At 55.5% G+C, this 57,671-nt stretch carries 44 protein-coding genes (2 of these 44 only partly in view); 24 read left to right on the top strand and 20 right to left on the bottom strand.

The window, feature by feature from the left end; all coding sequences use genetic code 11:
* On the bottom strand, positions 1-131 hold the 5' portion of the coding sequence (locus RDV48_09995; protein MDQ7823112.1) for a CbiX/SirB N-terminal domain-containing protein. 244 nt of this gene lie to the left of the window's left edge; only the first 131 of its 375 coding nucleotides appear in the window; its start codon is at positions 129-131; its stop codon lies beyond the left edge, outside the window.
* 3 nt (positions 132-134) lie between these two features.
* On the bottom strand, positions 135-1,943 hold the full coding sequence (locus RDV48_10000; protein ID MDQ7823113.1) for an alpha-amylase family glycosyl hydrolase: 1,809 nt from the start codon (positions 1,941-1,943) through the stop codon (positions 135-137).
* 202 nt (positions 1,944-2,145) lie between these two features.
* Between RDV48_10000 and RDV48_10005 the strand changes: the two genes are divergently transcribed.
* Entirely contained in the window at positions 2,146-2,673 is a 528-nt protein-coding gene (locus RDV48_10005; protein MDQ7823114.1) for a hypothetical protein, read from the top strand.
* Between the two features lie 193 nt (positions 2,674-2,866).
* Here the strand turns inward: RDV48_10005 and RDV48_10010 are convergent, their stop codons facing one another.
* The 5 genes from RDV48_10010 to RDV48_10030 form a co-directional block, all read right to left on the bottom strand.
* Positions 2,867-3,808: an alpha/beta hydrolase gene (locus RDV48_10010; protein ID MDQ7823115.1), complete on the bottom strand. Its 942-nt coding sequence runs from the start codon at positions 3,806-3,808 to the stop codon at positions 2,867-2,869.
* A gap of 67 nt (positions 3,809-3,875) precedes the next feature.
* The gene (locus tag RDV48_10015; GenBank protein ID MDQ7823116.1) at positions 3,876-4,211 is read right to left on the bottom strand and encodes a nucleotide pyrophosphohydrolase; all 336 of its coding nucleotides are present in this window, start codon (positions 4,209-4,211) and stop codon (positions 3,876-3,878) included.
* A gap of 15 nt (positions 4,212-4,226) precedes the next feature.
* A complete protein-coding gene (locus tag RDV48_10020) occupies positions 4,227-6,173 on the bottom strand; it encodes an ATP-binding protein (GenBank protein ID MDQ7823117.1) in 1,947 nt (648 codons plus the stop codon).
* A 112-nt stretch (positions 6,174-6,285) separates the two neighbouring features.
* Positions 6,286-6,654: a hypothetical protein gene (locus RDV48_10025; protein ID MDQ7823118.1), complete on the bottom strand. Its 369-nt coding sequence runs from the start codon at positions 6,652-6,654 to the stop codon at positions 6,286-6,288.
* Positions 6,655-6,816: 162 nt separating this feature from the next.
* The gene (locus RDV48_10030) at positions 6,817-8,079 is read right to left on the bottom strand and encodes an amidohydrolase (GenBank protein ID MDQ7823119.1); all 1,263 of its coding nucleotides are present in this window, start codon (positions 8,077-8,079) and stop codon (positions 6,817-6,819) included.
* Between the two features lie 194 nt (positions 8,080-8,273).
* Here RDV48_10030 and RDV48_10035 point away from each other — a divergent pair, with 194 nt between their 5' ends.
* Together RDV48_10035 and RDV48_10040 are read left to right on the top strand one after the other, a co-directional pair.
* Positions 8,274-9,263 carry a hypothetical protein gene (locus tag RDV48_10035; GenBank protein MDQ7823120.1) on the top strand — a complete coding sequence of 330 codons (990 nt, stop codon included), beginning with the start codon at positions 8,274-8,276 and terminating at the stop codon, positions 9,261-9,263.
* 17 nt (positions 9,264-9,280) lie between these two features.
* A complete protein-coding gene (locus RDV48_10040; GenBank protein MDQ7823121.1) occupies positions 9,281-10,000 on the top strand; it encodes a hypothetical protein in 720 nt (239 codons plus the stop codon).
* Here RDV48_10040 and RDV48_10045 read toward each other — a convergent pair.
* Complete coding sequence (locus RDV48_10045) at positions 9,923-12,460, bottom strand: YfhO family protein (GenBank protein ID MDQ7823122.1); 2,538 nt, start codon at positions 12,458-12,460, stop codon at positions 9,923-9,925. The genes RDV48_10040 and RDV48_10045 overlap by 78 nt on opposite strands.
* Before the next feature lie 138 nt (positions 12,461-12,598).
* Here RDV48_10045 and RDV48_10050 point away from each other — a divergent pair, with 138 nt between their 5' ends.
* Positions 12,599-12,799 (top strand): type II toxin-antitoxin system HicB family antitoxin, encoded by a 201-nt coding sequence (locus RDV48_10050; protein MDQ7823123.1) that lies wholly within the window; start codon positions 12,599-12,601, stop codon positions 12,797-12,799.
* A gap of 202 nt (positions 12,800-13,001) precedes the next feature.
* Here RDV48_10050 and RDV48_10055 read toward each other — a convergent pair whose 3' ends face one another.
* The 5 genes from RDV48_10055 to RDV48_10075 all read right to left on the bottom strand — a co-directional run bounded on the left by RDV48_10055 (position 13,002) and on the right by RDV48_10075 (position 17,162).
* Positions 13,002-13,160, bottom strand: a complete 159-nt coding sequence (locus RDV48_10055; GenBank protein ID MDQ7823124.1) for a hypothetical protein — start codon at positions 13,158-13,160, stop codon at positions 13,002-13,004.
* A gap of 42 nt (positions 13,161-13,202) precedes the next feature.
* Positions 13,203-13,538 carry a hypothetical protein gene (locus tag RDV48_10060; protein MDQ7823125.1) on the bottom strand — a complete coding sequence of 112 codons (336 nt, stop codon included), beginning with the start codon at positions 13,536-13,538 and terminating at the stop codon, positions 13,203-13,205.
* A gap of 260 nt (positions 13,539-13,798) precedes the next feature.
* The gene (locus tag RDV48_10065) at positions 13,799-16,153 is read right to left on the bottom strand and encodes an HNH endonuclease signature motif containing protein (protein ID MDQ7823126.1); all 2,355 of its coding nucleotides are present in this window, start codon (positions 16,151-16,153) and stop codon (positions 13,799-13,801) included.
* Positions 16,154-16,599: 446 nt separating this feature from the next.
* Complete coding sequence (locus RDV48_10070; GenBank protein MDQ7823127.1) at positions 16,600-16,935, bottom strand: type II toxin-antitoxin system PemK/MazF family toxin; 336 nt, start codon at positions 16,933-16,935, stop codon at positions 16,600-16,602.
* Positions 16,920-17,162: a CopG family transcriptional regulator gene (locus RDV48_10075; GenBank protein MDQ7823128.1), complete on the bottom strand. Its 243-nt coding sequence runs from the start codon at positions 17,160-17,162 to the stop codon at positions 16,920-16,922. The genes RDV48_10070 and RDV48_10075 overlap by 16 nt, the downstream gene beginning before the upstream one ends.
* A gap of 241 nt (positions 17,163-17,403) precedes the next feature.
* On the opposite strand from RDV48_10075, the gene RDV48_10080 reads away from it, so the two are divergent.
* The 8 genes from RDV48_10080 to RDV48_10115 all read left to right on the top strand — a co-directional run bounded on the left by RDV48_10080 (position 17,404) and on the right by RDV48_10115 (position 30,011).
* The gene (locus tag RDV48_10080) at positions 17,404-18,078 is read left to right on the top strand and encodes a transposase (GenBank protein MDQ7823129.1); all 675 of its coding nucleotides are present in this window, start codon (positions 17,404-17,406) and stop codon (positions 18,076-18,078) included.
* 1,358 nt (positions 18,079-19,436) lie between these two features.
* Positions 19,437-20,144 (top strand): hypothetical protein, encoded by a 708-nt coding sequence (locus RDV48_10085; GenBank protein MDQ7823130.1) that lies wholly within the window; start codon positions 19,437-19,439, stop codon positions 20,142-20,144.
* 138 nt (positions 20,145-20,282) lie between these two features.
* A complete protein-coding gene (locus RDV48_10090) occupies positions 20,283-20,786 on the top strand; it encodes a hypothetical protein (GenBank protein ID MDQ7823131.1) in 504 nt (167 codons plus the stop codon).
* Positions 20,787-20,890: 104 nt separating this feature from the next.
* Positions 20,891-22,894: a hypothetical protein gene (locus RDV48_10095; protein MDQ7823132.1), complete on the top strand. Its 2,004-nt coding sequence runs from the start codon at positions 20,891-20,893 to the stop codon at positions 22,892-22,894.
* Positions 22,895-23,013: 119 nt separating this feature from the next.
* A complete protein-coding gene (locus RDV48_10100; GenBank protein ID MDQ7823133.1) occupies positions 23,014-23,994 on the top strand; it encodes a serine/threonine protein kinase in 981 nt (326 codons plus the stop codon).
* A gap of 103 nt (positions 23,995-24,097) precedes the next feature.
* The gene (locus tag RDV48_10105; GenBank protein MDQ7823134.1) at positions 24,098-25,510 is read left to right on the top strand and encodes a hypothetical protein; all 1,413 of its coding nucleotides are present in this window, start codon (positions 24,098-24,100) and stop codon (positions 25,508-25,510) included.
* 84 nt (positions 25,511-25,594) lie between these two features.
* A complete protein-coding gene (locus RDV48_10110) occupies positions 25,595-28,228 on the top strand; it encodes an AMP-binding protein (protein MDQ7823135.1) in 2,634 nt (877 codons plus the stop codon).
* Between the two features lie 88 nt (positions 28,229-28,316).
* A complete protein-coding gene (locus RDV48_10115; GenBank protein MDQ7823136.1) occupies positions 28,317-30,011 on the top strand; it encodes an ankyrin repeat domain-containing protein in 1,695 nt (564 codons plus the stop codon).
* Positions 30,012-30,037: 26 nt separating this feature from the next.
* Here RDV48_10115 and RDV48_10120 read toward each other — a convergent pair whose 3' ends face one another.
* The 4 genes from RDV48_10120 to RDV48_10135 are packed head-to-tail and all read right to left on the bottom strand — an operon-like array spanning position 30,038 to position 35,080.
* Positions 30,038-31,054 (bottom strand): hypothetical protein, encoded by a 1,017-nt coding sequence (locus tag RDV48_10120; GenBank protein ID MDQ7823137.1) that lies wholly within the window; start codon positions 31,052-31,054, stop codon positions 30,038-30,040.
* 31 nt (positions 31,055-31,085) lie between these two features.
* The gene (locus RDV48_10125) at positions 31,086-31,616 is read right to left on the bottom strand and encodes an FHA domain-containing protein (GenBank protein ID MDQ7823138.1); all 531 of its coding nucleotides are present in this window, start codon (positions 31,614-31,616) and stop codon (positions 31,086-31,088) included.
* A gap of 16 nt (positions 31,617-31,632) precedes the next feature.
* Complete coding sequence (locus RDV48_10130; protein MDQ7823139.1) at positions 31,633-34,101, bottom strand: bifunctional serine/threonine-protein kinase/ABC transporter substrate-binding protein; 2,469 nt, start codon at positions 34,099-34,101, stop codon at positions 31,633-31,635.
* Positions 34,102-34,114: 13 nt separating this feature from the next.
* Positions 34,115-35,080 (bottom strand): serine/threonine-protein kinase, encoded by a 966-nt coding sequence (locus RDV48_10135; GenBank protein MDQ7823140.1) that lies wholly within the window; start codon positions 35,078-35,080, stop codon positions 34,115-34,117.
* 266 nt (positions 35,081-35,346) lie between these two features.
* Between RDV48_10135 and RDV48_10140 the strand changes: the two genes are divergently transcribed.
* Genes RDV48_10140 through RDV48_10155 form a run of 4 tightly spaced genes read left to right on the top strand, consistent with a single transcriptional unit; the run spans position 35,347 to position 43,354 of the window.
* A complete protein-coding gene (locus tag RDV48_10140) occupies positions 35,347-37,716 on the top strand; it encodes a 3'-5' exonuclease (GenBank protein ID MDQ7823141.1) in 2,370 nt (789 codons plus the stop codon).
* Positions 37,713-39,743 carry an NAD-dependent DNA ligase LigA gene (gene ligA, locus RDV48_10145; protein ID MDQ7823142.1) on the top strand — a complete coding sequence of 677 codons (2,031 nt, stop codon included), beginning with the start codon at positions 37,713-37,715 and terminating at the stop codon, positions 39,741-39,743. Before RDV48_10140 ends, ligA begins: the two co-directional genes overlap by 4 nt.
* Positions 39,721-41,133 (top strand): replication-associated recombination protein A, encoded by a 1,413-nt coding sequence (locus RDV48_10150; GenBank protein ID MDQ7823143.1) that lies wholly within the window; start codon positions 39,721-39,723, stop codon positions 41,131-41,133. Before ligA ends, RDV48_10150 begins: the two co-directional genes overlap by 23 nt.
* Positions 41,108-43,354 (top strand): protein kinase, encoded by a 2,247-nt coding sequence (locus tag RDV48_10155; GenBank protein MDQ7823144.1) that lies wholly within the window; start codon positions 41,108-41,110, stop codon positions 43,352-43,354. Before RDV48_10150 ends, RDV48_10155 begins: the two co-directional genes overlap by 26 nt.
* Here the strand turns inward: RDV48_10155 and tatC are convergent.
* Together tatC and sppA are read right to left on the bottom strand one after the other, a co-directional pair.
* Positions 43,341-44,069, bottom strand: a complete 729-nt coding sequence (gene tatC / locus RDV48_10160) for a twin-arginine translocase subunit TatC (protein ID MDQ7823145.1) — start codon at positions 44,067-44,069, stop codon at positions 43,341-43,343. The two genes, RDV48_10155 and tatC, sit on opposite strands and share 14 nt — an antisense overlap.
* A 2-nt stretch (positions 44,070-44,071) precedes the next feature.
* On the bottom strand, positions 44,072-45,181 hold the full coding sequence (gene sppA, locus RDV48_10165) for a signal peptide peptidase SppA (protein MDQ7823146.1): 1,110 nt from the start codon (positions 45,179-45,181) through the stop codon (positions 44,072-44,074).
* Between the two features lie 132 nt (positions 45,182-45,313).
* Between sppA and RDV48_10170 the strand changes: the two genes are divergently transcribed.
* From RDV48_10170 to RDV48_10200, 7 genes are all read left to right on the top strand, one after another.
* Positions 45,314-46,363, top strand: a complete 1,050-nt coding sequence (locus RDV48_10170; GenBank protein MDQ7823147.1) for a hypothetical protein — start codon at positions 45,314-45,316, stop codon at positions 46,361-46,363.
* Positions 46,364-46,399: 36 nt separating this feature from the next.
* On the top strand, positions 46,400-49,855 hold the full coding sequence (locus RDV48_10175; GenBank protein MDQ7823148.1) for an ATP-binding protein: 3,456 nt from the start codon (positions 46,400-46,402) through the stop codon (positions 49,853-49,855).
* Position 49,856: 1 nt separating this feature from the next.
* Entirely contained in the window at positions 49,857-50,084 is a 228-nt protein-coding gene (locus RDV48_10180) for a hypothetical protein (protein MDQ7823149.1), read from the top strand.
* Positions 50,045-50,872 (top strand): lysylphosphatidylglycerol synthase transmembrane domain-containing protein, encoded by an 828-nt coding sequence (locus tag RDV48_10185; protein ID MDQ7823150.1) that lies wholly within the window; start codon positions 50,045-50,047, stop codon positions 50,870-50,872. The genes RDV48_10180 and RDV48_10185 overlap by 40 nt, the downstream gene beginning before the upstream one ends.
* Positions 50,873-50,906: 34 nt before the next feature.
* Positions 50,907-51,809, top strand: coding sequence for a transglutaminase-like domain-containing protein (locus tag RDV48_10190; protein ID MDQ7823151.1), 903 nt, complete (start codon positions 50,907-50,909; stop codon positions 51,807-51,809).
* A gap of 71 nt (positions 51,810-51,880) precedes the next feature.
* The gene (locus tag RDV48_10195; GenBank protein MDQ7823152.1) at positions 51,881-52,468 is read left to right on the top strand and encodes a hypothetical protein; all 588 of its coding nucleotides are present in this window, start codon (positions 51,881-51,883) and stop codon (positions 52,466-52,468) included.
* Between the two features lie 210 nt (positions 52,469-52,678).
* Complete coding sequence (locus tag RDV48_10200; GenBank protein MDQ7823153.1) at positions 52,679-54,229, top strand: radical SAM protein; 1,551 nt, start codon at positions 52,679-52,681, stop codon at positions 54,227-54,229.
* Here the strand turns inward: RDV48_10200 and RDV48_10205 are convergent.
* Entirely contained in the window at positions 54,120-56,687 is a 2,568-nt protein-coding gene (locus tag RDV48_10205) for an SPASM domain-containing protein (protein ID MDQ7823154.1), read from the bottom strand. The two genes, RDV48_10200 and RDV48_10205, sit on opposite strands and share 110 nt — an antisense overlap.
* 95 nt (positions 56,688-56,782) lie before the next feature.
* Here RDV48_10205 and RDV48_10210 point away from each other — a divergent pair, with 95 nt between their 5' ends.
* Positions 56,783-57,671: the 5' portion of a hypothetical protein gene (locus RDV48_10210; GenBank protein MDQ7823155.1), read on the top strand. The gene runs 881 nt beyond the window's last position; only the first 889 of its 1,770 coding nucleotides appear in the window; it begins with the start codon at positions 56,783-56,785; its stop codon lies off the right edge, out of view.

A 57,671-nucleotide genomic window follows, 5' to 3' on the forward strand; every position in this document is an offset into this window, starting at 1 on the left:
AATTGCATGTAGGCGAGCATCACGGGGATGCCGGCGTTGTTTTCCTGGACCCTCTCCCTCAGGCGCTCAAAGGGCTCTCTCCAGAGGGGATCCATGCTCCCGTGTGCGAACAGAATGACGGCCTTTTTCACCAGCTATTCCCTTCTTTTCATGATTATCATCCCCATGGGGGGGACCTGTGCATCGACGCACTTGTATTTGCCTTCCGAGAGCACCTCCGAGAAGGCGTGATCGATGGGACCATTGCTGGAGAAGAGATACTCCATCCTTGTGTGTGCCTCATGGAGCTCGCTCTCGACAAGTATGCGGGCATGGCGGGGCTCATGGGCGTTTGTGTTTATAGCAACGAGGATCTCCTCGCCAGCAAGAATTCTTGACCAGGCTATGATCTCCTTCGGTTCCGGCCATCTGAATGCCTCGCCGCCCCTGGAAATCTGCCTGAAATACTGCCTCCCGTAACGGAGCGTGGGCTCACATGCCCTGATGGCGCAGATCTTTGAGATTTTCCTGTAGAGGGGGCTGGCATCGTTGAAAAAATGCACTCCCCTCGTTCTCTTGGCGCCGAATTCCCCTCCGAACATACTCTCCCTCACCCACCGGTCCGCGTAGGGCACTCCCCCCTTGCCGTCGAAGCCCTGCTCATTGCCATAGTATATTGACGGGATCCCCAGGCTTGTGAGCTGGAAGCCCGTTGCGGGGACAATCTGCTCCGGGAAAGGGTTGTCGGCCAGGAAGCGGGCCTTGCCCTCCTCCGGGTAACGCCAGACCTGGTCGTGGTCGTCCAGGATGCTCACGTGGAACTTGCCCATCTCCCTGTGGCTTGCCAGCGGAAGGTTTGATTTCTTGGTATAGTATTGGAATAGCTCCATGGGAGTGAGAAAGCCCTTGATCACCTTTTCCATGGCCCGGGGAGGCCCGTTGATGTCCAGCACGGAATTCAGGCCTGACTGCGTGGTATCAGCAAGGTATTCCAGGGCAATATGCTCGCTTCCTGCCACTTCTCCCATCAGCATGAAATTGTGCTTTCCTATCAGCTCGGCATATTCCCTGATCGCATTGCAGAATTTTCTCGAGGTATCGAGGCCCACATGCTTCACCGCGTCGATCCTGAAGCCGTCGCAGTCAGTGTAATATATCCAGAACCGGTATATCTTGATAAGGGCGTCAAGGACCTCCCTGTTCTCATGATCCAGGTCTTTGAGCTCGTAGAAATCGCCTTCCCGGTATTCAGGCTCGGTGTCCCAGTTCACGATGGCGCCTTTCCTGCTGTACCAGCGGGGGTTCTGAAACTCCACGGGCCACACGGCGTCATCGGCCTCTTCGATGGCCCCGTCAAATCCTCCGCCTTTTCTCGTTCTCCAGCCGCCGAAAGGATAAGGCTCCCCGCGGTAAGAGGGGAAGTTCCTCAGGTTCTCCACCCCTTCGAATCCCTGGTAGTACCAGTTGTTACCCGTATGGTTGTGGATTATGTCCAGGATGACATACATGCCCCTCTGGTGGGCCTGGGCCACGAGGTCCTTCAGATCCTCCCTGGTGCCGAAGTGGGGATCGACATCAAGAAAGTTCTGGATGCCGTAGCCATGATAGGTGACAAATGAATATTCCCTGGCGATGTCCCTCCAGTCGGCCCTCTGCCTGAAAACCGGCGAGAGCCAGAGCGTCGTGATGCCGAGCCCCTGGAGATAGTCAAGCTTTGAGATGATGCCTTTCAGAGTGCCGCCTTCCCAGGTGATCCCCGCGTTCCGCCATCGCGCCCCTCCGTCCCCATCGAGGGCATTACCGTCATATGAGGGATCGTAGAGGGGGCGGAGCTGCTCTTTTCCATCAGAGAAGCGGTCCACAATGATAAGGTAGAGCACCTGGTCCCTCCAGTCCGCCGGTGAAGGGAAGGCGTCCTTTGGTATATGGAGCGTGAGTTCTTTGAGGCTGCGTTCGGTGCGCATAGGTTCCGCCTTTCTGCATGATAATCGAGGGTAATTCAATGCCACGGCGAAAAATCCTGTTCCCCGGGCTCTTGCGATTGGGAAGAAGCGCCGCCATGTCCGTACGTTAACATTTTGTTAACAAAAAACAGCTGATTTTTCAACGTTTTCTATAGTATAATAAGGGCGGATGGATCTGACGCAGAAACTGGAGGGGAACTATATGAGCGACATGATAAGCTTCAACCCGAACATGAATGTATCGCCTTTGACTCCGAGGCAGATGCCTTTGCAGCAGAAGTCTTCAGAGAATTTTGTCACCGAGTGGCAGCAGCCTCTGGGAGACCAGCTGGAAGTCAACTTCAAGACCCCCCCTGAAATAAAGCTCCCTTCAAAGCCTGCCGAGAAAAAGGCGGAGCCGGAGAAGCCCTCGGAGCAGTTCGTCACCGACTGGCAGATGCCCGCGGCAAAGAAGGGTCCCGACATGGTGAGCGCCGACACCCTCACGGGCATCGGACAGGCAGGGAAAGAGCAGAACGGGAACACTACGGGGAGAATCTTCATTGATGACACGCCTCCTCTTCAGGGCCTCGATCTCCCCTGGGAATTTCCTGCTCCCGCTCCGCTCAAGGATATCGGCCAGATAACGCTCACGGCCGGCCCGGGGACAGCCTTCTTCAACACGGGGCTCAACTCAATCTCGTCGTCGCTCAAGGATGGCATCTACTTCCTGGACGGAGAAAAGTTCTAGGAGTATCACGAACAAAACGAAGCTTTCAGGGACGGACCTTCAGGTCCGTCTCTTATTTTTTTCGCGCGGGACCGCCTGGAGCACCTCTCTCGATGAGAATCTTTACCAATTCGAGATTTCCTTCTATGCTGATAATACTGCTGATACTGGCTTTTTCGATTGAGTCCCGCGCCCAGGATATTATGGGTCAATTTCAGAGGATCTTGAGCTGCTGAAGCCAGGCAATAACGTCCTCAGTCCATCGGTCGGAGTCCTTGTCCTGCTTTCTCACCCCGAAGGCGTGGCCGCCGCTCTTATAGAGCTTGAGAGTTACGCTGACCCCGACTTTCCTGAGCGCCGCGGCGTAGACCTCGGAATAATGGACAGGATCGACCGGATCGTCCTTGGCGTGGATCAACAGCGTCGGTGGAATTCCCCTGGAAATCACAATGTCGCTGTTCAGCGCTCGAGAATCCACATTCTTGTGGCTCATCGTCATATGTCCTGGATACACGGGGACGGCGAAATCTGGACGACAGCTGACCTGATCGATGGAGTCGAGCGGCTTGTAGGAACGGTTCTGGAAACGTGTGCTGGCCAACACGACCACATTTCCTCCCGCCGAAAACCCCATCACCCCGATTTTGTCCGGATTGATGTGATACTCCTGAGCACGCGCCCGCAGGATCGAAATCGCCCTCTGAGCATCCTGCAAGGCCATGGGGACCTTGGGTGTCACGTGCCTGTGCAGTTTACTGTCCCAATAGCAGCCGGAATAGGGAACGCGATACTTGACCAGAACGCAGGTGATGCCGGATCGGGTGAGCCAATCGGCAATCTCTGTGCCCTCCAAACCCATCGCCAGCGACAGATGTCCTCCCCCGGGGAAAATGACAATGCACGTGCCCGACGGATTCTCCCTGGGGTAATAGACCGTGTAGGTCGGATTGGAGACGTTTGTAACCGGCTTCTCGGCCAGAATCTGCGGATCTTCCAATGTGCGGATTCCACCCGCCAGCACCGGCGAATGGGCGGACCAGAGGGGTACCTGTTGGGCGCCCCCCCTGGGCGTCCACGAATCCGCGCTCGACACCCCTGTTAAAACGGGTACGCTGAGGAGCAGCACCATAACGACAAAAATTACAATATTTCTCATCTCCTCATCTCCTTCCCATGATAAGCACTCAGATTCCTGGGGCCAAAAAATTATATCAATAATTTCCCTAAAGGTCTGTCCCTGGCGGGAATCTCTTCTCGTTTTTGCTGAGCTTTGCGAGGACCGCTTCGCTCAGGTCTATTTTGAGGGCCCTCGAGAGGCTCAGCAGGTAAATCATTATATCAGCCATCTCGTCAGCAGCTTTTTCAATGACCGTGCCTTGAAGGGAGATCCGTCGGGATTCTTCGCTTGTGGCCCACTGGAAGAGCTCCATGAGCTCCGCCGCCTCTATTGCAATAGACATGCTCAGGTTCTTGGCGTCATGGTAGGGTCTCCACTCCCGCTCGTCGATAAAGGCTCCCACTTTTTCTTTGAGGAAGCCGAGAGTCGTGCTTTTGTCCATAAGGCCTCCGTTTCGCTATTTATCGGGCACGTCCCCTGGTGCTCTGTCCAGCGTTGCTTCCGGGTAAGGCAGCGATATGGTGAATTTTGCGCCTTTCCCGGGCTCCGAATCCACTGAGATGGCGCCTCCCATCCTCTTCACTATCTCGAGGCTCACCGAGAGCCCGAGCCCCGTGCCCTGGCCTATATCCTTGGTGGAGAAAAAGGGCTCGAAAATTCTTTCTTTTACCTCTTCCCTGATGCCGGTGCCATTGTCTTCCACCGAGATATGAAGTGCCTTGCCGGCTTCGAAGGCTGTTATGATAATCTTCCTGTCAGTGCCTCGCGCCGTTATAAGAGCGTCCTTGCTGTTAAGGATGAGGTTGGTGATCACCTGTGAGAGATGATCGGCCCTGCCCCTGATGGGGCGCACCTCTGTTTTCCTGAACTCCACGGCGATATTGTCCTTTTCCAGGAGCTTGACGAGGAGCTCCAGAGTGTCCTCCAGAAAGGGCCATATATGTATCTCCTCGTCGTTGCTCTCTTTGCTCTGCGTGTAGTGGGAAAGCTGCTCATGGATATCAATGCACCGTATGATGGCCCTCTGGGAGATGGAGAGGCGCCTTTCAAGCTTCTCGGTCCTTTCGACGCCTGAAGAGACTTTGTTGAAGCTTGTGAGGATAGTCTTCATGGGCCTGCTGAGCCTGTGGGCCACTCCTGCAGCCAGAGAACCCACGGCAGACATCTTGCTTGACTGGACAAGCTGCGCCTGTATCGCCCTGAGCTCCCTGTTGGTCTCCAGGGCTTGGAGATAGAGGCGGGCATTCGATATGGCAAGGGCCGCCTGGGTGACAAGGATGGTAAGGAAGCTGCGGTGATCCCTTTCAAACTGATTCTTCACAAGCATCAGAAATCCCAGGAGCTTCCCCTTCTCCCTGAAGAGCGCAAGGGAGATCTCCCCTTTCTGATGGGGGAAGAAAGTCTCCCTGATATGGGCCCCTTCCTTGAATGATGAGACGGGGTTCTGAATATTTCCAAGCGACGAGAGAAGGGCGCCCTTGTCGTGCACTTCCCGGCCCCGGGGCAGTGATTGAAGCGTTCCTCCCGCAATGAGAAGAGCCATATCCTCACCGGACCCGCCTATGAGAAAGAGGGCCCATCCCTCGGCATTGATGGCCTTCCTTGCCTGTTCCGCGATGTTTTCAAGGGTGGCTTCAAGCTCAAGAGTGCTGTTGATACTCCTCGCAAAATCGAAGAGCACGGAGATGTCGTCTTTTTCTGCCGCCGCCTTGATCCCGAAGTTGAGAAGATAGAATCCGCAGAGAGCGGGCACGATGAGCAGAAGAAGGGAGAGAGGCCCCATGCTGCTGTAAATGAGAACCGCCACAACGCTGAGAGAGACGAGGGACAGCTCCATGAGCTCGCCAAGGGGATCGACATGGCGCTTGAAGGGGGAGAGATTCTCGAAGAGGGCAATCCTCGTGTTGGTAGCAAGAAAGCTGATCAGAAAGCACAGGGAGGCGGAAACAGAGAGAGCCAGCACGAGTGAGAGATCAAGGCGGGAAAATGAGGGAGTCCCGCCAATGAGGTAATAGACCATGCCGGGAAGGCACGAGATAAGGCAGCAGTATGAGAGGTTGTAGAATGTCGAGAGGACATAGTCCTTCAGGTACTCCTTGAAGAGCTTCCATTCACTCCGCACCTGCGTGGCGATGTACAGCAATATGGCTGCCATGAGGCTTGTCCCTATCCAGGGCCCCCAGATCCACAGCCCGAAGAACGTGACGGGCCAGGTGATTGAGAGCTCTATGGCGACACGGGGGATCTTGATTTTAAAAGTGCTCAGTCCATAGAGCACCATGGTGAACAGGAAAAGCACAAAGGGCGGCGGGGCAGGGAAGCAGAGCCCCATGATGGTGAGCACCGCCAGGGAGCAGACCGAGAGGAGAATGACAAACAGGGAAAGATAGCGGCTGTAATTCATGGCTTTAAACGGAACTTCTCATCATTTGCTGCGGGGAGGGAATGTTCCTCTTTTGAGGGGAAATCAAAAGACCCGGCGCCGCCGGGCCTGTGGAGTGCCTTTTCGCGGGGGACTAGGTCCTTCTGGGAGGCCAGATTGAAGTAGGCTTCTTGCCCTCGTTTTCCATCTCGTCCATAAGCTCGTCGCTGAAGGTGAGGAGGTCAACGGGATTCTCCATCCTGTCGTCGATCTTTTCCTTCTGGTCCTTCTCGTTGTTCTGCTCATCGGGCTGGTTTACCTGGTCGGTGGGATTGTTCCACATATCGGCGTAGTTATGGAAGTTCGATGAGCCGTTTGCGAGGGCATAAAGGCTTGAGAGAACGCCAGAAAGGCCGCTGCCGCCACCGGAAGCGCCACCGTCACCGGCTGAACCGGCTGCCGCCGCGCCGCCGAAGCCGCCGAACCCTCCTGCTGCTGAGCCTCCCGCCATTCCTACTGACATTGTCTTGTTCTCCCCGCACTTTTTATCTTCTCTACCTCAACTATACCATGAGGGGGAGAACTCATGTAAGAATCAAATATGTTAACTTGTGAAAAATATGTAACAATTATATGAACAAATTGTAAATCTTTTCCAGGTGGCATATCTCTTTTAAAGCCTGCCTCAGGGGGAACTGAGACGGAATTTCCTGGAATATTCCTTCCCTTTCGAGATTATTTCATCCTCGCCAGGTACAATCCCATCTCTCATGAGGATCTTTCCATCGCATACCACGGTGTCAACGGCAGCGCTCGAGGCTGAATAGGCGATATCGGAGAATATGTTGTGCCCCGGCGTCATATCGGCCCTGTGGTCATCGAGAAGGATAAGATCGCCGAGAGAGCCCTCATCAAGCACGCCGGCTTTAAGGCCGAAGGCTTTTGCGCCCGACTCTGTCGCCATGGTGAAAGCCTCTTTCGCGGGGAGGATGCAGCAGTCACTGGAATGGAATTTCTGGAGAAGGCAGGCAAACTTCATGCTCTCCATCATATCGAGGTTATTATTGGAGGAACAGCCGTCAGTTCCAAGCGACACCGTCACCCCTGCCTTTTTCAGCTTCCCGTAGGGCATTGCGCTCCCCACGGCAAGCTTCATGTTCGAGACCGGGTTGTGGGCAACTTTCACGCCATGCTCGCTCATGAGGCTGATCTCGTAATCATTGACCCAGACGGCATGGGCTATTATGGTGCGCGGCGTGAGAAGCCCCAGGGAGTGGAGGTATTCAACAGGGCGCTTCCCATGGGCGTTGAGGCAGTCAATCACCTCTTTTTCCGTCTCGGAGAGATGGATGTGGACCATGAGGCTGTTTTTTTCTGAGAAGTCGGCGCACCAGCGGAGGCTCTCCTCTGAAACAGTGTAGATTGCATGGGGGCCGAGAACGCAGAGTATCTTCGGGTCAAGCGTCGTGCTCATGGCAAGGAATTCCTCATTCAGACGGAACTGCTCACGGGCTTTCAATGTGTCGCCCATGTCAATCATCACTATCGAGAGAGCTGCCCGGAGGCCCATTTCCGTCACCGCCCTGGCAGTGCCCTGCCAGAACCAGTACATGTCATTGAAAAAAGTGGTGCCGCTCTTTATCATCTCAAGGCATGCGAGCCTGGCGCCCCAGTAAACGTCTTCTTCAGAGAGACGGGCCTCGGCGGGCCAGATCTTTTTTTCCAGCCATTCCTGGAGGAACATATCATCGGCGTAGCCTCTTAAAAGGGTCATTGCCGCGTGGGTATGGGTGTTGAAGAATGAAGGGAGGGCAATCTTGCCCTGCGCATCAAGCACTTCATCTGCATCAAAGCTCTGCAGGGTCCCGATCTTTGAAATCAGCCCCTCTTTGAGGTAAATATCCTGCGTGGTGCCGTTAACGGCGGCATTCCTTATCAGAAGGCTCACGGTGACAATCTCCTTTTTCTGTTATCATATGGTTCCATCAGGACCGCAACTTTCCTTCTCCCGGCTCCCCCGGTGACAGGAGGAATGTGGGGCAAAAGGGAGAAGGTACTCATGAACTCCTCGATATATATACCTTTCCAGGGGCTTCAGAAGGGGTTCACAGTCAGGCAAATCTAATCACAAGGAGGAACAGGATGGCAGACGTTTTTGACATTATTCTTCTTCTCGCGCTCCCGGCCTCGGGAAAGTCGGAAACAAGGACATTCATCGCCGCTCAGGAGGAGAAGGCCAAGAAAGAGATCTTTCACCTGGGAAAGGATGCGCAGATGGATGACTTCCTCTATGTGCACCTTATGAGATGCATTGACGTGGAACTGAAGAAGGCCGGGGGAGACTATGTCTTCTTTCACGCTCCTGACAAGACCTTCAAGGAAGCCGTCTCCTGGGGCGTCCTCACCCTTCTTCTCAGCGACGACTATGAGCAGCTTATCGATAAGCATGGCGTCATAGACACAAAAGTTGAAGATCTCTACAGGAGAATCGATGACGCGAGGGCAAGGCTCAATGCGAAGCCAATCTTTTACAGCAGCGGCAAGCCCCTTATTGACGAGGACAAGCTCCGCAGGGTGGCTGACGCCCTGAGGGAAGAATACAGGAAGATGCAGGAAGAGCGGGAGACCCAGATACCCAAGGACATGACGGGCGCAACGCTCATCATTGAGTTTGCCCGTGGTGGCGCCGAAGGCTCGTCAATGCCCCTTTCCTACGGCTATGAATACAACCTGAAGCTTCTTACCCCCAAGATACTTGAGAAGGCGGCCATACTCTACGTGTGGGTCACCCCGGAGGAGTCCCGCAGAAAGAACAGGGAGAGGGAGGATCCCAACGACCCCGGGAGCATCCTGGCCCATGGAGTCCCCGAAGAGGTGATGCGCAAGGAATATGGCTGTGACGACATTGAGCACCTCATGGGCAAGTCTGACCAGGAAGGCTTTATCAAGGTGGAGCGCCCGGAAAGGTCCTATTACCTGCCGATCCAGCGCTTTGACAACAGGAAGGACAAGACCTCCTTTGTGAGGAGCAATGTCTGGAAGGATGAGGACAGCAAAGCCCTTTATGACGGCCTGAGCGAGGCCTGCATAAAGCTTTATGAGAAATACCGCTCACAGGTGCACCCTGTCTGAGGAAGGAAAGCCTTCCTGTGGAGCTGGTAAAGATCTTAGTGGGATTTCTCGGGGCGCTTTTCGTGGGCTTCGGCATATCGCTTTTTGAAAGAGCCCGCGAGGTGGCAGGCGTTTCACGGGAGTATTTCAGGCTCGCCGTGGAGTCCGTAATAAATCTCAATGACAGAAAAGAGCGGAGGGTCCGTGTAAAAGGCACGGTAAAGCCCTCCGCTTCTCTTCTGGCGGGGCCTTTTACCGGCAAGGAGTGCGTATACTGCAAATACAGAGTGCTCACGAGGCGCTCCTTCCTTCCGTCAACACAGACTGTGGAAGGGAAAGAGGAGACGGTCTTCATGGTGGAAGATCCCACTGGCGCCGTTCTCGTTGAGCCTTTCGGGGGAAGGTTCATCATAAGGCATGACACTCTGAGCGAAGACGATCTCTCTGCTGACTCCGCTGCGAGGCTCAGGGATCTTATGGAAAAAAAAGCAATGCGCAAAGGGAGCTCCCTGACCATCATAGAGGAGCACCTGGAGCCTGAAGAGCCGGTGACGGTCCTTGGCACGTACTGTCCATCAGCAGGAGACGGCAGGGGGAGCATCGGCCTCTCAAGGAAATCCCCCCTTATAGTCGTGAGGTGCTCCGACGAGGCCTTCGCCCTTCTTCACCGCCGGGCCTGGTCAAGGCTCCTGCTGCTGGGGCTCTGCTTTCTCGCCGCCGGCCTTTTCAACCTTTACCTCCTCTTTTTCTTCCGATGAGGAGGAGTTTTCCCCTTTTGGCTGCAGCGGGCTTTTCTGAGGCCTTTCCCCGCGCGGGGCAAGGAGAAGTAAGAGGAGGCCCGTCAATGATGTCGCCACCGTGATGAGAATTCCCTTTTTGAAGAGTGTCGGCCTGAAGGAGAGGACCACGCGGTGGCTTCCTTTTCCCAGCGCCACTGCCTGGAAGGCGTAATTGGCCTTCAATACTTCAGCGGGCCTGCCGTCAACGGCTGCTTCCCACCCGGGGTAGAAGACCTGGGATATGAAGAGAATTGACTTCTCACTGCAGTGAGCAGTGATAGTAACAATGTCGGGAGCGTATTCCTCAATGGAAGTCCCTGTCCCCTCCTCTGCTGCCGGGGTATCAGCTGAAAAATGAGGCTCATGCTCAAGACAGGCGGTCTCTTCAGGACTGAAGTCCTTCGAAGAGACGCGGTTCAATATGGCTTCACGGGAATCCACCCTGAAACCCTTCACGAGATATGCCCTGGGGAGCGCCGCCAGATTCTCATAAATGACAACCCTGTCACGCAGGACCTCCCTGAGTGTGCTGTCAGGCCCGGGGAGGGGCTTTTCAAGAATGAAGTAGCGCACGTTGAGCATTGAAAAGACGGGCGACTGATAGCCTGTCATCTTCACCACGTTGCCGAATATGACCCTTTCCTGAGCCCTGAAGCCTGACTCGACGGTGCTCATCAGCTGCTGAAACCATGAGGGGTAGAGTGACTGGCCGCCGCCGGCGTCATCTATGGAAAAAACCTGGAAAAGATTGTTCGGATCGGGAGACGCAAGGTTCAGCACGCGGAAAGGGCCCTGCTGCGCCATGAGATACCTGAGAGGAGGAGTGGGCTCAGGGGCCTTTCTTTCCGTGACGGGGATATATAGAATTCCTGAGAGGCCGAGATCCGCCATCACGAGGAACAATGCCAGGTGTGATGCGAGTTTCACCTGAAGCGAGCCTCTCTGGAAGGCGCGGAGCACAAGCGCCCCTGCCGCGAGGATAATGGCGGGAAGGAACAGCCAGAGGTTCATTGGGCTGTAATAAGAGGCGATGGCTTTCATATATTCAAGGTACATCTCGGGGCCTCTCCCGCAGGTGAAGGAATACTGCACGCGGGGGAATCCCCATTTCAGGAGCGGGATGAAGAGGCCAGGGATGGCCTGGAAGAGGAGCACTGTGGCGAAGCATATGCCGTAGAAGGCCAGGAGGATTATCACGGTGGAGGTGACGGGCTTCCGTGCCTCCTTTTCTTCGAAATAACGGTGAAAACCTGAGGCGGCGAGTATGCAGAGGCAGAAGAGAGCAAGATATATGAACCTTCCCGGGATCATTTTGTTAAAGAGGGGAAGGAAGGTAAAGACAGGGTAGTAAAAGATGGTGCAGCCGGCCCACAGAAGGGCGCAGAGGGCCGCGAAGGCGAAGAAAAGACGCTCCCTTGCCCTGCATGACAGGATACCTGCTACGGCGAAGGGGATGGAGAGGATCCCGATATACCAGCAGGTCTCATGGTACATCATGGAGCCCCTGGCGAAGAAGTGGAGGCCCAGGGCGGGGTTTCCCAGCGCCTGGGGGCAGAGAAAGGTGAGGAGAAAGGTCCAGAGGGGCGCCGAGTAAAGCTGGAAGACCTCATTCCACGTGAAGGCTTCACGCTGGGTGTACCTGAGCATCTCCACGGAGAGGAGGGTCTGTACCGCCGAGACCCCGAAGGCGAAAAGGCCTGTAAGCAGAAAGGAGAGGGCGCATCTTCTCAGGCTCGTGGAGCCGGTGAAGACCATGAAGAGGCCGTAGGCGAAGAAAAAGAGGGCGAAGTAGAGGGAATACTGGAGAAGGGCCACGAGCTGGTAGACTCCCAGGATCATCCCCGTGATGACGGCGTACCGTGCCTTCTGCTCCATGATGCTTTTCCTGAAGAAGAGAAAGGCCAGGGGGAAATAGGCGTTCACGTTGGCGATGTCACCGTACTCGAGCCATCCCGTCGCCAGGCCTGAAAACATCCATATCACCGCGGCAAGGAGCGAGGCGCAGGGTGAGCACTGGAAGCTTCGCGCCAGGAAAAACATGGCGATGCCGGCGACGAGCGTGTGAATAAAGATGAGGAGGCCGTGGGCCTTTTCCACGGGGAGGAGGCGGTGGGCAAGCATCTTGACGGGGTAGAACAGGCCGGCCCTTGCGTCGGGCACGACGGGAAAGCCGCACATGGAGTGGGGGTTCCAGAGCCACGTGCGGCCCTGGTGGCACATCCTGTTGTAGAAGAAGTCTGCAGGGTAGCCGTAGGCGATGATGTCGCCGAGCTGGTAGTTCCATTTCTCATCGGGGAGCATCCCGCCGAAGACGGGGTCATTGGAGATGAGCCCCGTGGCGAGGTAGGCTTTCCCGCCGAAGATGAAGTCGGAGAAGAAGAGCACGGCGAGAAGGGCGATGGCTGCAAGGTAGATTCCTGTCCGTAGGCGGTGGCTCATAAAGGATGTTTCTCCGCGGGGGGGAAAAGTCTTGCAAGCGAAGTCTGTATTCATCGCTCTCATTCATGATATAATTGAAAGAGGTGCGGGATGTCCCTGAGGTGAGGCATTGTTAGTCCGGCAGACAAGGAGGTCACCATGAGAATTGAGATAGAAACGGAAGAAGATGGCCGTTGGATCGCTGAAATACCGGAGCTCCCCGGAGTGATGGCATATGGTCAAAGCAGGCAGGAAGCTATCCGCAGTGTGAAAGCACTGGCTTTACGTGTGCTGGCTGACAGGCTTGATCATGGAGAGGCCATCCCGGAGCTTGGCCATATGTTTGCCATAGCGTCATGATAAAATGGCCGTCTGTTAAGGCACAAAAGCTTCTTAATGCTTTGCTTCAGATCGGGCCGCGGATGCTGGCGCGTATTGCAAAGAAGACCGGTATATCGCCAGGTGATCTGTAAGACCTGGACACTGAATCCTCTCAATCAATCTCTCTGGCCTGACAAAGAGGGATATTATTTTTTAAAGTATTCTCCTGCTTGCGGCGGGCTTAACCCGAAGCTTTGTCGAGCATTGTGTTTATGGTCCTGATGTGTCCCATGCTCTGAAGGAGGAGATCGAGCGTCTCCGCCATCTTTTCCTGTGAAGGGGCATCTATATAGCGCTCCAGGCTGTCCAGCATCATCTGCAGGATACTGTGAGCTCTCAAGAAGGGTCATAAGAAGGCTTTTTATTTACAGGGAAGTCATTCTCACGCCTGAATACCGCGTCTTCGCCAAGCATCTGGAAACCTGCGTGAAATGCGCGGATTACCTGATGTTGTAAAGGGGAATGGGTCACTGAAGAGGGCATCACCATGCTGGTATTTTCCTGCCACGCCGATACATGCTTTTACTCCCACACGCTCAGGCGTCTTGAAGATGGGGTGGTTGAAGGCAACCTGGATAATTTTGCCGGCGTCCATGCGGTAATGAAAGCTTATTTCTCTGGAAGGCTCTCGAGCGATCACCTCAGGATTGAGCTTACTCATGGCGAGGAAGATGACTCTGAAGGTGCGCATGATGTTCTCAGAACGTTGCGAAAACATGACTTTGTGCTTGTGTGGATGTTTATAGAGAGCGGCTCGACAAAGTCTGCCTTCTCGCGATGCCTATAACCGGCGGCGATTATAATGAACAGGTGGTGAGGTGCCGGGAGAAGAGCATTGAGGCCGCAGCCGAGGCTCTGTGTAGAATAGCGGAGCATTTTCCAAGATTCTGCAGGGAGCACGGGATAGTTCAGACTTAGGATAAGGCATTAAATAAGCATAATGATGAGCCTGAGAGGAGGGGGCTCGCATGAGTAAGATTAAGTGATGGAATCGCCGGAGCCCGCCAGGACTCCCTTTTGATAGACCAGGAAGGGAGTGCCTTCCGAGAGGGAGCCGAAGGTGAAGGTAAGATCATAGGGCGCCCTGCCCTTCACGGTGAGGGTCCGCAGGCCATGGAGGAGGTGGAGGTGGCAGGCCTCGCAGAGCACGATGAGGTTCCAGGGGTCATCGGTGCCGCCCTGGGAGCGCCTGATGATGTGATGCACGTGCAAATTCCGACGGCACCGGCAGCCGGGGGTCTGGCAGCGAAACCGGTCGCGCTTCAGGATTTTGTGATGATGGGCCGCTTTTTTCAAGGTTCCCTCAGTGACAATGTAGTCTGCCAGGAGGGCTGCAAGGAATTTCTCTTCCGGTTGGCCCAGGTTGTCGGCTGCTTCCGCGAGGGCAAGGCGGCCGAGAAAGGCATGGACCGCCAGGTTCCAGATTTCAAGGAGCTCCCGGGGGAGAAAGAATTTTATCATCATGGAGCTTCCTGCCGCCGGCGAGGGATCTCCCGCCGTGAGGATGTCCACCAGGAAGGTCTCCTCGGGATTCTCGCCCCGGGGGATGGTACAGATCTGCCGGGCTTTTTGCCCCGCACACAGCCTCGAATTTCTTTCAATTTCAAGGGAAGCCTCGGAGGCCATCATCTCATCGACATCGCTGAAGTACCTCCAGGGCGCATCAAAGCGCCTGTCGCGGCCTGCAATGAGCTTCTCGTCGTCTGACGCGAGAGGCCACGAAGAGCAAAGAGAGGGGCCCTTATACCACGAGCCATCACGTATGCAGTCCTGCACCTCCGGAGAAAGGCCCCGGAACCTCTCGTCGGTGAGATAGCGGAGGCCGGGAAGCAAAGTATAATTGTGGGAGACCAGGCAGTCATATTCAAGGATCCTGGCAACTCGCCCCGCCTCTTCCCTGAGGTCCGCCGTGGGCACGCTCGCGGCATAGGCAATCCACTGCGATTCATTCCTGGAGTCCACCAGGGGGAGAATGAGGCGCGCCTGCTCCCTGGTGATGACGCCCTTCCTGAAGGCGTCTTCGGTGAGGGAGTGGCGGCGGAATCCCTCGGCGAGCCTGATGAGCTGGCGGGTCTGCGCCATCGAGAAGCCGCAGCGCTCCCCTGCATAGTCCTCGATGAACTCATAGCCGAGAAGGCGGTGGAGCTGCCGATCATCCATCGCCCGAAGGAGCATTCCCGCGGCCACGTCAAGCCTCTGGCGGATGGAGGCGGCCCTCCGGAGGCGGCCCGCAAACGCCCTGGCGGAGACCCCGGCGTATTCTCCGCCGGACCGGGCCTCTTCCAGCCACGACGGAAAATGGATGCTCCAGGGCAGCTCCCAGGGAGCGCCGCAGGAAGGGCTTCCGAAGGCCTTCCCGACACCCTCATCGGGATCGCTCACACGCCGGTTTCCCATCCTTCTCTTCATGAGGGGCACCCGTGAGAAGAGGGGGCGATTTCCCTTGGCATCAAGGGCCGGAAGCTCCGGGGCGGCTTCCCCTGAGGCAAGGAAATTCGCAAGGAGAGCCTCGACAAATCCTGAGACAGGCCCGTCATAGTGCTCTTTGTCCCGGAAGAGGGAGAGGGCGAAGTCCCAGGTGAGGGCAAGGGAGGGCGGCACGCTGAAATACATCATCGTGCCCTCAGCCTCGTCACCGTGCGCATCATCGCACGCCCCGCCCGCTGCGCGCAGACTTCCTTCAGAACCGGGAGCCCCATCGGCCTTCCCTTCAGCGAGGGCCCTTTTCACTTCCTGCTCGAGGCCGCACAGCGAGCGCCCACTGGCAATGGCGAGCCACTCACCCTCGTTCTCGGGCATGATGACCCTCGAAAGATGCCTGAGAGCGCTCTTCGCGATCCTGCCCTCAAGATAGGCCTCCCGGGTGAGGGGGAGCGCCTTGAGGAGATCGAAGTTGTGCATCAGCTCCGATGCGGTGCGCCCGGAGAACGAGAGATGCTCCGTGGCGAAGGTGCCCATGGAGCGGTATCCTAACTGATCAACCCCTTTCGTTTTAAGAGTGACGAGAAGGCCGCCGAGTGCAAGATCAAGTGCCAGGCGGCCGCGGACTGCCTCGCAGAGCAGAAAATCAATGCGCTTTGCCCGCTCATCCCTGTCGATTGAGCCGAAGGAGATATCCTCGGTGAGCTTTTCCGCTTCGGGGATGAGGCCCTCCCTGGTGAGCTTGACGAGGTGCTCCGGCCTGCAGGGCCCTCCCGCGGAAAGCTCATAAGGCTCCGGCAGGAGCAGCATGTCCTCGTAATCCTGAGAAGACAATGGATTACCGAGGTGAAGAAGCTCTTCTTCATCTGGAAGGAACAGGGCAGTAACGGAACGAGTCTCATGTGTATCCATGATTGTATCATAGCATATCAGCCAAAAAACATCAAACAGGCTGCCCCTCTCAAACCTTATCACAGAGAGGATAAAATGCCGTCACAGGATGCCCTCCAGAGGGCCCGGAAGAGGTTGAAAGGCCAAAAATGACTCTGAATGCCATGAAGCGAGAGTCAGTGAAGGACCAGGCCGGTTTCCCCGCGTTTCAGATCCAGTCTGTCGCCGGGCATAAGGTTTTTTTGCGCGGGAAAGATTTTATAAGACAGCGGAAACCATGATCCCATGTTCCTGAACCCAAAAATAAAGGGACTTCTCCCCAAAGGAGGAGTCCTTGTCACTTTTCTCCACGGAAAACCTAAATATTATGATCATACTTTTTCACTGACACCTATATGGCAGCGAATGAAGCTCTAATGATTTCAATGAATGAAAAAGCTTGTTTAATACTGAGGGGGAGCATGATGCTATCCGACTATATCCATCAGGCCTTCAATAATGCTTTCCAACTCTTCGTAGCCTGCAGTGCCGATTTTTTTGCCCAGCCGGTCGGTGGACAAAGTTCTTATCTGGCCGATCTTCACCCAGGAAGGCCTCGTAAGACCATGGGAGCTCAGTCTGTATGACAAAGGGAAGCCGGCGGCGGGCTCCCTGCTTGTGACCGCCAATGCTATGACCGTACCGCTTCTCTCGTTGAAGATATCCTGGCTTATCACGAGGACGGGCCTTTTGCCCGCCTGTTCTCTTCCCCTGACGGGATCAAGATCTGCCCAGAATATATCACCTCTCAGTATTTTTCCCATGCCTTATTCACCGCGTCAAATCCTTCTTCTGAGAGCTTTCTCTCTTCCTCGGGCACAACCTGTGATAGGGCGCTCTGCAATCGGTTCTTCCGCCACCGTGCAATTCTTTCTTTCAGAACTTCCTGGATTGCTTTGCTTCTGTTGGGATATAGGCCCTCCGATACCCATAAATCTATTTCTTTAAGGCATTCATGCTCTAATGTGATAGCAATTTTAGCACTGGCCACACAAATCACCTCTGGTAATCTATTTTATCAACCCAATCTTTCTTTGTCAATCATAGAGCCACTATGCAATGTCATACGATAGTTACAATGGATGGGCAGGTCAGTGCCTATCCATTGTGTGTAAGAAAGAATATGGAGTGGAAAAATCAAGGGACTGACCCAAACTAACGTGGATTACCAGGAAGGCAGAGCCACAAACAACTTGAAATAGTTGTTGAGTAATCTAAAGGAGGTCAGTCCCATGAATAATTATAGCACACTCTATGTCGGGTTGGATGTCCATAAGGAAACGATTGTTGCGGCATGCATATCTGGAGCAACTGGTGAAATTGTTGGCGGGGAAAAGTTTTCGAATGACTTGAAAAAACTCAAGAACTATCTTAAGCAACTGGAAAGAAAATTGAATGGAAAAGTCTTGGCGTGTTATGAAGCTGGTTGCATGGGGTATGCTCTCCAGAGAGAAATTGAGCGTTGGGGTCACACCTGTAAGATTTTAGCACCTGCAATGATTCCTCAACGACCAGGAGATCGCTGTAAAACCGACAGGCGCGATGCTGAAAAGCTGGCAAATCTCTGCTTCTCTGATCAGCTTACGTTCATCGCGATTCCTGATGAAAAAGATGAGCCTGTGAGGGATCTGCTCAGATACAGAGATGTGTTGCGAAAAGAAATATTGCAATCAAAGCATTATGTATTGAAATTTCTCCTGCGAAAAGGTTTCGGTATACATCAGGTAAAGCCCATCGGACAAGATGTCACTGGGAGTGGCTCCGCTCCATTCGTTTTGATTACTCTCTCGATCGTGAGCTCTTCCAGGAATACCTCGTGCTTTTGGAGTTCAAACTCCAGCGTCAGAATGAAATTGACCGGCGGATTGAAGAAGTATCAAGAACACCCAGGTACTCAGAAAAAGTGAGGTATCTATCTGCCTATCGAGGCATTGATATCTATTCTGCCATGGTTTTGCTTCTGGAAACAGGTGACTTTAATAGATTTCCAAAAGCAATGAACTACATGAGTTTTCTTGGTCTGGTGCCTTCTGAGTATTCATCGGGTGGTATTGAAAAACGCGGTCATATTACAAAAACAGGGAATTCTCACTGTCGTCATGTATTAGTCCAGGCAGCCTGGCATTATTCGAGACCTGTTAGGATTGAGAATATTGTGAGTAAGCTCTCTGGGATGCCGCCCTGGTTAGTTCTCAAGTAATCCAGGCACAGGAAAGACTTTGCCGAAAATACTGGAAATTGGCGCGACAAAAAAGTCCTCGAATTGCTGTGATAGCAGTGGCTCGCGAACTGGCCGGTTTTATCTGGGCAATGATGAAGAAACTTCAAGAGGAAAAGGCTCACAAGTTAGCAGCATAAGTCATAATCCTAAATTATATGTTTGGGGGATGGCACGGTACGAAAGCAGGAACCTCGAGAACGTTATGTGACAGTCATTGAACTGATTCACGCGGATAGTTTCAAGGTTCCTCGACGAACGTGGTAAAATGCGGCAACATCGTTGACCCGCGCATATCAGAGTGATTCATCGTCGAAGCATCCGTGCCGTCTCCCAAATAAAAAACAAGAGGTGTTATCTATGTAGAAAAAGATTGTGGATACTGCCGTTCTGTGCATAACTTATGGACAGCAAGCTGCCCACAAGTTATACTCATCACTTGACCAAGTCTTCGACCTGCTCACAGTATCCACAACGTGAGTGCAAATATTTATAAAATGAGAGAAAAAGCGAAGAGTTCCTGGGACGCTTTTTGTGCCTCTTGACAAGGCCCATCCATATCAGCGTTCGCCTTTCACATGCAGACCCACCCCTCCTGCTCGGATTTTTCTTTATGCACCAATAATTTTGCTGCGTTCCCCTTCTCTTTTATGAATTCACAGGAAAGACAGCAGGAGGACAGGGGACATTCTCCTCTTCAGCAAACGTTTGATTCTGTCCCTATGGGTGCACAGGAACACAGACAGAATCTGTTTGCCCGGGAGAATTCCCCTGGCCTCTCTCTACAGCGCCTGCCTGGTGTGATGCAAGTGGCAACAAGATAACCAGGTAGTATCAATGAGGAAAATATTCTTCGATTGCAGCGGACTTGGTGACTGCCTGCAAATTCCGAACGCTGTCAGTGAAATATGACAAGAAAGTGTATCTCGGGATTAACGATCTATTTACCTTTTGTTCACATATCGGAAATATAATTCTGGTAAAATATGATCAGTGACTGATGATAACAATAAATAGTAGAGAAAAATCTCGAAGGAGGTAAAGGATATGATAGGCGGAGTAGGCGGCGGTGGCTCATCAAGCGTTATGACAATGGCCCAGATGCAGCAGGCTGATATGCAGCTGATGGAGCAGAGGGCACTCGAGCTGCAGGGAAAGAAGCCCAAGGAGACGGGATATCCTGATCCTTATGCTCCTCTCAAGAATGACCTTGCGGAGGGCGCCGATGAAATTGCGGGCCGGCACCGGAGCATTGAGGGGGACCGGCAGCAGTCGCGCTATGAATATGCAGTGGGCGAGCATGGGCTCGGCAGTGAAGTGGTGAACCAGAGCTGGAACAATTTCAGGGAGAATGTGGGTAATACCGCGACAGTGCTATCGACTGGCGCAAAAGCAGCTTTCGATGTAGGAGTTGCAGCCCCGGCAATAGGCCTTGTCAACGCAGGACACGCGACAGTGGACGGTGCGGCAGATACTGTCAACCATTCGGTGGGGCATGTGAAAGAAGGCGGCCAGGAAATAGCCCAGCGCCATAGAAACGCCGACATGGATCGTACTGAATCACGGCAGGAATATGCAAAGGGAGAACACGGCCTGGCATCGGAGCTTATCGGGCAGGGATGGATCAACTTCAAGGAAAATGTGGGGAACACAGGGACGGCCCTCAAGACAGGCGCCCACCTGGGGATTGATGCGGCCACGGCTCCCGCGAGATTTCTCTGGAATACGGCGACACATTTAGTCAACGGGAGATAAGAGGGGGGGCAGGAAACCGCTCGATGGCAGGAAAACGAGAGAGACTCTTAAAATAAGCATGGGAATGTGAGGGATGAGGCACAGGCTGCCTCTCACTTTTTTATGCCGACGCAGTTTAAGTGACAAGGAGTGGTGGCCATGATTTGCCTTAAGTGCGGCAGAACTTATCCGCTCGATGAGAAGCTTTGCAGTGAATGTAATTTCAAGCTCCAGGGCGAGGAGCGTGAAGGGAAGTCCTTCGGAGCTCATTTTATGCAGTTCGTGCGCTCCAGCGAGGAGATGGCAAACCAGGAAATCTCCCCCGATGTGTATCTCAGGGTCATTGATAATATGCTCTCAGTACTGGGTGCAATTGAGGCCGGTATCAAGGAAGATGCCGGATCCACCGGGCTCTATGAGGTGCCTGCTGAAGTGGGCAGGGTGGTGGAACAGCCCGTGGCGAATGCGGAAAAGGGGGTAATGCTCTACCGGCAGGTCCTGGGTAAATTGAAAAAAAACCTGGAGAACCTCGATGCCGAGTTTATAAAGAAAAGCCTCGTGCAGGCGGAGCGGGCCCATGGATATCTCCTGCTTGCCGAGCAAATGGCAGAATACGGAGCGGCGGAGCTTGAGAAAGCCACACACAAAGCCACCGGAAAATAGGAACAGTATGCTGGTTCCCTGCAGAGCCGGCCTCATTTCGGCATGGGGAGGGATTGGCCGATGTTCCGGCGAACCGATGCTGGAAAAGATGACAGGGTGTTGCAATGAGCCAGCCAGAATCTCAGACAGGGACTCCCTTAATAGCAAATGATTCCGCTCGCCTCTTTCTGATTAGCTTCCTTGTGCTCTTCTTCGAGCTTGTCTGCATCAGATGGATCCCCGCTTATATAAGATACCTGAGTTATTTTTCCAACTTTGTGCTGCTCTCATGTTTCCTGGGAATGGGAGTCGGCCTTCTTGCGGCGAAAAAAAAATGGCAGCTTTTCTCTCTTTTCCCGCACACGCTCCTCAGCTTCATTATACTTGTCTCCTTCATGAAATATGATTTCATGCTTACTTCGAACGATGCCCTTTATTTTCAGCACCATGCAAAGGAATATAAGCAGGTTGAAAGTTATTACCTGCTGCCTTTCGTATTCGTATCTGTCACCTTTATGATGGCAATGCTCAGCCAGGAAATGGGACAGCTCTTCGGCCGGTTCAGGCCTCTTAAGGCATACGCTCTGAATATCGGCGCAAGCCTGGCCGGAATAGCCATTTTTTCAATCTTAAGTTACTTTCTCGCTTCGCCGCTCTTATGGTTCCTTATTATCTCTGTTATCGTGCTGCTGCTTGAACGGGGAAAGCCCTTGAAAATCCTCTTTACTTTATCTGCTCTCAGCCTGATCTGCATCAGCGTCTTCTGCCTCCAGAAAGAAAGCATCTGGAGCCCTTATTACAAGATTACCATGCGTGAACTTGCCGACGGGGGAAAAGAATTGAATGTAAATAACATCGGGCACCAGACAATGCAGAGGATAGAAAGCAAGGAGGCCTTTTACCACATTCCTTATACCTCATACAATAATAACCATTTCAAGAGGGCCCTGATCATCGGGGCAGGCAGCGGAACGGACACCTCCTTTGCGCTGAAGTATGGAGTCGAGCAGGTCACCGCTGTCGAGATTGATCCGGTCATTTACATGCTGGGATATCATTTTCATCCCCTGCAGCCGTATTCTGATTCAAGAACTGAGGTCAGAATATGTGATGCGCGGACATTCCTCAAAAATGATAAGTCCCTGTATGATCTGATAATCTTTGCCCTCCCCGATTCGCTGACGCTCACCTCATCATTCGCGAATCTGAGGCTTGAGAGCTATCTCTTCACTGTCGAGTCCCTGGCGAGCGCGAAGGAGCGCCTGGCACCCGGAGGGCTTATGGTGTTATACAATTATTACAGAGAAGACTGGCTTATCGACAAGCTGGCGGGCATGCTCAGGGAAGTCTTCGGGTATGCGCCCAAGGTCCAGGTCTTTGAAAGCAAGGAAGCCGTTTTCATGGCAGGCGATAAGATCAAGGATCTGAAATCGCCGATACCTGATAAAAAGATGGATTCATCCTTGAAGCTTGCCACCGACGACTGGCCCTTCATCTATATGAAGAGGGCAGCCATTCCCCCGATATTCATCTTCTCTCTGTTGATGATTGCAGCATTCGGTGTCGGTATGGTGCTGCTGGCCTCTCCACCGGGGACCCTGCGGGGCTTCAGCGGCCATTTCTTCTTTCTGGGCGCGGCCTTCATGCTTCTGGAGACTATGAACGTGGTGCGGTTCTCTCTCATCTTCGGAAGCACCTGGATGGTGAATTCCCTCGTGTTCTTCGCCGTTCTCGCGATGGTACTGCTGGCCATCTGGGTATCGGAAAGATTCAGGATCGAGAGAATGTGGCTGCTCTATGCCGTCCTCTTCGGAATTCTGCTGCTCAATTATCTTCTGCCCCTCGAGAGCCTCCTCAGCGGAAACCCTGTGCTTCGCTATATTCTCTCGAGCCTGATGCTTTTCTCTCCTATTTTCTTTGCGAATCTCATCTTCACTTCCACCTTCAGGGAAGAGACGGGGACCGCTGTGGTAGCCCTTGCCTCCAACATCCTGGGCTCTTTCTTCGGCGGAATGTTTGAATACACATCCCTGGTGCTCGGGTACAGGAACCTGGTAATCTTCGTGGCAGTGTTTTACGCGGCAAGCTTCCTTTTCCTGCACCTGGCGGCGAAGAGCAAAAGCCATTGAGAAGCGGGCTCCTGAATAGCAGGAGGATCGCCGGGAGAATGAAATGGATCTTTTCCCGGGGAGCCGGGTATGGTATCATAGGGAGAGAAGTTATCCTGGCGACACAAGGAGCGGCCGGAATGCAAAAATCAGATTCCAATGCGTCGAAGCTCACCGAGTACTTTTATGCCCTCACGCCTGACCGTATCCTCGAGGCGTTCTCTTCCGCGGGTATAAACTGCCAGCCTGCCGTCAGTTTTCTGAACTCCCTCGAGAACCGCGTGGCTTCTGTCGTGGACGAAGAGGGAGAGCGATGGGTCGCGAAGTTCTATCGGCCGCAGCGTCATTCCCGAGACGCGTTGCTGGAAGAGCATCTCTTCCTGAAAGATCTCCACGATGAGGGACTTCCCGTCATACCCCCGCTCCCGCTTACGCAGGGCGGGTCAGGCACGCTGGGCTCCACGGCGGGAATCTACTTTGCGGTCTTTCCCCACCACAGGGGCTCCCCGCCCGATGAACTTGACGCCGGCAAGATCGCTCTGCTGGGGGAACTCATCGCCCGCATTCATACTGTCGGTTTCCGCCGCTCCTCCCCTCAACGTCACGTATGGAACCCCGACACCCTCGGCAATGCCGATCTTGCGGTACTTGCCCGTGCCGTGCCTCCCGATATCTGGAGCCGATACGAGCGGTCAGCGCGAAAACTCATGGACTGGCTTTCGCCGCGTATCGCGGGCACGCCCGGGGGGCGCATCCACGGAGACTTTCACCGGGGGAACCTGCTCTGGTGTGCCACAGGGCCCCTCGTCGTCGATTTTGACGATATGACCATGGGGCCCCCTGTCCAGGACTTCTGGATGATGGTGCCCGGCCGCGATGCCGAGGCGCTTGCGCTGCGAGAGGCACTGGTGCAGGCTTACGAAAAGCAGCGCCCCTTCGACAGGCAGAGCCTGGAGCTGGTGGAACCGCTGAGGGCCTTTCGCTACATCCGCTATGCCGCCTGGCTCGCTGCGCGCCAGAAGGATCCGGCATTCGTCCGTGTCCTCCATGACTTCGGTTCGCGGTCTTACTGGAGAGAGGAGCTCGAGGAGCTCGAAGCCCAGCTCGAGCTTTTCATGTAGCCAGCGGACCTTTTCTTGAGCTTTTTTCCGATTTAAGGTAAAATAGAGCTGTATCTCGTGATATCATCCATGAATGAATACCCTGTGTGAAAGTGGGATGTCAATGGACTCTCTGCAGAATCCTTCAGCCCTCTCCGCAAGCCGGAGCGGCAGAGCCATTGCCGGCCGGTGCCTGAAACAGGAAAGGGCCCTTGATGAGAAGAAGGGAAGCCAGAGGCGGGAGCTCCTTGAGGATGGCTTCAAGGCCGTCTCGGAGAGCAGCGAGACCACTATCGACGAGAAGATAATCGCTGCCATGGCCTTGCGGCTCCAGAAGAAACTGCCGGACGACAGGCTTGCCGTTGCCGTTTCCCATGTCTTCATGGATGCACTTTCCGCCTCACTTCCCGGTGCTCCAGGCGCTTCGCTCACTGCCGCCATTGCAGATACCGCCTATAATGCCTTTCTCTCTGCGGGACCCAGCAAATACAAACAGGACAAAAGGCCTGAAATTCTCAAGGACGGCTTTGAGACGCTCCAGATGAATTCCGCGTCAAAAAAGGAGAGGGCAATGGCGGAGTTCGGCCGGGCCATGCTGAAAGAAAAGCACCTCATTGAAGCCTTTTATGTCATGGGAGCCATGTCGCAGCCCCTGCCGTTACCCTGTGCGGTCCATATCGCCCGGGCAGTCCTTCGCACCACTGCCGTCCCCGTTCAGCAGATAAGCGACTGGAGCAGGACGGCCGGGGTCCTCAAGGAGACCTTTGAAGCGATCAGCACAAGCCCCGGCATTTCCCGGGAGGAGCATGAGCTGGCCGCCCTCGGCGCCGTGATAGCGGGGGAATGCAGCCCGGGCAGGGAAAGCGGCGCATGCGCGAATTCCCTGCTGGAATGCATCGGCACTCCCTTCCAGGGGAAAGTGAGCGCCGTGATCGCGCAGTCCGCTTTAAAATCATACCCCGATGTGTTTCTCAACGAGATGAACGCCGTGGGCGAGGTGGTGACGCGCTCCTTTACGGCAATCAAGGAGAGCCCCGGCGCATCTGAAGGGGAAAAGGGACTTGCGGCACTCGGGCTTTCGGCAATGGATGCCGCTTCTGACAGACATCCGGCCCTCATATTTTCAAAGACGGTGCTTGCTTCACTTGCCTCATCAACGGGCGAGCCCCGGGATCAGACTGCCGCCAGGGCGGCCCTGATGACCACCTCGACAGGAGGCGGGGCAGGGGAGAAGATCACGCTGTTTGGCATGGCTTTCCGGTCTATTCTCTCCTACCCTTCAGTCACCGGAGAAAAGAGAAAGATCGCAGAGGAGATAGTGGGCGCGGCGGAGCATTTCAAGGACCCCGGGCTTACCTTCAAGGTGATGTGCCAGCTCGCAGAGGTCTATGTGGGGAGAAAAGTGAAGAACCCCCTGGGCGAGGTGAAGGCCATGCTGGAAAGAGCAGGACAGTCGGAGCCCCGGGGAAAAGGCTCCCTGATAGTGGAGGACGAAGTGCTCTCCATCAGGGGGGTCAGGCTGAAACGAAGAAAATAAGGCACCATCTGTCACAGGGGAATGAGAGGGGATCGGGCTTCCCGGGAGAGGAACTTGCAGGTCCCGCTGAGAAAGTTCCCCTTCATGGATATCTTGAGAACGCTCCTCTCTCTTTTTGCCCGGTGTGTCGCGTCGCTCCGCTACCGCGTGAGGGTTACGGGCCTTGAGAAGGTGAAGGGCCACCTGGCTAAAACGCTGGTCCTTGCCAATCACCCTTCCCTCTCCGAGCCGGTCATTACCATCGCCACCCTGTGGCCTGTGCTGCGCGTCCGTCCCATGCTCTACTCCGTCAACTTCCAGCACCCGCTCCTCCGCTGGATTATGAAGGCCCTGGACGCCGTCGAGGTGCCCGTAATGGAGAACCTCTCGGCTGAAGCCAGGGAAGGGGCCGGAAAGGCGGTACAGCAGGTCATTGAGGGCCTGAGATCGGGAGAAAATATTGTGATGTGGCCCGCAGGCAAGATCTACCGCCAGCCATACGAGCGCCTGGGCGGAGCGAGCGCCCTCGCAGAGATCCTCAGGGCAGTGCCCGATGCGAGAATTGTCGTGATAAGAACCAGGGGCATGTGGGGGAGCATGTTCTCTTATGCCTATAACGGCAGGAACCCCGATATCCCCCGCTGCCTCAGGGCGGGCCTGCGATTTCTTATCACCAGCCTTGTGTTTTTCGGCCCGCGCCGTGAAGTCGAGGTGACGGTCGAGGAAATAGAGCGCTCGGCACTGCCAGGCTTCGAAAAGGAACAGGTGAACCCCTTCTTTGATCAATGGTACAATTCCCCGGGGCCTGAAGAGCCAGTTTATGTCCCCTACCATGCCTTCCTGGCCCCGCGGTCCTATCAATTTCCCGCTCTCATCAGTGAGCCAACAGTGGATTTCGAGAAGATAAGGCCCGCCACTCTTGAAGCGGTGAAATCCATGCTTGAAGAGTATCTCGGGAGAGCCATCGGCGGCGGCGATCTGGGCCCCGGAACAATGCTTGAGGACCTGGGGCTTGACAGCCTGGGGAGGATGGAGGTCTCGCTCCTTGTGCAGGGGCGCTTCGGCTTCGCCGGCAGCAAGGTCCCCGCCACGTTCGGAGAGCTTTCCGCCCTCGCTGAAGGGCTTTTCGAGAGGGGCAGGAAGGCGGTCAGACCCGCTCCTCCCCTCTGGTTCAGGGAACCCCGAAAGCCGCAGCTTGAGCAGATCCGGGGAGAGACCATCCAGGAAGCTTTCGTGAGAACGGCTCTGGCCCTCAGGGACGACATGGCATCTGCCGACGATGCGAGCGGGGCTCTCACCTATGAAAGGCTTCTCATCACGGCGCTCTTGCTGTCAAGGAGAATCAAGGCTTTACCCGGCAAGTCAGTAGGTATCCTTCTCCCTTCTTCAACGGCCTGCGCGGCAGTCTTTTTCGCCACCCATATGGCGGGGATGCTTCCTGTCATGCTGAACTGGACTACGGGCCCCGGCGCCATGGCCCATGGGGCAAAAATTACGGGGCTTGAGGTGATAGTCACAAGCAGGGCCTTCGTAGACCGCGCAGCGATAAAAGTTGAAGGGCCCTCCATGCGGTATCTGGAGGATATCAAGGCTAGCATAGGAATAGGGGAGCAACTCTTTGCGCTTATGAAGGTCCGGCTTTCCGGCGCCGCCCTCCTCAGGGCTCTCCAGGCCTCTTCTCCCGATGACACGGCGGTGGTCCTTTTCACCTCCGGCTCAGAGAAGGCTCCCAAGGCTGTCCCTCTCACTCACAGGAACCTTTTAAGAAACACGAGGTCGGGCCTCGCTGCCCTGAAGCCCACACGACATGACAGCCTCCTTGCCATTCTCCCCCCGTTCCACAGCTTCGGCCTTACGGCCACCCTGTTGCTTCCTCTTCTGTCGGGCATCAAGGTGGTCCATCACCCCGATCCCACCGATGCGGCAGCTCTTGTGCAGAAGATTACCGCTTATAAGCCCACGTCACTTTACTGCACCCCCACATTTCTCTCCTATATCCTTGAGCGGGCAGGCAAGGGGCAACTGGCAAGCCTTGCCACGGTCGTGACGGGTGCAGAGAAATGCCCTCCCTCCCTCTTCAGGAAGCTGGGGGAGATGGCGCCGCGGGCTGTGCTCTTCGAGGGTTACGGGATCACTGAGTGCTCACCCATAGTGTCGCTTAACTGCCCCGGCAGCATGAAGGAGGGGACCATAGGGAAGGCCGCTCCCGGTGTCGAGGTGAAGGTAGTGGACCTTGAGAGCTTCAGGCCTCTTCCCCCTGGAGAAAGGGGAATGCTCCTTGTGAGCGGGCCCAGTGTTTTTTCGGGGTACCTCGCTTCCGACGGGCTTGAGCCTTTCATGGAACTCGAGGGAAAAAGCTGGTACATTGCAGGTGATCTTGTCTTCATTGACAGTGAGGGGTTCATCACCTTCTGCGGGAGGCTGAAGCGCTTCCTAAAAGCAGGCGGCGAGATGATATCCCTCCCGGCGCTTGAAGAGCCATTCTCGGCGCGCTATCCTGCCACCAGGGAGGAGGGGCCACTTGTTGCCGTTGAGGGCCTTGAATATGACGGGGGAAGAAAGGTGGTCCTCTTCACTGCCGTGGACATTTCCCTTGCCGAGGCCAATGCCATTCTCGCAGAAAAAGGCATGAAAGGGATAATGCGCATCGATGAGGTGAAAAGGCTGGAGAGCATTCCTGTGCTGGGGACGGGGAAAATCGATTACAAGGTCCTCAGGGGACTGCTGGAGGAGAGGTAGCCATGAGAGAAACAGGCATGGCTGGTTTACCCTGAAGGCTTCAGCTTGTAGAATAAAGAAGAGCGAAAAATGCCCCGGAGGAGGAGCGATGGATGAGAAGGCTTACCTTGAGAAGGCACAGGCTCTTTTCGGCGCCGCCGTATCAGGAGATGCTGAGGTAATAAGGAGCCTGCTGAAGCAGTGCCCCGGCCTCATCAGTGCGAGGACTGAGAAGAGGGGTACGGCGCTCCATCTTGCCTCAGCCATGGGTATGAAGGTGGCAGCCGAGGTTCTGCTGGACCATGGTGTGGGAATCGACGAGCGCGACGATGACGGCATGACGGCCCTTCACGCAGCCCTCATCGAGGGAAGACTCAACGTGGCGGAGTTTCTCGTGGCAAAAGGTGCCGATGTGGCGCTGAAGGATTGCAGGGCGGGCGGTACTCCTCTTCACATCGCCGCCGTCAAGGGCATAGTGCCCCTCGCTGAGTTTCTCTGTGACAGAGGGGCCCCGGTAAACCTGAAAGACCTGCAGGGCTGCACCCCCCTTTATTGGGCTGTCACATACGGCCACGAGGAGATGGCGCGCTTCCTCCTCTCCCGCGGCGCCTCCGTGAACGAGGCTGAGAATAACGGAGCCACGCCTCTCCACAGCGCCGTTTCAGCCGCTTCCATGGCGCTGGTGAAGATTCTCGCGGAGGGGGGAGCGTCTCTCAATGCCGCAGATAACAGTCTTCTTACCCCCCTTCACTGCGCGGCCATGAGGGGTAATATCGAGATTGCTGAATACCTCCTCACCCACGGTGCCGATCCCGACCTGAGCGACAGCCATGCGGGGACACCCCTGTATTTTGCTGCCGCCCGTGGATTTATGAACATGGTGGAGCTTTTGATCATCAGGGGCGTGAGGGATATCGAGGGGCCCATGGCGATGGCAGCCTGGAGAGGGCAGAATGCTGTTGTTGAGTACCTGGCAGAGAAAGGAGCCGACGTCAATGCTCCTGACCCCGAAGGCAATACCCCTCTTCATGCAGCCTCGGCAAAAAACAACGTGAAGCTTGCCGAGTTCCTGCTGAAAAGGGGTGCCAGGACTGATGCCGTGAACGATATGGGCTTCACCCCCATCTTTCTTGCAAGACAGCGGGGGAGCGTTGAAATGATGGAGTATCTCATTATGAAAGGCGCCGGTAAAATGTCTGCCCCTCGGGAGTGGGATGCAGTGAAGATATCTGAACGGACCGATAAGAATGACAGAGAGTTTGCCTCACTGGTCAAAAGCCTTGAAGAGGGAAGAAGGGACGTAGACTTCCTGCTTCTTCGCCGCCTCTACACGGGAACTTCCCACTACGCTCCCTATTCAGGCGAATGTGAACGCCTCAACGGCCAGGCTGACGAAGCCGCCGCCGGAGGGAGGCAGGCGGAGGCTCTTGAGATCATGAAAGAACTCCTCAAGGTGAAATACGTGGACTTCACTGTCCATCTATTCCTGGCGAACCTCTGCAGGGATCTGGGGTTCCAGGAGCTTGAGGCCCGTCACCACTTTATTTTCAGGGGCCTGCTGCGCGCCGTCGTTGAATCCGGTGATGGTATGTCTGCAGAGACCGCCTACAGGGTCATTGATGTGAAGGAGGAATATGACCTCATGCCCTGGCTTGGCGATTACGAGATAATGGGCCAGAGCCTCGTTGCCGAAGGCGGCCATGAATGCGATCTCATGGAAGTGAAGCACCGTGCCACAGGGGAGCATCAGTGGATCTTTTTCAACATCGATGCCCTGGCCGTCGCCAGAAAAAAATTCCTTTAGCAGACAGGCGCTCTAGCCCCGGCCCTCTAGCCCCGGCCCTCGTGGCGGATCTTCTCTTCCTCGTGGCGGATCTGCCTGTGGATTTTTCCGGCCTCCATGAATTTCTTGTCGATGACGAGGAGATATTTTTCTATATACATCTTTGAAAGGGTGTCGTACTGATCTCCCTGCTCCACGAGGGTCCTGCAGAACTGGTCCAGGTCGTCGCCGCTGCAGAAGGGGGGCTGGCTTTCCTTGATTTTATAAATCTGCTCGATGGTCTGGAGGGCCTTTTCGGTCCTGTGCTCGCCTATGTGCTTCCTGGTGAGATCCCGGAGCTCATCGAGTCTCTTGAGGGTAAAGAACGATTCTATGTCCTCGCTGCATTCCTGGACAATGTATTTGTTCTCTGCCACAAGGTTGGTGAATCTCTTGATGTAGAGCTCCGAAATCTTATCCGCTATAGCCCCTGGGACGACGACGATGTTCAGGAAGCGGTCAAAGTCGGGATCGCTTTCAAGCCTCAGCTTCCTTATCTCCCCTGCGATCTCATATACATTATTGAGATCCGCGTCCCTCTCGAGCCCGAGGCGCAACTGGCCCACGAGCTGGGTGATCCTGGCCACTTTTTTTGAGCTGTCGGTCTTTCTGAGCTTCTTTTTCAGGTGCTCCAGGTTGAGATCGGAAGGGCCGGACGTGACGAAGACCTTCTTTTTCTGCTCCATCTCCAGGTAGCTCGAGATAAAGGCGTTGAGGTACTCGGAGAGCGCCTTTCTCATCCTTGTCCGCACAGATTTGGCCGTGGCCCTCCCACAGTCTACTATGGTGGCGTTTCTCTCCCGGGCTTCGCTGATGACCCTCTCAATATTTGCTACAGGAATGGGCTCATGCACCATGATGGGATACATGAAGCTGAGCTGATCAGCCTTGAGCATGTCGGACTCCTGGAGCTCCACCGGGGAGATGGTGAGATATGAGGCAAAGTGTATCTTGTTCTGAAGAGAAGTGTTCTCTATCCAGTAAAGAAGGGCGCTGCTTTTAGGGGTGCCGCGGAATTTAATCATGTGCCCTTATGACCTCCCTTATTATTTCCTGTCACTCCTTGGCGGTACTCTTGGACGTGCGGAAGAAAAAGTCCACGTTACCGATGGTCACCGAGTCGCCTTCGGTAAGGATCTGCTCCTTTACCCTCTGGTTATTGACAAAAAGCCCGTTCCTGCTCCCGAGATCCCTGATGATGCAGCTGTCCTGGTTCCTCACAAGCTCTGCGTGGGAACGTGATATGGAATCATCGTTGAGGAAAATATCACTCTTCACATCTCTTCCCACGACCACACGATCCTTGATGAGGGGATAGCCGGCCTTCGAGGCGTCCTTCCTGGGAATGAGCCATCCCCAGGTCTGGTCGCTTTTGACAAGGGGAGGGGGCATCTCGCCGAAAGGCCTCTCCAGCTTGATAAGGATGAGCTGCGCCGCCCCTATGAAGACCGCGAGAAAAAAGAAGATTGCTATCACGCACAGAGTCGATGAGGCATTGAATTCATTCTTGAGCACCTGGGCTGAGACGAGCCCCACGGTGCATCCCATCACGATGAAGAGGGCATTTATCAGAATTCTTTTCAGCACTGCATCTCACTCTCCTTCAGGGAAGCTGAAAGCTTTTACCCGGCACCATTTTCCCGTCAGGCGGTCTCTGCGCCCCCGTCCATTCCGTGGAACAGCAGCGCCTGTCCTTGAACTGCATGGTGGCGGAGGCACCTTTAAAACTGCCGGCAGTGAAGAGCTCATCAAGAGAGTTCCTGAGCTGGAGCCTTGTAAAGCTGTTCTTTTCTATTGAGCGCGCCACCATCATCAGGGCGTCAAAGGCGTTGAAAGGGCCCCGGGGCGCTCCCTTGTATATTGCTTCGAAAGCCCTCCCGTATTCGCTGAAGAGAGAGTTTTTTTCAAGAGCGTCGGAGGGAAGGGCTGACCAGAGAGGTCCCCGGGGAAGGGATTTAAGGCCCATGCTGTCGAGCCGGGCAAAGGTCGGGGGCAGCATCAGGATTGGGCTGGAGAGCTTGTCGCTGGCACACTGCGCCATGAGCGATGAAAAGTATTCCCTCTCCTTTGCGGAATCCGTGGGAAGGGCCATTACCACGAGGTCAGGTCCCCCTTTTACCAGAAGGTTTGAGAAAGTGAGGACGTCATCTTCCCCTTCCGAGTGGGTGAGCTCAATGGGTGTCTGAGCTGATGCCAGCTCCTTGAAAAAAGCATCTTTCGTGAACAGGCTGTTCTTCGCCGCCGATACTATGGCGGCCTTGCGGGCTTTCAGCTCATCGCGTGCCAGGCGGCCAAGAGCCTGGGAATCAAGACCCCGGGGGACCGTGCAGGAATAAACGGCGCCCGAAAGCTGCGGGGCAAATGACTGGTCGTCGCCGAAGACAATAATGGGAAGAGGCGCTGCCTCCCCAGGATTCTTAAAAATCTTCTGCTCCTGGAATGCCGTGTCGGAGAGCATGGCGAGCATGTCAGGGTTCTCCAGGCACTCCTTTATCAGGCTCTCTTTCCTGTAGTCCTCCTTCTTATGGATCTTCGGCATGATGACAACCTTTTTGCCGTTTATGCCACCGCGCTTGTTGATGAGCCACTGCGCAAGGGCAAGATCCCTGTATGTGCCCCTGTTCTCTTCGTGCGCCCGGCATCCGTTGGTTGAGATCAGCAGGGCCAGCGTGACCCTGTCGGACCCCGAGGCGAGCGCATAGGCGTTGTTGAGATAGAGAAGCACCTCGCCGTCGTCAGGATTGCTCTCCCTCACTGCTTCCAAAGCTTCAAAGGCCTTCCTGAAGCTTCCCTTGTCTATCCATGCAATGCCTTTCCTGACCATCTGGTCCTCAGGAAAGCTGCTGTTGTAATCAACGGTTTCCCCCTGGCCCCTGGTAAGGCGCTCCAGTGAGGCAAGGGCCATCTGCCAGTAACGGGCTCCATTTTCCTTCAGGAGAAAGTAACCCGCCGTTGCTATCAGAGCCACGATGAGCAGGAGCACCGCGATGGTCTTGAAGCGCCCCTTCTTAGCTTGCTTGAGTGCGCCGATGGGGGGCGATCCTTTTTTCTGGGGCGCTGAAGCCATAGCTCCCTGTTGTGCCTGGGGCTGCTGCATACCAGGCGGCGCCTGCTGCTGCGGGGGAGGAGGCATCTGCGGATAGCTGGCGGGGACTGTCTGGGAAACGCCCCCCTGCTGGGGCAAGGCAGGGGGCATGAGGTTTGGCACCGTGCCTCCCGGACCCGCAAGGGGAGCTGAAAACTTTGCTGGCGACGTGGACTCGATGCCCAGGAATGACTGGAAGTCCCGCTTCATATCAAGGGCATTCTGGTAGCGCCTGTCAGGGTCAATCTGGATGGCCTTCTCTATTATTTCCGCCATCCGTGGCGAGATGGAGGGGTTCAGGTTCCTTACGGGGGGGAATTTGAAGGGTGTCTGGGTGCTTGCCGGGTCATACTTGGTGAGGAGCTGGTAGAGGGTGACCCCCAGGGAGAAGATATCGGACCGGGGATCAGTCTGGCCGCTGTATTGCTCGGGTGGCGCGTAGCCCGGGGAGCCGATTCGCATCGTGTCGCCCTTCTTCGCCGGTGAGAAATGCCGGGCAATGCCGAAATCGATGAGCTTGATGGTGTTGTTTGCCGAGAGCATCACGTTGGAGGGCTTCATATCCCTGAAGACCACCGGCGGCTCCTGGCGGTGGAGGAAATAGAGCACCGTAGCCACCTGGATACCCCACTCGGCCACCTGTTTCTCAGGGACGGGCCCCGGCGACTCCGTGAGTATCCTGGAGAGGTCCCTCCCCTCCACAAACTCCATGACGAAATATGATTTGTTGTTCTCATGAAAGAAATCGTTCACCTTGGGGAGGTTCTTGTGCTCAAGCCTGGCGAGGAGATCGGCCTCCCTTCTGAAGTGTTCCTGGGCTTTCACCTGTTCCCTGGGATCGCTGTACTGGGCGGCGAGCTCCTTGATGACCCACTTTTTACCCGGCAGGCGCAGGTCCTCGCAAAGGTAAAGGTTGCTCATCCCGCCCTTGGCGAAATTGCTGAGTATCCTGTAGCGTCCCGAGAGCATTGTACCATTAGGAAGCATGGGCACTTCCTCCTTAAGGCTTTACGAAAAAATAGTAAGCAAGGAAAAGCACTGCCCCTATTATAACAGCAAGAAGAATCCCGAGCAACCAGTTGAGGAGAGCACCCTTTGCCGTGGGGCTCTCTTTTGCAGGGGCCGCCGTCTCCACGCGGAGCGACTTGAGGACCTGCAGGAGATCGCGCTTCATGTCGTTGAGGGTCTGGTAGCGCTTCTTGGGATCGATCTCCGTGGCCCTGTTGATGATGTCCTGGACGCTTTTTGAGATCATCGGGTTCAGGAGGCTTATAGGCTTGAGATCAAAGGGCGACGACGAAGGGTTCACGTTGGTGAGGGCGTGATACATGAAAGCCCCGAGGCTGTATACAAGAGAGCGGATGTCGAAGGCCGCGTCTTCTGAGAACTGCTCCGGCGAGGCATACTCCATCGAGCCCAGCCTGCTCAGGTTTTCCGTGTCGGACTCGGTCTGGAATATCCTCGCAAGCCCCAGATCGATGAGCTTTATGCCGGCGTTCCCCGTGTCAATGATGTTCCCCATATGGAACTCCCTGAAGAAGATGGCAGGCATTTTCTTGCCGAAGAAGAAAGAGAGGGCCTCAGCAAGCTGCACGGACCACGTGAGCACCTCGATCTCTGTGAATGGCCTCTGGTTAATCTTTGAAAGGGAGGCCAGATCATTGCCCGGGACATAATCGCGGACGATGTACAGGTTGCTTCCCTCGACGAAGAAGTCCACGACGGTGGCGATCACCGGGTGGGAGATGGCAGCGATCTCCGAGGCCTCCTGCTGGAATTTCCTGATGGTCCTGCTTCTCTCATGGCTGTCTATGGCTACCATCTGCATCTCGCGGAGAACCCAGGATTTCCCTGCCATGTGGAGATCATTGACAAAATATATGTTGATGAGCTTTGTCTCAAAGAGCACCTTGTCTATGCGGTACCGAGACCTGAGTGTTGTGCCGATTGACTGCAAAGGTGGCATTCTTCTCTCCCTCGCCTTCAGCTATATTCTTCTCCCTTTTCATGGTCATCTCCTATACTCGGAGGCAAAAATTTCGCCGGAGGCAGGGGGGGGCTCTGCGGGCAGAGGTCACCTTCGGGGGAATGACAGGGCTCATCACGCGGCATGACAGGAATTAGGCGTTTTTCTGAGAACCATATAGTATTACTCCAGAGCATACAGACGACATCTTTATACTCGGGAATATACTATGTGCAAGTGAGCAATTCATCCATTGGCGGTGCAGCATGCAATTTGAGACAGCCCTCAACAGTGAGCAGTGGGACGCCGTGCGCAACACTGAAGGCCCCGTGCTTGTTCTGGCAGGTGCGGGAAGCGGGAAGACCCGCGTGCTGATGTATAAGATTGCCTATCTTGTGGACCAGGGCTTGGCCTCGCCCCCGGAGATACTTGCCGTGACCTTCACCAACAAGGCCGCCGGCGAGATGAAGGCCAGGATAGCGAAGCTCATTCCCGGCACCTGGTTTCCCTATGTGGGCACCTTTCATTCATTCTGCGCCAGGCTCCTGCGGACATCGGGCGGCGGGATCATTGACCCGCAGTTCGTGATTTATGACGACAGCGACAGGAAAGCAGTACTGAAGGAATGCCTCAGGGAGCTCTCAGTCGATGAAAAGATTACGACACCGGAAAAGACAGGTCACCTCATCTCGAAGCTCAAGAACGACCTTGTAACCCCCCAGGCCTACGCCTCACGGGCCATAAGCTTTGATGCCCGCCTGGCATGCCAGCTCTACGAGCTCTATGAAAAGAAGATGCGCTCTTATTGCGCTCTGGATTTTGATGACCTCATCATGAAATCCGTGGAGCTTCTCCGTGCAGACGAGGCGCTCCGTGATGAGTACAGGAAGAAATTCCGCTATATTCTTGTCGATGAATACCAGGATATAAACTACGCGCAGTATATGCTCGTCCTCGAGCTCTGCGCCTTTTACCGGAACATCACCGTCGTCGGCGATGATGACCAGAGCATCTACCGATTCCGCGGCGCCGACATGTCCATACTTCTGAGGTTCGAGGAGGACTTCCCCGAAGCCGTCATGGTGAAGCTCGAGCAGAATTACCGCTCCACGAGAACCATCCTCGAGGCGGCCAACCACCTGATGACCTATAACAAGACAAGGAAGGAAAAGAAGCTCTGGACAGAATCGGGCGAGGGAACGCCCATACTCTTTCACAGGGCTTCCGACGGGAGGGCCGAAGCCCGCTTTGTCCTGTCAAAAATTAGGGAGCTGATGAAATCAAATTCATACCGCTACAAGGATTTTGTCATCATCTACAGGACAAATGCCCAGTCGCGCCTCTTTGAAGAGGTCTTCATCCAGGAGGGGATCCCGTACAATCTGGTGGGAAGCCTCAAGTTCTACGAGCGCAAGGAAATCAAGGATCTCCTCGCGTACCTCAGGCTTGTCGTGAACATTAATGACAACATCTCCTTCAAGCGCATCATCAACGTGCCGCCCCGGGGGATAGGCGACGTGACGCTGAAAAAGATTGAGGACAAGGCCCGCGAGAGGGCCGTGAGCCTCTTCGAGGGGGCGCACCTTATTGCTACCGAAGGCGAGGGCTCGTCGAAATCAAGGGAAGCTCTGAAACGCTTCGTGGAAGTCATGCTTGAGGCCACGGCCAAAGCGGCGTCAGAGCCGGCGAGCGCGCTTGTGGATTTCATCATCTCCGAAACTCTCTACCGGTCATTTCTCCTTCAGGCGGGGAAGGCCGAGGGGATTGCCAGGGAGGAGAACATCAACGAGTTCATCAATGTGGTGAAGGAGTTTGAAAGCATATCGGAGAAGGGCAGCCTCGCCGATTTTCTCTCCCAGGTCTCTCTCACTTCCGACATTGACATGTGGAACGAGGAGGAGGGGAAAGTGAACCTGATGACCTTTCACCTCACCAAGGGCCTTGAGTTCCCCGTGGTGTTCATCACGGGCCTCGAGGAGAAGCTGGTGCCCCATGTCATGTCTCTCAATGACAGGAAGGATCTCGAGGAGGAGAGGAGGCTCTGCTACGTGGGCATCACGAGGGCCCGCGAAAGGCTTTTCCTCTCCCATGCCCAGGTGAGGCTCAACAGGGGGCTGAGCGAAGACAGGATTCCCTCGCGCTTCCTCAAAGAGCTCCCTTCCCACGTCATCCTCGCGGCGGAAAAAGAATATCCTGCCCCGGGGGAAGCCGCCTTTGCCGACATCCACAGGAGCAGGCTGAGAGCGCGGGCAAGGGCTGAGGCGCTCTCCGACAGCCCGGCCGATGATGCCACGCCTCTCGAAAAAGGCGATGCCGTCAAGCACGAGGTTTTCGGCACGGGGAGGGTCCTGGAGGTGAAGCGCGATGTCATCAGGGTGGATTTCATCGGCAGGGGCATCAAGAGCATCGTGCGCCCCTTCCTGAAGAAGATTGCCGATGACGCCCCCATTGGCGGCAATACCTCCGTCGGCAAGGGTGACAGGGTTGTCCATGCCGTCTGGGGCAAGGGCGTTGTCTGCTCAAGAGAGCAGTCCGGCGGGGTCCTGGTGATCTTCCCCTCGGTGGGCTCAAAGCTGGTGAGGACGGCAGAGCTCTCCAGGATGCCGCAGAATGTCACGGAGGGAGGGAAACCATGACGGCAGAAGAGATTGGCGCCCTGAGGGACCTTATCCGCCACCATGATTATCTCTACTATGTGAAGAGCTCGCCTGAAATCTCAGACTCCGAGTACGACAGGCTTTTCAGAAGGCTCCAGGAGCTTGAGGAGGCTCATCCCGACCTCCTGACCCACGACTCGCCGACACAGAGGGTGGGGGCAGGCCCCCTGGAGAGCTTCGGAATCGTGAGGCACAGGACTCCCATGCTGAGCCTCGCCAACGCCTTCAACGAGGAGGAGCTGCGGGCCTTTGACGAGAGGATCAGGAAAAGGCTGGATACCGCCGAGGTGGAGTACGTGGCGGAGCTCAAGCTTGACGGGCTGGCGGTGAGCCTCACCTACGAGCATGGCGTGCTCACCACGGGAGCCACCAGGGGTGACGGCGTACAGGGTGAGGACATCACGGGAAACCTCAGGACCATCAAGAAAATCCCCCTGCGCCTTGCGGCTCCTAACAGAGTGCCGGCCCTTCTGGAGGTGAGGGGCGAGGTCTTCATCGAGAGAAGGGAGTTTGAGAAGCTCAACGGGGAAAGGCTCGCCGCAGGCGAGTCCCCCTTTGCCAACCCCAGGAACTGCGCCGCCGGGTCCCTCAGGCAGCTTGATCCCCGCGTCGTGGCAAAAAGAAAGCTGGACATCTTCCTTTACGGCCTTGACTCTGAGATTGAGGGGATCAAGACCCATTACGGGGCCCTGGAGTTCATAAAGTCCCTGGGATTCCCCACGGAGCCCCACTCGGAGATCTGCCGGAACATGGCGGAAGTCATCGATTTCTGCACCATGTGGAAGGAAAAGCGCGATACCATAGGATTCGATATAGACGGCCTGGTGTTCAAGGTGAACAGCCTCGTGGATCAGCGTGTAATGGGCTCCATTTCAAGGTCGCCGCGGTGGGCGATTGCCTTCAAGCTCCCCTCGACGGAGGTTACCACGAAGGTCGTGGCTATCGAGGTGAGCGTCGGGAGGACCGGTGTCATCACTCCTGTGGCAGTGCTTGAGCCCAAGGAAGTGGACGGATCCGTGGTGAGCAGGGCAACGCTCCACAACGAGGACGAGGTGAAAAGGAAGGACATCAGGATCGGCGATACGGTGTGGATTCACAAGGCAGGCCAGGTGATCCCCGAGGTGATCTCCGCAGTGGCATCCATGCGGACCGGCGGGGAAGTCCCGTTCTCAATGCCGTCCCGCTGCCCCGTCTGCAGCGGCGATCTCTACAGGTCCCCCGACGAGGCGGCAACGCGGTGCATCAATGCCTCGTGCCCTGCTCAGGTAAAAGAGAGGATCCGGCACTACTGCTCCAGGAAGGCCATGGACATCGAGGGATTCGGGGAGATGATCGTGGATCAGCTTGTTGATGCGGGACTTCTCATAGACTGCGCTGATCTTTACGGGCTTACCGTTGAGAGGCTCATGCCCCTCGAGAGGATGGGGAAAGTTCTTGCCGCAAAGCTGGTGGGAAACGTGGAAAAAAGCAGGGGCAGATCCCTGGAGCGCTTCCTCTTCGCGCTGGGCATACGCCACGTGGGGGAGCGGGGCGCCGAGGTGCTCGCCTCCCATTTCGGCGAAATGGAGGGGCTCATGAAGGCCCCGCTGGAGGAATTGACGGCCATTCCCGAGGTCGGCCCCGAAACGGCAGGGATGATATCCCGGTTCTTCCAGGAGAAGGAGAACGTGGATCTCGTGGAGAGGCTGAAGCGGGCCTGCGCCTTCTCGGAGCCGGGGCCCGGGGTGAAGAGGGCCGCTCCCGGAGGGCCTTTCGCGGGGAAATCCTTCGTGCTTACCGGGACCCTCACGGCCATGGCACGCAATGACGCCGAGAAAAGGATAAAGGAGCTTGGAGGCAGGACTTCCTCGTCGGTGTCAAAGAAGACCGATTTCGTCGTGGCAGGGGAGAGCCCCGGCTCAAAGCTGGAGAAGGCCAGGGAGCTGGGAGTGACGGTCCTCTCCGAGGACCGGTTTATGGAAATGCTTGCAGGACGGGAGAGAGATGAAGAAATCACAGGGTCATGACCTTTTTGACTACCGGATGAGAAAGGATCTTGCAAATACCGCTCCTCTGGCGACGCGGATGAGACCCCAGCGCCTTGAGGAGTTCATCGGCCAGGAGCCTGTCGTGGGAGAGGGGAGCGTGCTTCGCCGCTCCATACGCGAAGACTCGGTGGCATCGATGATACTATGGGGCCCCCCGGGCTCGGGGAAGACCACCCTGGCCAGGATCATCGCGAGGGAGAGCAGGTCCCACTTTTTTCCGCTGAGCGCCGTTTCGGCCGGCGTGGCCGACCTCCGTGCCGTCATCCAGAAGGCCAGGGACCTGAGGAGCATGGAAGGGAAGAGGAGCATCCTCTTCATCGACGAGATTCACAGGTTCAACAAGGCTCAGCAGGATGCAGTCCTCCCCTTCGTGGAAAACGGCCTGGTGACTCTCATCGGCGCCACGACGGAAAATCCCTCCTTTGAGGTGAACTCGGCCCTTCTCTCGCGCTGCAGGGTCTACCGCCTCAAGGCCCTTGAGGAGGAGCACCTTTCCCTTATTATCGGCAGGGCTCTTGAAAACATGGAAACGGGTATGGCCCGCCATAATCCCCGCATAGATGAAAAGGCAATGAGCTTCCTAATCACGAGGGCCCATGGCGACGCCAGGATAGCCCTCAACACCCTTGAGCTTGCAGTGATGGCTGCTGCGCCCGATGACGGGGGGGGAAGAAGGGTCACGCTGGAACTGATGGAAGACGCCCTCCAGCACAGGGCTACCCTTTACGACAAGAAGGGCGAGCAGCATTATGACCTGATCTCGGCCCTTCACAAGAGCATGCGGAATTCCGATCCAGATGCCGCCATCTACTGGCTGGGGAGGATGATTGAAGGCGGCGAGGACCCGCTTTACATAGCGAGGCGCCTCGTAAGGTTCGCCTCCGAAGACGTGGGGCTTGCAGACCCCGGGGCGCTGCTGCAGGCGGTGGCAGCCTACCAGGCGGTCCATTTTGTGGGGCTCCCCGAAGCCGACGTGGCCCTCGCGCAGGCGGCAGTCTACCTCTCTCTTACCCAGAAAAGCAATGCTCTTTACCGCGCGATGCTCCAGGTGAAGGATGATATCAGGAACAAGCCCGAGTACCCTGTCCCCATGGCCATCAGGAACGCCGTCACGGGCCTTATGAAAGCCCATGGCTATGGAGAGGGATACCGCTATGCCCACGATTTTGAAGAGCGAATCACCGACATGGCGTGCCTTCCCGAAGCACTTGAAGGCAGAAGATATTTTACTCCCTCTTCTTCAGGCTGGGAGGAGGAAGCCTCCCGGAGGCTTATTGAAATAAAGAAAGGCATCAAGAAGAGAAAATCACCAAAAGCCCAAAAATCTCTCAAGGAGGCACAGAATGCTTGTCCCGGGGCAGATCATTGAAGCAGGCGGAAAGAAGCTGCGCATCGTGCAGCACCTGGGGGGAAAGAGAAACGTCACCTACAAGGTGACTCTGCAGGATGGAGATACCCCTTACATCCTGAGGGTGATAAAGAGGCCCGGCGAGGCTGAGCTGAAAAACCTCAGGGAGAGCGGCAAGGCCGAAGCTCTTGAAGCCTTTTTCGAAGAGAGCGATGATCTCAGGGGCAGATACGGCCATTACTCCGATGAGGCCGCCCTGGAGATATACAGGGCGGCGCTCCAGGGGCAGGTAGCACTGGAAGCACAGGTCCTGAAGGAGTACAGGCACCCTGCTATGGCGGAGATCCTCCAGTCGAGCCATGACCGGGAGGCTTACTACCTCCTTCTCAATTATATAGAGGGCGAGAGCTTTGAAACCATCGTGGAGGCAAGCGGCGGGGAGAGCCCTCCCATCCCTGAGGAGAAAGCCCTTGAATGGATGAATGACATTGCCTCGGTGCTCCGCTTTTTCCACTCCCAGACCGAGGAGAAGATTCTCTACAACAACCTTACCCCCCTCAATATCATCGTGGATACGAAAGGGAAGGCGCGCCTCGTCGATCTCCAGAACATAAGGATTTACGATGCCGGGCGGAACTGCACGGAGGACTGGCAGGATGTCCTCCTTATTGACACACCGTCGCCTTTCATCCCTGTAGAGGGCTACAAGAACCCCCAGTCAGAGATATATGCCTTCGGCGCCGTGTTTTATTACCTCCTCACGGGGATATTTCTCCAGGATGCCCATGAGAGGCTCTCCCATGACCAGGCGAGGCCTCTCAGGGAGGTCTCACCCGGCTATTCCGAGAAGCTGGAGCTGATCCTGACCCTCTGCCTCGAGCTCTCGCCGACGCACCGCTTCAATTCCTTTGAGAGCATCATCATGGCTCTGGAAATGGCCGATTTCGGAGCGCTGAAGGTCGAGTCGGAAGGGGGGCGCCTCAGGACCCTGTCCCTGGGGAGAATCGGCAGGCACGACGAGAAGAATGCCGAGATCCTTATAAAAAAGCCTATTCCCAAGGATCCTCTCTCCATCGCGGTTCTTTCCTTCAAATATCAGTGGAGGCTGAAACCTGAAGCGGAAGAGCCCCGCGTGGTGCTCTCCGATTCCCGTCTCCATGAGGACCACCTCTCCGCCTCGATTGTCATCACGTCGTGCGATCTTCCGGTAGGGCGCTATGAAGGGGTGGCCACTTTAGAGACGAACTGGGGCAAGGCGGAGATCCCTCTTGCCCTCAGCTGCTCGCAGCGAAGCGCTTTCGCCCCCTTTATCGCCGGAGGATCGATTGCCGTGCTCTTTATCACAGGGCTTCTCCTGCTCAGGAAAGCTCCTTCCGACATTTACGACAAGACCTATCTCAAGTGGAGCAATGCCGGCTGGATGGCCCTGAAGATAAAGTCCCCTGACCTGGTGGCACCGAGAGTCGATATTGACAATACCACCCAGTGGGAGGAATACCAGAAGCCCGCCGGCCTCACCATCAGGCCGGGAGCCGCAAGGCTCCAGATTTCAGGAACGCCGAAAGAGAGCAGCCCCAAAAGGACAGGCTGGATCTCGAGCTTCTTCTTCCCGCCCATGACGGGCACCACCGCCAGCGTCACCCTGGAGGCAAAGGAGGGAGAAAAGGATTTCACGGCGGGGATGATGCTTTTATCGAGCGACAGGATGGCGGTCTGTATCGAGCACGAGATGCCGGACAGTTACAGGATTGGCCTCATGGAAGGAAAGAAATGGGAGTACAAGACCTTTGACGCCGCTGCAAAAATGCCCCGTTCAAGGCCGAGGCTTGAAATTCAGCTCAGTAATGCCGACGAGTATGCGAGATGCCTTGTGAACGGCAAGGAACTGGGGGAGTTCACCAACGTGCAGATAAGGGACCTGGCCCTTTTGCTTTATGTGATTCCCCGGGGGAGCGGATCTCCCGTAGAGGTCACCTTCGGCGATCTCCGCGTGAAATTCGGCGCCGCCGTCCAGAAGACCCCCCCCTTCACGTTGAGAACGCTGGGGAAGATAAGCCTGCGCTCAAAATATCTCCCGGGGTCGAAGCTGATAGTCAATACCTACCCCAACGAAGAGGTTGAGGTGCTGGAGGTAGAGAGAGAATGGAGCAAGGTGCGCCTTGTGCAGGCAAGTCATCTGGAGGGGTGGGCGAAGAGCAGCGAGCTCCAGTCAATTCTGCCCAAGGAACTCAAGCTTGAGTGACAGAAGGGCGCTTTTTTCTCTCGATGATCCACACCAGCAGCAGGCTTATTTCATAGAGGGCCACCATAGGCAGGGCCACGATAGTCATGGTGAAAGCATCGGGTGTGGGCGTGGCAATGGCGGCTATCACGAAAATGGCGAATACGGCATATCTTCTCTTCTCCCTCAGGAACCTGCTGTTCACTATCCCTATGAGCCCGAGAAAAAGTATTACGAGCGGCATCTGGAATATGAGGCCGCTCATGATGACAAGGGTGGTGACAAAGGAGACAAAGCCGCCTATGGTAATCATGGGGGTGAGGCTTTCGGTCTGGAAGCTCAGGAAGAAGCCAAGGGTGGCAGGGATGAGCACAAGGCAGGCAAAGGCAAGGCCGGCGAAAAAGAGGAGCACCGCCATAGGCACAAGGAGGAGGACCCATTTTTTTTCATGGGGCTCAAGCCCCGGGACTATGAAGAGAAGAGTCTGGTGAAGGATGACGGGGAGAGCGGCAAAGAGCCCCAGGGTCAGGGCGACCTTGAAATAGGCCATGAATGCCTCGGCAGGGTTGATGAAGACCAGCTTGGTATGGAGCATCCCCGTGAGATATGAGAGGACCGGGGGAGTAAGAAAATAGGCTCCTATGGTGCAGAGTATCCATACGGCAATAGAATAGACGATCCGGAGCCTCAGCTCCTCAAGATGACCCACAAGGGTCATTTTTTTCTCATCGGTCATGGTCATTCCATGGTCCAGAGGTAGAGCAGCTGCGGCGACTGGCCCCTGAGAGTCTCTTTAAGGTCAGGCACCAGCCTGAGGGAAGCCGGCTCGTTCATCCTGGAGAAAAGCAGCTCCTGGAGGGGGGAGAGCCTTGACTTGTATTTTACAAGCTTTGCATCCTTGAGCTTGGCAAGCTCTTTGGCCTTCTCAAAGGCGTCTTCCTTGTAACCGAGGCCGTCGATGAGCTTCTTCTCCAGGGCTCCCTTCCCCGAGTAGATGGTGCCGTCGGCCAGCTTCTCCACGTCTTTTCTTGTAAGCTTGCCCTTTCTTCCCTCGGCGACGACATCGACAAAGTTGTCCCACATCTCGTTGATGATGTTCTGGAGGAGCTTCCTCTCGGCAGGTTTCATCTCCCTGAAGGGATTGCCGATATCCTTGACGCTCTCCTTGCCTTCAAAGGTCTCGCTCTTGATGACATTCATATCGATCCCGATTTTCTGGCAGAGGCCTTTCACGTTTATGAACTCCGCTATCACGCCGATATTTCCCACGAGTGAGGTCTCGTGGGCCATGATATAATCGGCCATCGAGGCTACGTAATAGCCGCCTGAAGCGGTAACATCCTTGCAGTAGGCAATTACGGGGATTTTTTCCTTCTCCCTGTAGTTCTTTATCTCGCTCCAGAGCACGTCGCTGGCGGTGATGCCGCCGCCGGGGCTGTCCACCGTGACAAGAAGGGCCTTGATTTCCTTGTCCTTCTTTGCTGCCTTAAGCTCGCTCCTGACGCGGACCACGATATTGTCCCTTGACCGGAAGCTCTCCTCATCTTCAAAAATCACTCCGTTGATGGCAATTTCCAGGACCTTGTTCTTGCTCTGGTCGTCGCCCATCACGAATGACTCGTTATAGCCAGGCTTATCCTCGTCGGTAGTGATACCTCCCGCCATTCCTGCGCAGACTCCCAGAAGCACCATAAGCACGAGGTTCGCGATGACGCTCAGGATAAGCACCACGGAGAGCAGGGCAAGGATCCAGAATGAGACTCCGCGTTTCTGGGGAGGAGGTGCGGCAGGCCTGGGGGAAGGCGTGTCGGGCATCGATATGTTCTCTTCCTTTGCAAAATCGTCCATGGAGCTGCCTCTTTCCTGTTGTTATAGATGATGGTGAGTGTACTGAATTCTTTAAGGCAATGCAATTTCCTCCCTGCGGGGAGGCCCTGAAAAGAAGGAGATATGGGAGAATGGGCAAACTTATAGAATATCATGGTACCTCGCTGCGCGGCGACTTGCATTGGAAGCTTTCCCCACACCTCGGCAGAGGCCCTCTGCCGTTTTATTACTGACACGCTTCCCGAGGTCCCCCTCTGGCCACAGCTGCCCCGCCGCAGCTTTTATGAAGGCATGTACGTGCAGTTTACCGAGCATCTCCCCCTGGCGGACCTTGACGGTGATGAGAAGAAGATATTTTTCAGAAGCCCCGAGGGGAGGGAAGAGGAGATAGAGGAATTTTACGAGCGCTCCCTCGATGAGGACCTCTCCTATTTTTCCATATCGCCGTCCTATGCCGAGGGGCTCAGCCGCTTCGCAGAGCTTTCGGAGAAGATAAGGGCCATGAAGCCTCTTGCCATCAAGGGACAGGTTACCGGCCCCGTGAGCTTCGGCCTGACCGTCACCGACAAGGAGCGAAAGCCCATTTATTACAATGCCCAGATGAGGGAGATCATAGTCATAGGCCTGAAGATGAAGGCCCTCTGGGAGCTTCAGTATCTGTCATCCATTTATGAAAAGATCATCCTCTTCATAGACGAGCCTTATCTCACCAGCATAGGCTCGGGCGTCATATCCCTGAAGCCCGGCGATGTGGTGAGTGATCTGCAGGAGTTCACCGGGGCGCTCCGGGAGCATTATCCCTCGGTACGCATCGGTATGCACTGCTGTGGGAATACTGACTGGTCACTCATCATGAAGACCGGGGTGGACATCCTGAGCTTTGATGCTTATACCTACGGGGAAAATCTGCTCGTTTACGAAGGAGAGCTGAAAGAGTTTCTGGGAGGCGGGGGAATGCTTGCCTGGGGCATCGTTCCCACGGCGGGGGAAGAGGTGGACACACCTGTCCCTGCCCTTATGGAGCGTATGGAGGCCCTTCTCGCTCTCTGCGGGAAGAAAGGTTTTGATATTGAAAAGCTTCTGGAGCACTCCTTCGTCACCCCGAGCTGCGGGATGACCACCCTTGACGAGAGGCTTGCCGACAGGCTCATAGAGAACACGGCATCCCTCTCCGCAAAGCTGAGAAAAAAATACTTCAGCTGAGGGCTCCCATACCCAGAGCACTACCAAGGAGGATCTATGCGCAAGACAGTCAATATGCAGAGCCTTGTAAAGATATCAAAGACCGTCATGTCACGCTGCGTCGTCAGGAAAACCTTTTACCTCCATGACGAAAACTCTGCCAAGATCAGCGAGTTTGTCCTTTTCCCGTCGGGCCTCAAGCTCATCAAGAGCGTCTTCGAGGGCTTTGCCGGGAATCCCAACAAGAGGGTTCACATCATGTGGGGCTCGAGCGGCACGGGGAAATCCCACTTGGCTCTGATGCTCGCCAATATCCTGGGAAGGGACATCAACGATCCGGAGTGCAAGTTTATCCTCGGGAAGATAAGGGAGCAGGATCATTCCGCCTTCAGCACCATCAGAAATGCGCGGAATGCCGTAAAAAAGATACTGGTGACCTTTCCCGAGACCCTCTCGGGCGGCGAAAGCAGGCTCCGCTCGCCCCTCATCATGTCCCTCAACGGCGCCCTCTACCAGGAAGGCCTCGAGTACCTTCCCAAGGCGGAAGGGTCCCTGGTGCAGATAATCTCGGACACCATGGAGTTTCTGAGGGAAAATACCGACGTGAGAGGCCTTGCCATCGTCTTTGACGATTTTGACCGGTTCCTCGCCCTCCAGGATGAAGCACCGGACAGCCACGAGCTAAGCGCCTTTGAGGAGTTCGTCGATTTCTGCAGGCGAAGCGAGTTCCCCCTTGTCTTTCTGGGCATCTCCACAAGGGCACCCAACACGTACTTCAAGGATGATATCTCCAAGATAGCGCGCCTCATTGATGACGTCCATTATTTCAACCTTTTTTCCCGGAGCGCCAAGCTCGAGGACTTCATAGGCACCCGCGTGCTTGAGCACCCTGCCAGCATTGACAGGGATGAGCTTTACCAGCATGAAGACTATGCCCTCCTCGAGAAGATGATAATCGAGATGGATCTCTACCCGGGTATCTCCCTCAAGGAGCTCAAGGAGAAGCTTCTCTTCAGGACCTACCCCCTTCATCCCCTCTCCCTCTTCTGCCTCCCCAGGATGGGCGAGAGGCTCTCTTCGCCTGACAGGAATATCTCCACTTTCTTTAACGATACCATGCCGGGGGGATTGAGATACTTCATCGAGAACATAGCGACGGTGCAGCCTAACGGGCGCCTTTCGCTCTATACCATTGATTACCTTTACTCATACTTCGAGAAGAACATCAAGGAGAACCCACTCTATACGGTGTACCTCGAGACAATGGAAAAGTCATACCCCCGCGTCGGCGAAGTGCCGAACTCCCGGAGGATAATGAGGCTCATCACCACCATGCAGATGATCAACAGCTACAAGCTGCCGGCAACAGAGAAAAACATCCTGAACGCCCTCCATCTCGGTGACCGCGATATCAAGCAGATCCAGGAGAGCCTCAAGAAGATGGTGGACAGGGAGACCCTCGTCTATGATGACAAAACGGGCACTTACGATATCCCCGTGGAGAAGAAGGTGACCCTTTTTGACAAGCTCCTCAAGGAGACAAATGAGAAGATCAAGGAGACCGTCAAGCCTTTCGCTTACCTCAACAAGCATTACCACCCGCGGAGGCTCCTGGCGAAGCAGTACAACCAGCGCTTTTTTGCCGACAGGAGCGCTTACGGCAGGTATGTGACCGCCGAGGAGCTCCAGGACCCGGCGCCTTTTCTCCGGGAGGTGGAAGCCATCTACCGGCCGGAGAACAGGCATTACCGCGGCGATGTGCTTATCCTGTACTGTCCTCTCCTCGCGCAGGGCGACCTTCCCCTTTTCCAGAAGGCTCTGAAAGGCGAGCTCTCCAGGAACCCCCATATTATCATGGCTCTCTCCAAGAAAATGGTGAACTTCATCGATGAGGTCAACGTGCTCCAGAGCCTCAATATACTTTTCATGCAGGAGCAGTTCCTCAACGAGCCCGCTTCCCTTGGCGAGAAGGAGGGGAAAGAGAAAATAAAGTCCACGCAGAACTCCCTCAAGAAAAAGCTCAGGGAGTTCCTGAAGCCTGACAGCCTCAAGTTTTACTGGCAGGGTCAGGGGCTTGAGGAGTTTGACGTCACCGGCGACCTCAACACTCTCTCCGATATGATGAGGGATCTCTTCACCAAAGCTCCTATCCTGAAATACCGGACCCTCCTTACGCGCTCCCCCAAGGCGGGCCTTCAGAGGGTGATCAAGGAGGCGGTGGATATCCTTCTTTATAACAGGCAGCCTATCCCTGTACCGGAAGATCCCGAGAATGAATCGGAGAAGATACTGAGGGCCGCCCTCATCGACAAGGACCTCCTGAGGCAGGTCGGTGACAATCCATCGGAGCCGCGCTTCGAGATTGACGACCAGATATCAGGCGATTCACCTTTCTACGAGATGTGGATGCTCCTTGACGAGCATTTCAAGCCCCGGGGCAATGAGAAGAGGGAAGTCCCTCTCAAGGATGTCGTGATTGCCCTCATGAAGCCCCCCTTCGGCCTCAGTCCCATGGTGCTCGAACTCCTGCTGGCGGCATATTTCAGGAAATTCCCTTACCGGTTTGACTGCTTCTCCGGCGGGCACATGTACCTCATCTCCAGGAGCCACGAGGACCTCACGCTGCAGAACATCTCTTTCGAGACAGTCCAGGGAATGGTCACCGACCCCGAGGAATGGCATGTCGAGACATATATCTCAGGAAGCGAGGAGAAGGAGTACCTTGAGAAGCTCATTGAGCTCTTCGGCGCACCGGCAGGGAGCGGCGAAGAGGGCGTCCTGTGGGAAAGGGCCAGGGACGCCATGATGGCCTGGTACGGACAGATTCCTGCGATGACAAGGTCCAGGGATTCCTTTTCAAACACCACTGCGCTTGCGCTGCTGGAGCTTTTCAGGGACAGCGGCAGCGTGGTCAACATAAAGGAGCTTCTCACGGGGGGCATGCTCGCGGCAATGGGATATGACGCGGCGAAGTTCTCCTGGGCGGACGATCTCAAAGCCCTTCTTGGCAGGATAAAACAGGCAAAGGATGAGGTTTCAGTCGATGCCGAATCCATCAAGGCGGCCCTGGTCAGGGATTGTGCCGCTCTTTTTGGGGCTTCTGCAGATTCCCATTCCCTGGGCAAGGAACTGGGCGCCTGGTACGGCAAGGTCTCAGCAGAGGTGAAGAACGAGGAGGATCTCGGCGATGAAGCCTCGTCATTCCTGCAGGCCCTCTCGATGGAAAAGCCGGTAGAAGAGCTTCTCTTCTTTGATGCTCCCGAAATGATGGGGATAAAATCCATGGCGGAGTGGATGAGCGACCGGTCGCCCGAGGTGGCGGCCTGGATGAAAAAGATGAAGCTCTCCATCGAGAAGGGCGGAGCGAAGCAGGAGCAGGTCGCCATCGACTTTGACGAGCCCCGCTCACCTGCTGAGGTCCTTGAGGAAATCTCCCGGAGCCTCGGCCTTTCAAAAGAGGACAAGGGCGCCGTTATTGAAGGCGTCCTGGAGCATATCGCCTGGGGAAAGTGACATGAAAGAGGATAAGAAAAGCCATCGCACGGTGGCTCTGTGGTTTCTCCGCCTTCTCTGCGGGCTCCTCATCATCGGTGCCCTCTATCTCTCTGTTGATGTGAAGTCGCTTGTCCAGGTTTTTTCCCACGTGAAGGCCCTGCCCCTTGTCATTTCCGCGGTTTTTTTTTCTCTGCTATTCTGGTGGGCATGGGCGCCTGGAAGATCCTGCTGGGTCCCCATGGGTTAGTCCTCACGTGGGGGCAGATCCTGAGGTTTTACCTGCTGGGCTTTTTCCTGAACAATGTTATCCCCGGCGGCGTGGGCGGCGAGGTCTTCAAGGCATACTTCGTGGCAAAAGCCACCGGCAAAGTCACCCCTTCCATCGCCTCAATAGTGCTGGTGCGGTATCTCTCCTTTCTCTCCCTCATTGTCATAAGCTTCTGTGCCACCCTTCTTGAATGGGGGACCTTTGAAAAGTCAGGGATCCTGATCCCGATACTGGGCATAATCGCCTTTCTTGTCCTGGCGTTTCTCGCCTCCCTCGCATTGTTCTTCTGGGGAGCCCGTTATGCGGGGCGGTTTCTGCTCAAGTTCACCATGGGCGTGCCCCTGCTGAAGCTTATGGATGATTTCATGCTTTACGGCAGATATGGCTCCGCGCTCCTGCGTGCTTTTTCTCTCACTATGATAACGCCGGTGATGGAGGGGGTTGCCTATTTTTTCATTGCCAGGGCTTTTGCCGTCGAGGTGCCCTTTATCCCCTTTCTTGTCCTTATCCCCATCCTGACTGTCATTTACCACATCCCGGTGACGGTAAATGCCGTGGGAACCCAGGACGCCGCAATAGTCCTTTTCTGGAAGAGCTTCGGTGTTGATACGGCCCATTCGCTCTCCATCTCGCTCGTTGCCCATGCCCTCAAGATAATCGTGGCGACACTGGGCGCCCTGTCATTCCTCTTCTCTTGGCACAATGAGGGGAGACCCGTGCCGAAAGAAGGCGATCTTGCAGAGATGGCCGGATCAGAGGGAGGATAAAGCCTTGCATGCGAAGAGAGCCGCATTTTTGGCAGTGTTCATTTTCGCCGTGGTGGTGTGCCCCCTTGGGGCTTCAGATATTCATCGCTGGGACAGGACTAGAAAAATCAGGCTTATTTATGGCCTTGCCGTTACCAACAAGGGGGATCGGCCCCTGGGAAATATCACCGTAAGAGTGCCGGAGATTCAGGATCGCCCGCCTTACCAGTCTGCTGACGTCATCGCAGTGAGGCCGGGGGATTTTACCAGGGAGAGGAGCCCCCGTGACGTTCCCCTCGCGAGGTTTGAGATTGAAAAGCTTGCGCCGGGGGAAAAGAGGACATTTCTTGTCCAGGCTGAGGTAGCTGTCTCGGAGGTCACCTACCGCCTGCAGGAGGAAAAAGCCCATGATCCCGGTGCCTCAATGAGGCAGTTCCTGTCGCTTGACGGGGACTTCACGACGAAATCACCGGCGCTCCGTGAAAAGTGCCGGGAATTCGCCCGGGAGAAAAATCCCTTAAAAAGGGCGAAGAATATTTATCTCTATATCATATCGGGGGCCTTTACCTTTTCCAATTCACCCGCGGGCAGCGGTGTAGACCTCTCCTTCCGGACGAAGCATCTCAACTGCAGTGATGCCGCGTCACTCTACCTTGTCATGTGCAGGCTCTGCGGAATCCCTGCCCGTTATGTAGGCGGCATATTCTATACCAGTGAGCGGAAGTGGTACCCCCTTCTCCACGCGTGGAACGAGATTTACATCCCTCCCTTCGGATGGCTTCCCGTGGACCCCACGCTGGGAAGGATATCGGCAAAGAACCGTTCGCTCTGCTTCGCCCACATCCGTAACAGGTATATTGCCCTCTGGAGTGACCAGCCCGGCGCGTTCTCCATTGAGAGTCCATCAGACGCGGACCATCTTGAATTTCACCACTCGGTCCACGCCGAATCACTCTGAGACGGCAGTGCTGTTTCTCAATGGGTTGATTTTTTAATTTCCCCTGTGCTATAATTTTCTTGGAGTCATCTATGAGCAAAAAGAGCATCTTCTGCTTTCTTCCTTTCCCTGTACTTGTCGGCGCGGTCAGCGTGTCGCTCATGCTCACTCTGTCCAGCGAAGCGGTGAAAGAAGATCCTGCAGAAAAGAGCTGCGGCAATGCTCCCCCGATACGGCTTGTCACAAGGGCTGAAGCCAGTGAGCGGGGCATCCCGGCACTCACATGCAGCGACTATCTGCTCTCAGTCTATGAGCCTTCATCTGCGGAGAGCCTCCTGGCGGTGACTGATGAAGCCTGGGACAACTGGTCGGGGAACTGGACGAGCGACTGGACCGGCGACTGGTCAGGGAACTGGGGAACAAACTGGGCTGACTGGTCTTCGAATTGGGGAGCCGACTGGGCAGGCAACTGGACAGGGAACTGGGGGGCCGACTGGACAGGGAATGTGAACCCCACCTCTTCAGGGACCCCGATTGCGAGCCCCACACTGGGGTGGGAGTCCAACTGGTCGGGGAACTGGGGGGCTGACTGGAGTGCCAACGTAGCTCCCAGCCCGACTCCCAGCGTGGTGGCATGTGGCGGCTCCGGGGGAGGCTCGGGTGCAGGCTCAGGCGGGTGAGGCTCCGGGGCGGGCTCCGGGGCGGGCTCAGGTGCAGGATCAGGCGGGTGAGGCTCCGGTGGCGCGGGCTCCGGGGCGGGCTCAGGTGGTTCAGGCGGTGGTTCAGGCGGCTCAGGCGGCGGCTCAGGCGGCGGCTCGGGCGGTGGCTCAGGCGGCGGCTCAGGCGGCGGCTCGGGTGGCGGCTCGGGTGGCGGCTCGGGTGGATAGAGAATGGCCGTTTTGGCAGGAACCGAGGATTTTCCCCTGGAGCTGAAGCCCGATTCTCTTATTGAGCCTCAGAAAAGCCTCGCGTTTTCGGAGCACGGCAGCGCAGTGCTCGTTGTTGAGCCTGAAAGCGCCTCATGGACTGTTCTGGACGAATTCTCCTGCAATGTTTTAAAAGAGCTTGCAGGGGGCCTCTCCTTTGGGGAGCTTGCAGGGCGCCTTGCATCACATGAGCCTGCCGAGGTGAAAGATTTTATCACGGGCCTCTGCCGGCTCAATTTCCTCCGCGTCAATGGACGCACTTTTTACGATCCGAAGGCACTCTGGGAGAGCGGCAGAAAATATCCCCACTTTATTTCCCTCCATGTCACCAACCGCTGCAATTTCTCATGTCTTTACTGCTACAACAGCTCATCGCCTGCGCGCACAGATATGGCGCTTGAAACTTCAAAATATCTTGTCAAGAGACTCCTTTTTGAGCTGCCACTCCCTTCCCTCACCATAGAGTTCCACGGCGGCGAGCCCCTTCTCGTCTTCGATGAAGTGGTGCTTCCCACGGTGCGTTATGGACAGAGCCTCTCAAAAGCCCTTGGGAAGACGGTGAACTTCCTTATGCAGACAAACGGCTCCCTGATAACCGGCAGAACGGCCAGTCTTCTTGCGCGCCATGATATAAGGGCGGGAATAAGCTGCGACGGCAGCGAGGCGCTCCATAACAGGAACAGGGTCAGGAGCGACGGGAGCGGAACCTATGAAGCCACCCTCGGAGGGATAGAAAACCTCATTGCCAGGCGCAGGCATGCGGGCACCCTTGCCACCATTGAAAGGCCTGAAGACTATTCCTCGGTGCTCCGCCACGCTCTTTCCCATGACATCCACGATATCTCAATCCGCCCCGTTTATCCCATGGGACGGGCGAAAGCCCGGGGAGGGATAAGGCCCGAAAACGCCCCCTCTTTTGCCGAGGGATTCCTGGAGGCAGCCGACCTTGTGAAAGAAATCAACAGGGGATCCACCCCCTTCGAGGCTGAAGAGAGGCCTGTCAAAAAGAGAATGGTCTTCAGGAACCTCTGCACTTACCTGGATCTCCTGACCTCGAAGGAAAGGGCCGACATGTGCTACCGCAGCCCATGCGGGGCGGGGAACAGCATAATTGCCTTTGATACCGATGGCGGTATTTACCCATGCGAGGAGATGACAGGCATTGAGTCCTTCAGGATGGGAAATGTCTATGACAGGGGAGACCTTTCAGCCATCATCACCGGCTCTTCCCCTTACCAGGTACTCAATGAGCGCAGGGTGGAGAGCCTCAAGAGCTGCGGCCGGTGCAAATGGATGCGCCTGTGCGGCGGAGGGTGCATCTCAAAGATAGCCGCCAGCGGAGGAGATCCTGAACATGGCGACTATTACTGCGGCTTTCACAAGGTGGTCCTTGAAGAGCTTGCCCTCAGGATTTCTTCTGATCCGTCGCTGGTTCAGGACCTCCTGGGTACGGAGTCCCCGGAGAGAAAGCCTGTTTACAGCTCCCTGTGGAGGCTTTCCCTTGGGCCTCGATAGATGGTACCGCTGCCGGAATGACTCTCATGCTCAGCTCTTCCATCATATGCCTGGTGAATCCGCAGGCAGGATAAGGATCGCCGGGGGCGCGCCTGTGCTCCCGGCAGACTACCGGGCATTCGCCGGGGCACAAAGCCCTCCAGAAGCATTTTCTGCACCTTGCAGGGCCTGCGGTGCCGCTGCCGAGGATTTTTTCAAGGGTCCTTGAAGCTCTTCTCTCCGGCGAGGCCTTGGACCTGACGGGTCCGCAGTTGAACTCTTCGCGGCCCATCATCCTTGGGCAGGGGAAAAGATCCCCTTTCACCGAGAAGGCCAGGCGGTGGGACCCTGCACCGCAGGGACGGCAGGAACAGGGGCTCCCCCTCCTTTTATTCCTGTGGCGGTCTGCGAGGAGATCCTCAAAGTTCATCACCGTGGGAGCGCCTGGGGCTCCCTTCCCGCCGGGGCTGTAAAGGGCTTCAAAAATTCTCACATATGCCTTGAGCCATTCATCGACGCTCATAAAGTCGCCATGGTTGATGCAAGGCTCAAAACGGAGCGCCGAAGCTCCTGTGCTCCTGAAGCTCCTGAGCTTTTTCAGCGCTGCTGCCGGAGTTTCTGCGGCTATCGTGAGAATCACGGGGATACCCAGGCCCGAGATCCTTTTTATCAGCTCCGGATCGGGATCGTTTCCCTCCCTTATATGGATTTCAAGGCTGGCGGAGTGCTCTCTCAAGAGGCCCAGAATCCCTTCATTGAGAGGCAGCTCTTTTACCAGGAGCCTCACCCTGCTCTCCCCTGCCTGTGAAAAGGCGAAATTCCCCAATTCCCTGAAGAAAATGCTCAGCCATTCCTCCAGAGTGCCATCATTCTTCTCAAAGATAAGCTCTAATCTCTTCTCCATTCCGCGGTAATGGACTTCAAGAGCCTTCAGGATATGGCGGAGAGTTTTTTCACCCATGCGGTTCATATGTTCATCCAGGGCCAGCAGCGAGCATTCTATGAACCTCTTTTCCTCGGGGGGCTCAGGGAGTGCCTCGTTCCAGAAGCAGATTCCGTTCACCTCGATTATCCCCTCAATGTAGAGGCTCCTGACGAGATTCTCGGCCTTTTCCCTCCCGAGCCATTCGTGGTCCCTGCAGAAATCGTCAAAATAGCAGGGCTCAGCGAGGCTTCTCACCATGTAGCAGAGGGAGAGCGGTGCGAGATGAAATGAGGCGCTCTGAGGGTGAAGGATGAGGACCCTGTTCCGCTTCCTGCGGAACATTGCCTCCGGTGAGAGCCAGAGCAGCAGATTCTGGTTGAAATCAAGGATATCCCCTTTCCCGCGCCTTTGCATTCCGTGGGGCTGTTCATCGCCTGCGGGCCTCACCCTTGCTGCGGCGAAAGAAAGGAAGCCTCTCAGGTAAAGGGAAAAGACTTTTCTTAAAGAGGCTTCGCCGTGAATCAAGGCAATTTCCCGCAGGGCAGGCCTCTTGAAAAGAAAGCGGAAGAGGGCTTCATCCCCGGGGAGAATAGGGAAGGAGTCTTTTTCAAACACAAGCAAGCGGTAATCAAGACCCTTCCTCAGCTCATAGCGCGGCACCGCTTCAAGACATTCATCCATCTGGATAGGCAGGGTGAGCTCGTTTTCCCGCGACAATGCAGAGTAGTCGGGAAAGCCTGAGATAGTGCAGTGTTTCCTGCTGCGCCAGGCTTTCACCGCCTCTGTATCGTAAAAACTGTGGAGAGGAGCTTCCAGGATATTTCCCACGGGCGTTTCTGCGTGCTCACAGGGATAGACTCCTCCATCGGAGGTGATAAAGCAGCAGGTAATGCCTGCACCGCAGCTGCCGGGATATCCCCTGGATGCACCGAAAGGCATGCAGCCGGCAAAAGAGAGAGGCCACCCCTCCTGTGCAAGGGAGCGGAGCCTTGCTGCCATCGTTCTCTGCAGCTCCGCTCCCCGTGCCTTCTCACCGCTGAAGTTGTGAGGCCGGCGCTCCAGCACGGCAGTTTCCGCACCGCATTCACAGGCGGCCTCCAGGATCTCTTCAAGGTACTTCTCGGTGCTCTCCCTGAGGGGAATAAGGGCCTTCACCGGCAATCCCATGGAGCGTGCCTGCCTTATCGTGCCGAAGAGCTCAAGCCTTGTGAAAAAGCTCACATCCCGTTCATCACAGGGAATAATGCGCTCGTCAAAACCTGATATGGCGAGCGCCTCAAGCATCGGGATCCCGGAGGCTTTCCTGAGAAACCATCCTGGGTCGGACCAGGAGCCTTCAGTCCTTATGATGAAGGGTATGTCCAGGCCTGTGATTTCATCAAGAAGAGGCCGGTTCTCCCTGCGGGAAGGATCGCTCCATCTGAAGGTAATCTCTTTCACATAAGGCCTGATGTGCTTTCTGAACTTCGGCAGGAATGCCAGGAGCCTTTTTTCTCCCGGAGAATCAAGATCCACCTCGCAGTGAAGAAAAGACATGGGCAGTTCAATGGCCATAAAGCCATATTCTTGGAGGAGCCTTCATATCCTCTCAGTTGATGCAGATCAGGCCTTTTCCTCCCTGCGGCAAAGAGGAAAAACAGGGCTTCTTCATGAACTATTTCGAAAAGGGGAAGACGCCGGTGCACATGAAGAACCGCTCCATAATGACCCTGGTTATTATCCTGGCCCTCTTCTTTCATGGAGGGGGCTCCCTGCGGGCCGAGACGGAAATCCTGCAGTTTTCCTCTTCCCATGCGGGCAGATCGCCTGAAGGCTTCATGTGTGTGTATCCCGGAGAGAATGAGTCCCCCCATGGGGTGCTTACGATTGCCGATGACAAGGGGAACAAGGTCCTCTCAGGCCTGAATGAGAACAGCGACCGCGCTGCCAAAAAGGTAAATCCCCTCTTCCTGGCCCTTCTGAAAAAAAGCGAGTACCTCGACGGGGAGCTTTCCACGAGAATGAAGATTGTATCAGGGCGCGGCCATGCCGAAGGGGGACTGGTATGGAGGTACCGGGGGACAGGCGATTACCTGCTCTTCAAGTACTGCGCGACCCATAACAAAGTGACCCTCTACAGCTATACCAACGGCTATAAATCCAGGATCGGGGTCAAGAGCCTCAGGAACTTCAACAAAAAGAAATACGGCGCATGGCACACCCTGAGGGCAAAGGCAGGCGGTGCAAGGCTCCAGTGCTGGTTTGACGGATCCCCCGTCTTTGACATCGAGGACAGGACCCACAGCCTGCCCGGGAAAGCGGGCCTCTTCATCGGCGCCAACAGCAATGCCTGCTTTGACGATATAATGACCACCCTTGAAAGCGGGCAGCATCAGGCTGCCTTGAAGCCGCCTCCCGGTGTCACTTCATGGAAGATTGAAACCATTGACAGCGAGTGGGGCACAGGGAATTATCCCTCCCTCTCTTTCGACAGGAATGGCGCTCCCGCAGTAGCTTATTATGCGCAGGCTTCCAGAACGGGGCGGTTTGCAGTCAGGG

The organism is Candidatus Eremiobacterota bacterium, assembly GCA_031082125.1.
Taxonomy (GTDB): Bacteria; Vulcanimicrobiota; CADAWZ01; order CADAWZ01; family Ess09-12; genus Ess09-12.

Excerpts from the sequence above, each read along its gene's own strand:
- tatC (MDQ7823145.1), bottom strand. The coding sequence starts at position 44,069 with ATGACCGATGAGAAAAAAATGACCCTTGTGGGTCATCTTGAGGAGCTG.
- RDV48_10045 (MDQ7823122.1), bottom strand. The coding sequence starts at position 12,460 with ATGAGCCACCGCCTACGGACAGGAATCTACCTTGCAGCCATCGCCCTT.
- RDV48_10035 (MDQ7823120.1), top strand. The coding sequence starts at position 8,274 with ATGGCAGACGTTTTTGACATTATTCTTCTTCTCGCGCTCCCGGCCTCG.
- RDV48_10195 (MDQ7823152.1), top strand. The coding sequence starts at position 51,881 with ATGAGCAAAAAGAGCATCTTCTGCTTTCTTCCTTTCCCTGTACTTGTC.
- RDV48_10020 (MDQ7823117.1), bottom strand. The coding sequence starts at position 6,173 with ATGAATTACAGCCGCTATCTTTCCCTGTTTGTCATTCTCCTCTCGGTC.
- RDV48_10025 (MDQ7823118.1), bottom strand. The coding sequence starts at position 6,654 with ATGTCAGTAGGAATGGCGGGAGGCTCAGCAGCAGGAGGGTTCGGCGGC.
- RDV48_10135 (MDQ7823140.1), bottom strand. The coding sequence starts at position 35,080 with ATGCCACCTTTGCAGTCAATCGGCACAACACTCAGGTCTCGGTACCGC.
- RDV48_10180 (MDQ7823149.1), top strand. The coding sequence starts at position 49,857 with ATGAAAGAGGATAAGAAAAGCCATCGCACGGTGGCTCTGTGGTTTCTC.
- RDV48_10150 (MDQ7823143.1), top strand. The coding sequence starts at position 39,721 with ATGAAGAAATCACAGGGTCATGACCTTTTTGACTACCGGATGAGAAAG.
- RDV48_10060 (MDQ7823125.1), bottom strand. The coding sequence starts at position 13,538 with ATGTTTTCGCAACGTTCTGAGAACATCATGCGCACCTTCAGAGTCATC.
- RDV48_10140 (MDQ7823141.1), top strand. The coding sequence starts at position 35,347 with ATGCAATTTGAGACAGCCCTCAACAGTGAGCAGTGGGACGCCGTGCGC.
- RDV48_10105 (MDQ7823134.1), top strand. The coding sequence starts at position 24,098 with ATGGACTCTCTGCAGAATCCTTCAGCCCTCTCCGCAAGCCGGAGCGGC.
- RDV48_10005 (MDQ7823114.1), top strand. The coding sequence starts at position 2,146 with ATGAGCGACATGATAAGCTTCAACCCGAACATGAATGTATCGCCTTTG.
- RDV48_10130 (MDQ7823139.1), bottom strand. The coding sequence starts at position 34,101 with ATGCTTCCTAATGGTACAATGCTCTCGGGACGCTACAGGATACTCAGC.
- RDV48_10095 (MDQ7823132.1), top strand. The coding sequence starts at position 20,891 with ATGAGCCAGCCAGAATCTCAGACAGGGACTCCCTTAATAGCAAATGAT.
- RDV48_10170 (MDQ7823147.1), top strand. The coding sequence starts at position 45,314 with ATGGTACCTCGCTGCGCGGCGACTTGCATTGGAAGCTTTCCCCACACC.
- RDV48_10000 (MDQ7823113.1), bottom strand. The coding sequence starts at position 1,943 with ATGCGCACCGAACGCAGCCTCAAAGAACTCACGCTCCATATACCAAAG.
- RDV48_10090 (MDQ7823131.1), top strand. The coding sequence starts at position 20,283 with ATGATTTGCCTTAAGTGCGGCAGAACTTATCCGCTCGATGAGAAGCTT.
- RDV48_10085 (MDQ7823130.1), top strand. The coding sequence starts at position 19,437 with ATGATAGGCGGAGTAGGCGGCGGTGGCTCATCAAGCGTTATGACAATG.
- RDV48_10010 (MDQ7823115.1), bottom strand. The coding sequence starts at position 3,808 with ATGAGAAATATTGTAATTTTTGTCGTTATGGTGCTGCTCCTCAGCGTA.
- RDV48_10115 (MDQ7823136.1), top strand. The coding sequence starts at position 28,317 with ATGGATGAGAAGGCTTACCTTGAGAAGGCACAGGCTCTTTTCGGCGCC.
- RDV48_10185 (MDQ7823150.1), top strand. The coding sequence starts at position 50,045 with ATGGGCGCCTGGAAGATCCTGCTGGGTCCCCATGGGTTAGTCCTCACG.
- RDV48_10155 (MDQ7823144.1), top strand. The coding sequence starts at position 41,108 with ATGCTTGTCCCGGGGCAGATCATTGAAGCAGGCGGAAAGAAGCTGCGC.
- RDV48_10100 (MDQ7823133.1), top strand. The coding sequence starts at position 23,014 with ATGCAAAAATCAGATTCCAATGCGTCGAAGCTCACCGAGTACTTTTAT.
- RDV48_10205 (MDQ7823154.1), bottom strand. The coding sequence starts at position 56,687 with ATGGCCATTGAACTGCCCATGTCTTTTCTTCACTGCGAGGTGGATCTT.
- sppA (MDQ7823146.1), bottom strand. The coding sequence starts at position 45,181 with ATGGACGATTTTGCAAAGGAAGAGAACATATCGATGCCCGACACGCCT.
- RDV48_10070 (MDQ7823127.1), bottom strand. The coding sequence starts at position 16,935 with ATGGGAAAAATACTGAGAGGTGATATATTCTGGGCAGATCTTGATCCC.
- RDV48_10015 (MDQ7823116.1), bottom strand. The coding sequence starts at position 4,211 with ATGGACAAAAGCACGACTCTCGGCTTCCTCAAAGAAAAAGTGGGAGCC.
- RDV48_10050 (MDQ7823123.1), top strand. The coding sequence starts at position 12,599 with ATGAGAATTGAGATAGAAACGGAAGAAGATGGCCGTTGGATCGCTGAA.
- RDV48_10080 (MDQ7823129.1), top strand. The coding sequence starts at position 17,404 with ATGAATAATTATAGCACACTCTATGTCGGGTTGGATGTCCATAAGGAA.
- RDV48_10110 (MDQ7823135.1), top strand. The coding sequence starts at position 25,595 with ATGGATATCTTGAGAACGCTCCTCTCTCTTTTTGCCCGGTGTGTCGCG.
- RDV48_10200 (MDQ7823153.1), top strand. The coding sequence starts at position 52,679 with ATGGCCGTTTTGGCAGGAACCGAGGATTTTCCCCTGGAGCTGAAGCCC.
- RDV48_10175 (MDQ7823148.1), top strand. The coding sequence starts at position 46,400 with ATGCGCAAGACAGTCAATATGCAGAGCCTTGTAAAGATATCAAAGACC.
- ligA (MDQ7823142.1), top strand. The coding sequence starts at position 37,713 with ATGACGGCAGAAGAGATTGGCGCCCTGAGGGACCTTATCCGCCACCAT.
- RDV48_10120 (MDQ7823137.1), bottom strand. The coding sequence starts at position 31,054 with ATGATTAAATTCCGCGGCACCCCTAAAAGCAGCGCCCTTCTTTACTGG.
- RDV48_10065 (MDQ7823126.1), bottom strand. The coding sequence starts at position 16,153 with ATGGATACACATGAGACTCGTTCCGTTACTGCCCTGTTCCTTCCAGAT.